The sequence below is a fragment of the Methanobrevibacter millerae genome, from assembly GCF_900103415.1.
Taxonomy (GTDB): domain Archaea; phylum Methanobacteriota; class Methanobacteria; order Methanobacteriales; family Methanobacteriaceae; genus Methanocatella; species Methanocatella millerae.
Window position 1 is genome coordinate 1 of the sequence record NZ_FMXB01000019.1, and the last position, 57,671, is coordinate 57,671.

A 57,671-nucleotide genomic window follows, 5' to 3' on the forward strand; every position below is an offset into this window, starting at 1 on the left:
GAAGAAGTTAACTTAACTGATGAAGAAATAGACGAAATTTTAATGGAAAACAATGAAAATAACAAAGTTTTCACAGAAAAAATAATAAAAACAATTGAAAAATATAAAGATGATACGACCTCAACAATTGCTAGAATCATCGGAAAACACTGCAATCGAGAATCAATCAATAATGTGAAAAAAAGAAGAGAAATAAGAAGAAAAATAACCTTAAATCTACTGGAAAAAGAAAACATAATAACAAAAATACAAACTGAACAAAGAATATGTTTAATCTTAGATAATTACAGCGTTCACAAGTCTGCTTTCATCAAAAAAATAGCACTACATCTTAATATTGTATTAATATACCTTCCACCATACTCCCCACATCTAAATCCAATAGAACAAATATGGAGACAAATGAAACGAGAAATTAAACATTATTATCTAGAATCAAGAGAATTTTTACAAGAATTAACAATAAAAACCTACAATAAATCGATTTCTGGAACGAAAGTTTATGACAAATGGCTCGAAACATTTATAACAAAAGTTTGGTAACTAACTATAACTATCATTTAATTAATCGCATCTTTCATTATTTCGCATCACATTTATTTTTTCATATTTTGCTTTTGTTGTATCCATCTCATTTATAACATTTTTCTATAATGTGGAAAAGTTGTTCTATACAGTTAATGAAATAATACTGAAATTCCTTTACTTGGACATTGTATAAAACATGTCAAAAATCAGATTAACTATTGACAAATTCAAATCTGTTAAATGATGCATCAAATATAATCATTTCTCCATATACGCAAAAGGCAATCAGCATTACTTTAGATAAATAATTACAAATCCTAAATGAATATTATGGGGTCTTATACCACATGTACGTTTCAAATGTTTGGGATATGTGGTGTAATCATCATTACTTTGAACTCAAATTGACTCTTCATTCAATCACTTTGGTTAATCTTTTTTGTTTTCATGCACACTTATTTTTCGTGTTAATTATACCTATTAAAGACATTAATTAATCTGAAATAATGGAAATGTTTATTTATGGCTTTAATCAAAGTTATTACTAACTAATAATGAGGAGGTAACAAATATGGCAAACGCAATACTTGCAGCAATATTATCCTTGTTCATTCCGGGTTTAGGTCAAGCTTATGCAGGGGATATTAAAAAAGGTATAATATTCTTCATAATATTATTAATTATAGGCTGTATTTTTGCATTCGTATTCAAGCATTGGGTTGTATCAATTGTTAGTTTGATTTATGCAATTTATGCTGCATATGATGCATATCAAATGGCACAATAGGTTAAAATTATATTTTAACCCTATTTTTTTTTTAAATAATAATTAAGCTTTAATAAATCAGTAAAAAATACATCATTATCTAAATTCATTTTCCTATCAATATTCAACAATAGTTTTGATATCAATGAAAAAATTAAATAATATAATTTAGATATTCTATAAATGAAACGGAGATTTAACTTATTATGTCTTTGATGTTTGAGATATGGAAATGATAAAATGAGTCAGGAAAATAAAGAGATAGAAACAGCAAAGGAAAAAATCAAAAAAGCCTTTTCATTGTCTGAGGATTCTGCATCTAACGACGAAATCCGGTCACGTCTACTTGATGGTGGAAAAGTCACGGGAACGAACATGTGTGTGCTGGTTTGCGCAATGGTAATTGCTTCTGTCGGTCTTAACATGAGTTCAACGGCTGTGATTATAGGAGCCATGCTGATTTCACCGTTAATGGGAAGCATCCTAGCTTCTGCATATGCAAGCGTAGCGGCAGATTATCCGCTTCTTCGCAATCATCTTATAGGCTTTGCACTGCAGATTGCAATCAGCGTTACTGCAGCATCGATTTATTTTTTCATCTCTCCGGTTAAGGAACCGACGGTGGAACTGCTTGCAAGAACGTCCCCGACTTTTTATGATGTTCTAGTTGCATTTTTCGGCGGACTTGCAGGAATCATCGGACAGACCAGACAGGACAAAACGAGCACTGTCATTCCAGGTGTTGCAATTGCAACCGCCCTTATGCCTCCGCTGTGTACCTGCGGCTATTCCATTGCAAACGGCAGGTGGGACATGCTCCTTGGAGCCGGATATCTCTTCCTGATCAATTGCTATTTCATTTTCCTCTCAGCAGGCATTATCCTGAGCGTTTTGAAAATCCCGAAAATAAGGGAATTGACTGAAAAGGAATGGAAAATGCGCCGTTTTAGAATGATTCAAAATACGATTATAATTGCGCTTCCAAGCATAGTGGCAGTTTATACGATGTTACCTTAAGCGTATCGTGGCGCTTGAAAAGAATTAAAAAAGGAGATAATATATGGTGGATGAAAAATCAATAATTGAAAATGATACGAACCGTATGAGCAAAAACGAGTATTATCTTGCAATTGCTCTTGCAGTTTCAAAAAGAAGCACTTGCCTTAAAAGACGCTATGGTGCGGTAATAGTCAATAACGATGAAATTGTCAGTACTGGTTATAATGGAAATCCAAGAGGGGAGGAAAACTGCTGTGACAGAGGAAACTGTAAGAGGATGAACCTTCCATCTAATTCAGGCCACTATGATGACTGCTTTTCAGTTCATGCCGAGCAGAATGCCATGATCAGTGCAAGCAGGAATGAAATGCTTGGATCAACAATTTTCCTCGCTGGGGAAATGTACGCTGATGGCGCCTGGGTGGAAATAGAGGATGCCGAACCATGCCCGATATGCTGTAGGATGGTAAAAAACTCAGGAATTGCAAAGATTGTTAGTAAGAAAGGGATTTTAGAGCTGCAAAAGTAATTTACACAGCATTTATATATTTTTTTAAGTTTCATATCAATTAATGCCGGCCATTAACCGTAAAGAACTCATTTTTTCAACCGCTTCATATATATCCATGTCTAAAATCAGATCGTATTTTCACCGACCCCTCAATTAATGCAAGGGTCAATCAATTAAATTAATGTAAAAAAAGTAGCTATCGATTAAATTTAAAGAAAAATAAAAAAATAATGGCAGGGGAACTAGAAAGCTCCTCCACCTCCTCCGCCGGAACCTCCTCCGACTCCGCCAAAGCCACCACCACTGGATGATGGGTTTGCAGCTGATATACCGTCGTTGAATGCACTGTTAAGCATTGATAATCCGGCATATGAGTGGAACCAGTACAGGTCTCCGTAATAGTAGTCGTCATCATGTATTTTCGGCACATGAAGTTTCATGGCTTTATATACCTCGTCAGCCACTCCAAGGGCGGTTCCATAAACGAGGTACTTGTTCCAGATGACTATTGATTCCGGAGGGTGCTCATTAATTAAACTGTTGTCCTTTAAGAACTTCTTGAAGTTATTCCATTTGAGATAGTACACACGGCCTTCAGGAGTCCATTGTCCCAAAATGTCTTCGGGAAGGAAGGAAACTCCGATTGAGAAGACTCCCAAAACGACAGCCCCAATCATTAGAAGTCCTGATGAGGGATGATTGGAAAACATGCTTACAGCACCAAATATCACTGCTAAAAGCACTCCTCCCACAGTAAATCCGGAACCGAATGTGCTTCCGGCATCGTTGAAGTATTCTGAAATTCTCTCTTTGCCCAAATATTCGTTTGCAATGTCGTCTTTCCACTGTTCGAACTTGCGTTCGAAATATTTTCCGCTGGTTTCGTTGTTCAGTTGGGAAGACAGCTTTGACACGTTTAAAAGGCCGTTGTCGCTGAAGTTTTCAAGGGTATTGTAAACGGTCTGTTCGTGCTTTGCCAGAGAGTCATATTTGCTTTCATCAAATTCTAAAATCAGGTCTTTGGTATGCTCTCCTTCCTCTACGTGCATCTTGAATACCTTTCGGTCAATTAAATCCATGATTGTGGCCTCAAAGCCCTTGAGGTTCGGCTCGCCGATATTTGACTTGTTGTCAATCAGCGCGTTAACCATTGCAGGAGGGTCATCCGTTGGAAGTTCCCTTTCATAGATTCCTTCGTAGTTGACTTTAGGCTCCCTTCCGTATTTTAAGTAAGCGTAAACAAGAGATAATGGAGAGAGTATACCTATGGCGCTCAATACTGTGAATACGGTGCCCCAGAAGCTTACGCTGCCTTTGTATTCTGCCTGTTTTTGCATAATCTGGTCTTTTCCGTCGACGTTAACGTGCTTTGCGTACTGGGCGTCGGTAAAGTCGCTTAAAGGCATCAGTACCTGCAGCTCATAGAATTCCCCTGAAGGAATCTTCGTGGTTTCGGCAGTAATTATGTTTCCATTAATTGAATCGCTCAGGTTGTAGTATTCAGGGTTTAAATAGTAATTGATATCATTTGAACCCGGCAGGTGGACAATCGTTTTCAGGTGTTCCACGTCACAGTCCCAGTTCTCTCCCCACAGCTTGTATTGGAGAGATCCGATATCATTGTAAAGCGTCACGACGTTTTTCATGTCGTATGAGTAGGTTATTGTTACTTCCTGGTCATGAATCTTTTTGGTATGGGCCTTATCTGCCCACAGATAGACTTTCAGGTGCTTTTGACCATTGCTCTCTGATTCCTCATAGGTGCCGTAGGCTCCGTCAATGTAAACGCTTATGTTGTCAATGCTCTCCCCTTCCTTCAGGGGGATATCCCGGTAAACTCCGTTGAATGTCCCATCAAAGGAATAGGTATAGCTTTCGTTTACGTGAAGCAGACCGTTACTGTTAATGGTCAATTCGATAAGGGAATCGATAATGCTGTAGTCCCTGTCGTCACCGGCATAGATGGCATTGGCCGAAGACAATATTACCAGTGACAATAAGACTGCTACAGCTATTTTCTTATGATCCATGGGGTTTTCACCACTTAAAATTCTACTTGAGGAACCTCGCGTGATGCTTCGTCAGCCTGGAAGAATTCTGCAGGTTTAAAGCGGAAGAGTCTTGCAAGAAGACTTGATGGGAATTGCTGGCAGACGTTGTTGTATTTCAAAACAGTATCATTATAGAATTGCCTTGAATAGGAAATCTTGTCTTCGGTATCTGTGAGTTGCTCCTGAAGCTGCTGGAAATTGCTGTTGGCTTTAAGGTCAGGATAGTTTTCAGCAACTGCAAAGAGTGTTTTCAATGCGCCGGTCAACTGATTGTTGGCTTCGCTGGTTTCTTCCACTCCATTTGCGTTCATTACATTGGAGCGTGCTTTAGTGACTTCTTCAAGAACGCCTTTTTCATGGGCGGCGTATCCTTTTACTGTTTCCACCAAATTCGGAATTAAATCGTTTCTTCTTTTAAGCTGCACATCTATTTGTGAGTAGCTGTTTTGCACACGGTTTCTTAAGTTGATCAGGTTGTTGTACATGTGGATTAGCGTTCCAACTACAAATATTATACATACAACAACAATTATAATTAAAATTAAGTTGTCCATTTTATCACCTATTAATATCTATTATATAATATTAGTAAAATATTTTTAGATTGAAATTTATATGTAATTATCTATGAAGTCAATAAATTTTGTTGTTCGAAAAGACAGAAAAGCCGTCACCATTCATGATGATGGCTTCATTAACGCAGTAAAACTACTTAAAAAAGATTATCCTTATATTCTCAACGCCATTAAAAAGGAAGACTATGTAATGGAAGAAGTTGAGGGAGACTATTTCAAGGAAATCCTTTTTGAAGACAAGGTTGTCGGATTTGCCGTTTACGAGAATACAAATATAGGGCTGATTTCTCTCGTTCAGGTTTATATATTGCCTGAATTCCGGGGAAACAGGCTGTTTTTAAACGAGATTTTATCCATTTATAAACGGGGAATTGAGCTTTCCATATTGCAGCCTACGCGCAATCTTGTTGATATTCTCATGCATTACGGTCTGGCTAAAAAAGTCAGGGACAATATTGCGGTTTCAGCTATAGTCTTTGAAATTCCGTCATATTCCATTGAATCCAATGTTGATTCCTATAGGGATCCCATGAAGTATTATCTTTCAAGCTTTTACCTTACGGATATCTGTTCTCCATTTATCGTGGAAGGAATTTTGGAATCAGGCGAATGTCTTATTAATTATTCCATGTTTCTGGATTGGGATGATGAGCTCTATGACTGCATAGAAACAAGAGAAGAGCTGATCAGTGAGAAATATTTCGCCGGCATCGCAGATTTCTTCTTGAATAACCAGGAACTCTTCATCAATACTGTCATTGAAATGAAGGAGCAGTTGCCGATTTGTGAAGAAGGCTTCAGAAGCATTGTGGCAAGCGATGAGGGATTGTCAAATTATATGGAAAATATGGTTGATAATGGTGTCCTTTCGCAAAAAAGGGCTTTTGAAATCAAGGATCAGCTTTATTATGAATATGGTCAGGGAATGGTAACCGATGAAGGCCTGCTGACCCGCCTTTACTTTCTGATAGATGATGACGTCCGTGAGATAACGGAAGAGGAGCTCTATGAATTGCTCGCATCCGATGACGTAATATGTCCGTATTGCTTTGCAAATTGGGATTCTTCAAACAGGTTCTGCCCGAACTGCGGCTTCAATCTCTATTATGATGAGCCGGATGATATGGACTTTGAGGATGATTTGCCACTGGGTCCGATGGATGAAGATGAGATAGCCCTGTATTTCGCCCAGTTCGTAAAGCATCTGGTGGAGGAAAGTGACGTCCGTGAAACATTAATCCAATCAGGGGAGTTCGATGAAAGCTTTGAGGAATTCTTTAACATTATTGAAGGCGATTCCCAACTTAAAGACTACATAATCAACGTCAAAATCGATGAAAACTTCAGCCAGAATGAATTTTTCGAAAGGATTAGTGAAAGCATTCCTGATGACGTGCAGTTCAGATATTATTTTAAGGAATGAATATATAATAATTAAAAATCTTGAAAAATTATTTTTTTCCTTGAAAAAGCACTTTTAAACAATACCTTTATATACTTGGATTATAATATATTATTATATCATATTATTTTAATAATATGTGTGCAAGTATTTTTTTATAGCTAGTTATGTGCCGAGATAGTCTAGCCTGGTAAGGCGCGAGACTGGAAATCTCGTGGGCGTTTTGCCCTCCTGGGTTCAAATCCCAGTCTCGGCGCTTATTAGTTTTTAACACTATTTCTTAGTTTTATGATATATTGTTAAACTGATATTATTTTTGCACTCTTAGTTTGTTAACTAAGTTTAAATTGTTGAAAGAACTGTGTTTTGAGAAGCTCAAAACATTCGAATCTATTATTTTACGTCTCGTAGGTTCGCTCTATAAATGGAGGTTATTTAATGGAAGACGAATTTAGGCATTTAGTGCGTATTTCCAGAAAGGATGTAGATGGAAACAAAACCATCGAGCACGCTTTAACTGATATTAAAGGTGTAGGCTTATCTTTATCTAAAACCATTTGCCGTGTATTGGATTTGGATTTAAATTCAAAAATCGGTTATATTGCTGATGAAGATGTCGAAAAAATTGAGAGCATTATAGAAGACCCTAAAGCGTTTGATATTCCAACATGGATGTTAAACCGCAGGGAAGACTATGCTACTGGTGAAGACATTCACTTAATTGAATCAGACCTTGACATGACTTTAAGGGATGATTTGAACAGAATGAAAAAGACCAGAAGCTACAAAGGAAGAAGACATGAAGTTGGTTTACCTGTCAGAGGTCAAAGAACCAAATCTACTTTCAGAAAAAGTGCTACAGTTGGTGTAAGACGTTCATAAGCATAAAACGCTATTTTTAATTAATTATTATTTAGATAAGGAGATGTTTTAATGGGTCAACCAAGAAAAGCAAGGAAAAAGTATAATACGCCACCTCATCCTTGGAACGCAGAAAGAATTAAAGATGAAAACAAATTAATGACAAAATACGGCTTAAAAAACAAAAAAGAAATTTGGAAAGCCGATACATTAGTTAGAAGGTATCGTAGGGAAGCAAGGTATTTACTTGGTTTTTCCAGCGATCAGATGCAAGAAGAAAAATTAGAATTATTAGGACACTTAGCTAGAACCGGTGTTTTGCCAGAAAACGCTGCAATCGAAGATATCTTAGGTTTAACTGTTGAAGATATCTTAAGAAGAAGATTACAAACTATTGTATACAGAAAAGGTTTAGCTCGTACTCCTAAAGAAGCTAGAATGTTTGTTGTACACGGTCACATAGCTTTAGACGGTAAGAAAATCAACTCACCAAGTTATGTGGTATTGAAAGGTCAGGAAGAAGCAATCGGATTCTACCGTTCCTCACCTGTAGCAAAACAGATCGAAGAATACAACAATAGCAAGGACAATAAAGCTAATGCAGAAGAATAAAGGGTGTAATTATGGCAAAAGATGAAAAATGGGGTATAGCTAATATTTACTCATCATTCAATAACACTATTATTACTGTAACAGATATTACTGGTGCTGAAACCATTTCACAATGGTCCGGTGGAAAAGTTGTACGTGCAGACAGACAACAGTCCTCACCTTTCGCAGCTATGGCTGCAGCAACCAGAATAGCTGATGACGCTAAAGAAAAAGGATTTGTTGGATTACATATCAAAGTAAGAGCTCCTGGTGGAAACGGACCTAGAAGTCCTGGACCTGGTGCACAGGCAACTATCCGTGCTTTAGCAAGAGCTGGAATTAAAATAGGTAAGATAGAAGATATCACTCCAATTCCTCACGACGGTACTGGAAGACCTGGTGGTAAAAGAGGAAGAAGAGTATAGGCGGAAGGGTTTAATATGGAGATAGAATTAAAAAGTCAAAGCGATGATGAAATTGTTTTCATTGTTCGTGATGCAGAAGTGCCTTTTGTAAACGCTATCAGAAGGGCGGCTATGGTTAACGTTCCAAAAATAGCTATTGAAGACGTGAACATTATCAGAAATGATTCCGCAATGTTTAATGAGGTGCTCGCACATAGGCTTGGTTTAACTCCTTTGGTTTCTGATTTGGATGCAATTGAAGGTTTGCCTGTTCCTGAAGATGAAGGATGGTTTGAACACAACGGAGTTGCATTCAGCTTAAATGAAGTGGGACCTAAAGTAGTTTATTCTAAGGATTTAATATCTTCAGACTCAAAAATTAAACCAGTATACGATACAATTCCTATTGTTAAACTCAAAGATGATGAAGAACTCAACGTTGAAGCTTACGCAAAAGTCGGATACGGCAAGAACCATGTGAAATGGATGCCTACCACAGTATGCGCATATAAGCAGTATCCTGAAATCACCTTCAATGATGACATGGACATTGACTACGAATGTGCTGACGCATGTCCTCGTGGTGTCTTAAAATCAGACAAAAGGTCTAAAAAGATTAAAATTTTGGATATTGAAAACTGTACTATGTGTAAAAGCTGTGAAAGAGCTTCAATCAACAGGGCAGCTGCAAACGGAGCTCCTGACAAAAGTTACATTAACATAGGGTATCGTGAAAATGATTTCATATTTAGAATTGAAACTGATGGATCAATGCCTCCTAAAGAAGTGTTGTTAACTGCTTGTGATAAGTTAAGTGAAAAAGCAGATAAATTTATCAGTTTTAGTGAGAAGGAGGAGTAAATAATGGTTAAGAAAATTATCAAGACTAATCCTAACCTTATTGAACTTATTAATAAACTTAATAAACAATCAAAAAGTGAAGATGCAGCTATTTGGAAAGACGTTGCTGGCAGACTTAGCAGGTCAAACAGGAGAACTGCAGAAGTAAACCTCTCAGACATTAACAGGCATGCTGTTGCAGACGAAACCATCTTAGTACCGGGCAAAGTCTTATCTAACGGCGAATTAGACAAGAAAGTAAATGTTGTAGCATTAAAATTCTCAGCTAAGGCACAGGAAAAAATCGAAAGTGCCGGTGGAGAATGCATCTCAATTGATGAGATAATCGAAACTAATCCTAAAGGATCAAACATTAGGATCATTGAATAAGTAGGGTGTTAAAATGATGATTATTGACGGAGAAGGATGCGTTTTAGGAAGATTAGCTAGTATTACTAGTAAAAATCTTTTAGAAGGCGAAGAAGTAGTAATTCTTAATGCTGAAAAAATTATGTTAACTGGAAACAAGGATTGGGCTTACGCTAAATACAAACAAAGAGTGGACAGAGCAAGTATCTCAAACCCTCGTGATTTAGGTCCTAAATATCCTAGAAGACCAGATGATATATTTAGAAGAACTGTAAGGGGAATGTTGCCTTTCAAAAAATCAAAAGGCAAAACCGCATACAAAGGCTTAAAAGCATTTGTCGGCGTACCTGCTGAATATGCAGATGCAGAACTCCAGTCAGTTCCGGAAGCAGAATACAAAGATCTCAAAAAAGGTATCGAATTAGGAGAAATCTCCAAACTTTTAGGAGCTACCTTTTAGATAAATGGATGTGTGATTATGGTAAGAGTTATTCATACAAGTGGAAAACGTAAAACAGCTATTGCTCGCGGTACCGTTCAGGAAGGAACCGGTAAAGTCAGAATCAACAAAGTTCCTTTAGAACTTTACTCACCTGAACTCGCTAACTTAAAATTACAGGAACCTTTAATTTTAGCAGGCGAATTAGCTAATGACGTTGACATCAACATCAATGTTGTCGGCGGAGGAGTAATGGGTCAGGCAGAAGCTGCACGTATGGTTATTGCAAAAGGACTTGTCCAATGGTCACAGGATATGGATTTGAAAGAAAAATTCATCCAATACGACAGAACCATGTTAGTAGGTGACCCAAGACGTTCAGAACCTAAAAAATACGGTGGTCCTGGAGCAAGAGCACGTAAACAAAAAAGTTACAGATAATTCAATTCTGTACTTTTATATTTTATTAAAACATATAAAAGATGATATAAATGATTCCTATAAGATGTTTAAGTTGCGGAAAACCTGTATCAGCTTACTTTGACGAGTACAATCGCAGATTGGCTGATGGCGAAAAGTCTAAAGACATTTTAGATGATTTAGGTTTAACAAGATACTGTTGTAGAAGAATGTTGATTTCCCACGTGGAAACCTGGGAATGATTTAACTGTTGTAGGAAGATAAAAGCTTTAAAAAATTTAATGGGAAGAATATTCATGGTTTCAGAAGAAGAGTTAACAAGATTTGAAAGAGCTAGACTTCTTGGAGCAAGAGCAATTCAAATTTCCATGGGTGCCAAACCTAAAGTGGAGCTTGGCGATTCCCTGGATCCTATTGACATTGCTTATAAGGAACTTAAAGAAGGAGTTTTACCATTAGATATTATAAAAAATGAAGATTTGAATAAATAGTTAATCTATTTATTCTTATAAATTATTAAAAAAAATAAAAAATACCATAAAAACTCTATAAAGAAACTTACTGATTTTTAAGGCCTATAGGTTTTGTGGTAATAAATCAACTGACACTGAGGTGTTTTTTTTGGATAGTATAATAGAGGATGTCCAAGTTCGAAAAATCCTGGACAGCAGAGGAAACCCTACCGTCGAAGTGGACGTAACCACTTGGAACGGTTTCGGTAGAGCTGCAGCGCCGAGCGGGGCAAGTACTGGTTCACGTGAAGTGGTATCATTCCCGGAAGGCGGTGTGGATGTTATCGTAAGCGAAGTTGAAGACGTTATCGCTTCAGAGCTTATCGGTATGGATGCTCGTGACATTAATACTATCGACGAAGTATTAAGAGAAGTGGATGGAACAGATAACCTATCAGCAATCGGCGGAAATACGACCGTTGCAGTCTCCCTAGCTGTAATGAAAGCTGCCGCTGCTTCATATAACATGCCGCTTTACAAGTATCTGGGAGGAAACCTGGTAAATGAACTGCCTTACCCTCTTGGAAACATGATGAACGGAGGAGCTCATGCAGGCATCAACGCACCTGACATTCAGGAATTTTTGGTTGTTCCTGTAGGGGCCAGAAACGTTGTTGAAGCAATATTTGCCAATGCATCTGTCCACAAAAAATTAAAGGAACTTATCCAATCAAGAGACTCCAATTTCACTGGTGGAAAAGGAGATGAAGGCGGTTGGGTACCTAACATTTCAAATGACGCTGCTTTGGAAATCCAGGCTCAGGCCTGCGAAGAGGTAGGGGATGAATTGGGTATTGAAATAAGGCCTTCCCTAGACATGGCTGCTTCTGAATTGTGGGATTCAGAAAAGCAGAAATACGTTTATGCTCAGGATGGAGTTCAAAAAGATACTGGGGAGCAAATAGAATTTGTTAAAGACATTATTGAAACTTACAATATGTTTTATGTCGAAGATCCATTTGACGAATCAGATTTCGAAGGATTTTCCCAATTGACTTCAAAAGTCTCAGACAAGTGCCTTGTATGCGGTGATGATTTGTTCGTTACGAATAAAGAATTATTGGCAAAGGGAATTGAAATGAATGCTGCAAACGCAATCATAATCAAGCCAAACCAGATTGGTTCACTTTCAGAGACTTACGCAACCGTAAAGCTTGCTAAGGAAAACAACATCGTGCCTGTAGTGTCCCACAGGTCAGGTGAAACGACAGACGAAACTATTGCCCATCTGGCTGTAGGATTCGCTTCACCGTTAATAAAGACCGGTGCTATCGGCGGTGAAAGAATAGCCAAGCTTAATGAACTTGTTCGCATTGAAGAAGAACTTTTAAATCCGAAAATGGGTCACTTTTAAAGGGGAATAAAATCATGTCAAAGATAACTATTGATTATTCAAAATGCAGAGGAGACGACTGCGCTGAATGTGCAGATGTTTGCCCTATGGAAGTTTTAGTCCTTGAAGGCGATAAAATATCCATCGTCGACCCTGATGAATGCAGTTATTGCGAAGTATGTATGGACGTATGTCCTGAAGAATGTATAAAAATTGAAGATGACTTTTAAATAAATTAAACGGAGACATTATTATGACAAACGAATTATTAATTGAATTGGACAGCTATTTAGCAGCTGGTTTACACATTGGAACCCAACAGAAAACTAGTGATATGGAAAAATATATATTCAGAGTAAGATCTGACGGTTTATACGTATTGGATATCCAAAAGACTGATGAAAGAATTAGGCAAATCGCAAAATTATTGGCAAAATACGACCCTGATGACATTTTAGTTGTAGCAACCAGACAATACGGTCAGGCTCCTGTCAAAAAATTCGGTGAAATCACCGGCGCAACCACCATTCCTGGAAGATTCATTCCTGGAACCTTAACAAACCCAAATTACGCCAAATTCATCGAACCTAAAATCATTGTCGTAACTGACCCAAGATCAGACGCACAAGCAGTTCTCGAATCAAAACAGAACGGTATTCCTGTAGTCGCATTATGTGATACTGAAAACTTACTCAGTTTTGTTGATATTGCATTGCCTGTAAACAACAAAGGTAGAAAAGCTATCGCATTAGTTTACTGGTTACTTGCAAGACAAATCTTAAGGGAAAGAGGCGAAATTCCAGAAGATGGAGACTTAGATATCGAAGCAACCGATTTCGAACTTAAATTTTAAGTGAACTAAATGATAAGAAAACCTGCTGTAGCCGGATCTTTTTATCCGCAGAACCCTGAAACTCTAATGAAAATGATTGAAAGTTGCTTTTTAAGCGATTTCGGGGTAGGATATGTTCCGGAGATGAAAGAATTTGACGGTGATGAATATCCAGTCAACGTTATGTCTCCGCATGCGGGTTTTCAATATTCAGGTCCAATAGCTTCTCACAGCTATTGTGCCATCGTTGAAAACGGTTTTCCTGAAGTTTTCATTATAATAAGTCCCAACCACACAGGTTACGGTAGTGAAGTTTCCGTTTATAACGAAGGGGAATGGATGACTCCTTTAGGCAATGTCGAAATCGACGGAGAATTTGCAGATTCCATTATTTCTTTTTCGGATGTGGCAAGCGCTGATTTTCAGGCTCATCTTTTTGAACACAGCATTGAAGTTCAGCTGCCGTTTCTGCAGTATTTCTCGAACGATTTCAAAATCGTGCCTATTGTCATGGGCTCACAGTCATTTTCCGCTTCAAGCGATCTTGCAAAGGCAATATATGATGCAGGAAATGAGCTTAAGAGGTCATACTGTGTCATTGCAAGTACGGATTTGTCCCATTTCAACAATCAGGAAAAGGCAAATACCGTTGACGGATACGTCCTTGAAGATATTGAGAACATGAATGAATTCAAGCTTTATGAAGAGGTTATTCAATATAACATTACCATGTGCGGTTACGGTCCTGTCATGACTACAATTGCTCTTTCAAAGATGTGCGGCAAGCACACCTCAGAGATTTTAAAGTACGGGACTAGCGGGGACGTTACAGGTGATTTGACTTCAGTCGTAGGTTACGCTTCAGGTATTTTTAGATAGGTGTCATTATGAAGGCTATGGCTTCCGCTCCAGCAAAAATGATTCTTTTCGGGGAACATTCCGTAGTTTACGGTGAACCCGCCATTGCAGGTGCGGTCAATAAAAGGGCATATGTAGAAATCAAAAAATCATATACCGGCAAATCTACTCTAAAATCCTACGATTTGAACTTTGAAGTTGAACTTAACACCAAAAACAAGACTTATAATCTGATTAAGGGAAAGCCAGGTATCATCAGATATATTTTAGAAGCTTTTCATAGAGTTCATGACCATACTCCAATAACAATGACATTGTCTTCCGAAATCCCTATCGGTTCCGGATTAGGCTCATCTGCCGCAGTTACTGTTGCAACGCTTGCAGCATTATACAGATATCATAACATTCGTTTTAACAAGAAATCCTTAGCCCACGACGCACATATGGTCGAACAGGCAGTTCAGGGAGTTGCTTCTCCACTGGACACGCTGGTTTCCACCTACGGAGGGCTCGTTTACCTCTCAAGAAGCAAGACCTTCGAACCGTTCAAGATTAATTTCAATGCTCCTTTTGTTGTCGGATACACGACCAAGCATGGAAATACTGGAAAGATGGTTAAGGATGTAAGGTCTCTTAAAAACAGGAATTCCAAGGTCATTAACCCTGTAATCACGTCTATGGGTCATTTGACGAATTATGGCAAACAGGCCATTTTAAAGCAGGATTACAAAAAGATTGGTGAACTGATGAACATCAATCATGGATTTTTGGATGTTTTGGGCGTTAATACCGTTGAACTGTCACGAATGGTATATACTGCAAGGGAATGCGGAGCGATAGGCTCCAAAATCACCGGTGCCGGCGGAGGAGGAAGCATAATTGCGCTCTGTCCGGGCAAGGTTAAGGAAGTTGCCGAAGGCATTGCAAAAGAGGATAATGTATTGAAGGTCAATTTTACTAAACGCGGAGTTTCTTCTAAGGTCAGAATGTGATTTTCATGATTATTTTAAAAATCGGGGGAAGCATCCTAACGAACAAGGATGCAGGTGAAAGCGAAATCGATTCAGCCAGTCTGAAAAGGATTGCAGGTGAAATCAAAAGGTCACTTGACAATTCCGAAAAGGATTTGATTATAGTCCACGGCGCAGGATCATTCGGTCATCCTCCAGCTAAAAAATACAGGATAGGAGAGTCTTTCGCTGATAGCGAATACGGCGAAAAGAGACTGGGCTTTTGCGAGATTCAAAATGCGGTAAAGAAACTGAACATGTTAATTTCTGAAAAATTCATAGAGGAAGGACTGCCAGTAATTGCAATTCCTGCATCCTCATTCATTACTGCAAGCTCCAAAAGAATCACTCACGGTAACCTGGACATTTTTAAAGGTTATCTCAAGAAAGGATTCATTCCTGTCATTTACGGCGACGTTGTACTGGACAGTGACCTGGAATTCTGTGTAATTTCAGGAGACCAACTCATCCAGTATCTTGCAAGGAACCTGAATCCCGATAAGGTAATTCTGGGAACCGACGTGGATGGGGTCTACAGCAAAAACCCTAAAACACATGACGATGCGGTCTTTTATGAGAAATTCTCATCAATCGAGGATCTGGAAACTTTGGAGGGAACCACAAACGTTGACGTTACCGGAGGAATGGTCGGTAAAATCAAGGAACTTTTATATTTAGCTGATTTGGGAATCGAATCTAAAATAATAAATGCTGAAATCGAAAACAATATTTATAAGGTTTTAGAAGATGAAGAGGTTAAAGGAACTGTTATTTCAAGGAGTTAAACATGATTTCAGATAGAAAATTAGAGCATTTATTAATTTGTAAAAATTATGATGTTGAGTTTAAGGACAAGACTACCGGTTTTGAGGATATAGAGCTGATCCACAACGCACTTCCGGAAGTCGACAAGAATGAAATTGATTTATCTACATCAGTTTTTGGTAAAAAATTAGATTCTCCTTTATTTATTACGGCAATAACCGGTGGCCATCCTGCAGCAAAAGAGATTAATGAGCAGTTGGCCATAGTCTCTGAAGAAAATAACATAGCTTTGGGCGTCGGCTCTCAAAGGGCTGCATGCGAACACCCTGAACTGGAAGACACTTATTCTGTTGTACGTGAAAACGCTCCTGACTGTTTGCTTATAGGAAATATCGGAGCTCCACAGTTGCATCTGGCCAATAAGGCTGTTGAGATTTTGGATGCGGATATTTTGGCAATCCATCTCAATCCTCTCCAGGAATCAATCCAGCCGGAAGGCGATCTGGATGCAAGAGGATATCTTGAGTCAATTTCAGAGATAACGGACATTGTTGACATTCCGGTGATGGCAAAAGAGACAGGCTGCGGAATATCTGCTGAAACCGCAAAACAGCTGGTTGATGCGGGAGTCAGTTTCATAGACATTGAAGGCGCAGGCGGAACAAGCTGGGCCGCTGTTGAAACCTACCGCTCAGAAGACAGGTATCTGGGAGAGCTCTTCTGGGACTGGGGAATTCCTACAGCAGTTTCAACCGCAGAAGTTGCAAGCGCAGTTGAGGTACCGATTATCTCATCAGGGGGCATAAGGAATGGCCTTGAAGCCGCAAAAGCAATAGCTCTTGGAGCGGACAGCGTAGGTATGGCATTGCCGTTTTTGAAAAAATCAGTTTCACAGGATGAATTGAATCAGTTCATTCATTATTTCAACGACTCTTTAAGAATAGCCATGTTTTTAGTTGGAGCAAACACTATTGAAGAATTAAAGCAATCCAGATTGGTCATAAGCGGAAAAACTAAACAATGGCTTGATGAAAGAGGAATTAACACAAAGAATTATTCAAGGAGATAGAAACATATGAGCGTGGAAGTAATCGCAATAGGAGGTTATCAGGAAGTCGGTAAGAACATGACGGCTGTCAAGATAGGTGAAGACGTTATTATTTTTGATATGGGCATTCATCTTGACAGAATAAGCATGCACGAAGATACTGACATCGACAGAATGCATAGCTTGGATTTGATTGAAAGAGGAGTTATTCCTGATGACACTCTGATGAAGGATGTGGACGGTAAGGTGAAAGGAATTGTCTTTTCACACGGTCACTTGGACCATATTGGAGCTGTAGCCAAATTGGCGCACAGATATGACGCTCCATTAATCGGAACTCCCTATACCGCCGCATTGATTGAAAAACAAATTAAGGGAGAACGCAAATTTAAAGTTAACAATCCAATCAAGGTTTTAAATCCCGGAGGAAAGATTAAGCTTTCAAAAGACATTACACTGGAATTCGTTCAGTCCACTCACAGTATACCTCAGGCTGTATTTCCGATATTGCACACTCCGGAAGGCATAATCGTTTATGCATTGGATTTCAAGTTTGATAATCATCAAAAGGTATCTCCACCGCCTGATTACAGAAGATTAAAGGAATTGGGAAGAAAAGGAGTGCTTGTTTTAATTGTTGAAACCACAAACGCCAAAAACTATAATGAAGTAAAAACCCATTCCGAGCGCATTGCCAGAAACATTCTGGAAGATGTTATGCGAGGCCCGCTTCATGAAAAGACTGGAATGATTGTCACAACGTTTTCTTCACACGTCGAAAGGGTTCAGGCAATTGCAGACATTGCCAAAAAGTCCCACAGGGAAATATTCTTTTTGGGAAGGTCAATGGAGCGTTTCTGTGGAATCGCACAAAAGCAGGGCATTTTAAAGCTGCCTAAAAACGCAAGCATTTACGGAAGCCCTAAGGCAGTAAACAGGGCATTGATGGAAGCCGATGAGGCTCGTGACAAGTACCTGCTTGTAACAACAGGTCATCAGGGTGAGCCTGATGCACTTCTTCCAAGAATAGCAAGCGGAAGAACTCCGTTCACTATCAGGCCAGGAGACAATGTCATTATTTCACCACCTATCATTCCGAATCCTACAAATGCCGCAAACAGGCACATTATGGAAAGGAGACTGCAGTCAAACGGCGCAAGAATCTATCCTAATGCTCACGTATCCGGACACGCCGGGAGGGAAGACCACAGGGAATTTTTACGTATGCTGAAACCACAGCACATCATTCCTGCACACGGAGACTTGTCAATGCTTTCCGCCTACGGCGAATTGGCTGAAGAGGAAGGATATAGAATAGGTTATGACGTTCACATTTTAAGAAATTCACAAGCACAAGTTTTTAGAAGTTAGGAGGATTAAAATGAGTGATGTAAAAGAAATATTGGGTAATTATTCATCTGACATCATTAAAACAATCGAAGATGAATTGTCTGTTATTACTCCGGATAATCTTCAAGAGGCATCAATTTATTTGACCAAGGCAGGAGGAAAGATGCTCAGACCTGCCTTAAGTCTGATAACTGCAGAAGCTGTTGGAGGAGAAAAGGAAAACGCGCTTAAAGCAGGATCCGCCATTGAGCTTATCCATACCTTTTCACTGATTCATGACGATATCATGGATAAGGACGACATGAGAAGGGGAATGCCTTCCGTTCATACAGTATGGGGAGAGGACGTTGCCATTCTGGCTGGAGACACATTGTTTTCCAAGGCATTTGAAATAATTATATGCAGTCAGGGAACCACTTCCGAACAGAATAACCAGGCATTGGCTACAGTTGCAGATGCTTGTGTCAAAATCTGTGAAGGTCAGGCTTTGGATATGGGCTTTGAAGACCGCTATGATGTATCCGAAGACGAATATATGGAAATGATATTCAAGAAAACCGGTGCACTTATTGCAGCTGCCACAAAGGTAGGAGCCATTATGGGTGGAGCTTCAAGCGAAGTTATTGATGCAATGTATGAATACGGAAGACTTATAGGTCTTGCTTTCCAGATTCAGGACGATTACCTTGATTTGGCAAGTGATGAGGAAACCTTGGGAAAACCAATCGGATCTGATATTGCAAAAGGCAAGATGACCATAATTGCAATAAACGGCCTTGCATCCGCAGGTGACGATTCAGATAAATTACTTGAAATATTGAAAGATGACAATAATTCACAGGCAAATATAGATAATGCAATTGAAATTTTAAACAATTGTGGTGCTATTGAATATGCTCGCAATTTGGCATTAGAATCTGTGGACCAGGCCAAGGAAGTACTTGAAATATTGCCTGATTCTTCAAGCAAACAGGTACTTTGTGACATTGCAGATTTCGTGCTGGAAAGACATTCATAATCTGATTATCTAGTAATACTTTTTGCAATAATTCTTATGATTATAAGTAGTAATAATAGTTAATAAAGTATTACTAATATTTTTTTTATTTATTTGGCTTTATTTTACTAATTGTTTTTTCATTTTAGCTATTTTTTTATCAAATATCTGACTATAATTTAATTATTTGTTTAATTCATTATATGTCTATTTTTTTTTAAATTAATTATTTTTTAATGAGTTTTAACATTTTTTAAGAAGTATTACAAATTTAATTTAAAATGATTTTGTTGCTTCTTTTTCGAATTGTTTGATTATAAACGAATGATTTTTCGATTAATTGAACAAAAATGTACTATATTTTGATTAAAAACCTGTAAATTGAAAAAATTAATAAAAACATTTATATGCTTATTACTTCTAAAATAGTATTGAGTTATTTAATTAATATTACTTAATTAGATAATTTTATTAAGTGTAGTAAGATTGTTGGGGAGTAACATGGAAATACATATGCAAAAGATTGGAATGATAAGGCCGGATGTTAATCCAAAAAACTCAAGTTTGGATTTGGATGTGGACTGGTCAATTGAATATCTTGACACTCATCTCAATCAAGTGAAATTTTGCATAATTTTAAGATCCTTAAATCAATTCAAATCAGATTTTAAAATTGATGGATATGTGGAGTTAGAAAAATTCGAAAAATTTGATCAAGAAGACGTTTCTAAATTAATTTTTAATAAAGCATGTTCTGTTTTCATGGAAATGATTTCATTAACGAGGGAATCAACTCTTATTTTATCAAATCCGGAAAATTTATCCGGCTTTGGCAGTGAAGATATTTCAAGTACTCTTTTCAACTAATTTTGGTGATGTATTATGGTAGAAATTAAACACACGTTATGCCCATCATGCAGTGTTGGTTGTGGTATTAATGTGATTTTGGATAATGACTCTGTTGTTGGAACTTTTCCATACAAAAGACACCCTGTAAACGAGGGAAAAAATTGTGCCAATGGAAGAACTTCCATTGAAAATTGTGAAAATAAGATTAGTGAAGCTACTATCTCAAACGGAAGTGTTGATTTAGAAAAAGCTATTGCTGAAGTTTCTAAAGAAATCGGTGCAAAAGATAATGTTACTGTTATCTTATCCGGATATAACAGTTTAAAAGAAGCAGAAGCAATTAAAGCATTCAGCGATGAAAAAGGTTTCAATTTAGCATTCTATGCTAACGATTTAGGAAACTTCGATGAAGTTGCTTCTTACGATGACATCGAACAGGCAAGTTCTCTTTTAGTAATCGGAGATGTCCTATATGACAATCCGTTAATCGGAAGAAGAATCGTTCACGCCATGAAAAACGGTGCAAAAATATTCTCCAATATTAAAGCTGAAACCTCTGTAACCGCTAACGTTTCCGATGAAACAAGCTCAGCACCAGTTCAAGAATTTTTAGACGCTTATAAAGATCAGTTAGACGATTCATCTGTAATTGTATTCAATACTGTCGACAGTGAGGAGGATTTAGAAGCAATCAAAGGATTAGGTTCTAAAGTATTGGCAGTATACAGCAAACCAAATACCAAAGGTATTTTAGGCATTGCAGATTCCATTTCAAAAGAAGAAATGGTTGAATTGTTTGATAATACAGATGTTTTATTAGTATTTAATGAGGATATTGTTGACGAATTCGATTATAATTTCAAATCAATATCAAAAGTAATCAGTTTTTCCTCATTTGAAAATAACACAACAGAAATTGCAGACATTGTTGTTCCTGTAAAATCCTGGTTGGAATGTGAAGATGCATTTGTAAATTCCATGGGTGACGCTCAAAACTTCGTTCCTGTAATGGAATCTGAGGAATTAAGTATTGTTGATGTTATTGAAAAAATTAAAGGTTAGTTGGTGTGATTTTTATGAGTTATGTTTTAGCTAAATCTAAATATGAAGACATTGCAAAAGCCGGTGAATGCGGTGGAGCAGTAACTAGTATTTTCAAATATTTGTTAGATGAAGGTATTGTAGATGGTGTTTTAGCTTTACGTCCTTGCGATGATGTCTATGACGGAATTCCAACTTTCATTACAAATTCTGAAGATTTAATCGGAACCGCAGGTTCCTATCACTGTGCTCCAACAATGGTTGGAGACTTGATTCAAAAATATTATGCTGATAAGAAAGTGGCTGTTTCAGTAAAGCCATGTGATATCAGATCAGTTGATGAACTTATCAAAAGGCATAAAATCAATCCTGACAACATTTTCACTGTCGGTTTGAACTGTGGAGGTACAGTATCTCCTATTCAGGCCAGAAAAATGATTGATTTATACTATGAAGCAGACCCCGATGATGTCATTTCAGAAGAAATCGACAAAGGTCAATTCATCATTGAACTTGCAGACGGCGGCGAAGAAGCTGTTAAAATCCATGACTTGGAAGAAAACGGATACGGCCGTCGTAAAAACTGTCAAAGATGTGACGTTAAAATCCCAAGAAGAGCAAATATCGCTTGTGGAAACTGGGGTGCAGAAGACGGATGGACATTCATTGAAATCAACGATGAAAAAGGTCAGGAATTAATTGACGGTGCTAAAAAAGGCGGATTCATCGAAACCAAGAATCCTGCTGATGCAGCAGTTGAAGGAAGGGCAAAAGTTGAAAAAATCATGATTAAAATGGCTAAAAACAATCAGAAAGCAACTTATCCAGCTGTCAGCGAAAGCGATGAATGGAGCAGATGTATCAGTTGCTACGCTTGCCGTGACATTTGTCCAATCTGCTGGTGTTACAAAAACTGTGAACTCAACAAGCCTTACTTCAAGGATGAGGGCAGCATACCTCCAAGCCCAATCGCTTTCCAGGGTGTAAGATTGTCCCACATGAGTTTCAGTTGCGTTGACTGCGGTCAGTGTGATGACGTATGTCCAATGGATATCCCGGTATCATTGATTTTTGATAAATTGCAGAAGAAATATTGTGATAGAACTGGTTATGTAGCTGGAGTTACAACAGATAGTAAACCTCCGTTATACAGTCCAGATAAAGTAGAATTATGAGGTGGTTTCATGTCTGATGATTTAAAAATTGTAGGTTTATTATGTAATTGGTGTTGTTACGGAGGTGCAGATACTGCAGGAACCGCACGTATGCAATATCCATCTAATGTTAGAATCATTCGTGTTATGTGTTCTGGAAGAATCAATCCTTCAATGATTTTCAAAGCATTTGAAGAAGGTGCTGACGGAGTATTTGTAGGAGGTTGCCACATCGGTGACTGCCACTATGACGCTGGTAACTACAAATGGTCCAGAAGATCCAAAATCGTGGAAGATATTCTTGAAGAGTTCGGAATCGAAAAGGAAAGGTTCCGCCATGAATGGATTTCCGCTTCAGAAGGAGAAAAATTCCAAAGAACAATGACTGAATTCCATAAAACTCTCTCAAAATTAGGTCCATTAGAATTGAAATAGAGTCATATAATCAGCCATAGGCAGTAAATAGCTATTCATTAGCTATTTACTATCACTTATTAATTGTCTTTCTAAGATTAGTGAGTTGAATTACTAATGTTAGAAAGATAATTAAAATAGAAAATGTTTTGGTTATTTTTCGATAATTATCTTAATATTGATAAATTCATCATTGGCCGAGCAGTATTGATTGTTGGCATAACCAGTTAGTATTGCTTAATTTTTTCCATCAATGTTAGATAATTAAAAAAAGAAATTTATATAAAAAAATATGTAGGTTTCTTTCCCTGTCTACAATAGCTATTAAAGCAAATCTCGACTCCTCAAGTCTTTAATAGCTATTATTTATATAAATTTTTTCTGTTTTTTTATGATACTACTTTTAAAACTAGTTTTTTCTTAATAAAAATCATTTTAATGGTATTAACTTAGTTAACTTTAATATATATTAAGTATATATGAATAGTTAGTGATTAAAATGAGTTGTTATAAATACTGGGGTAAACTCGAAGAGATTGCCGATAAGTTATCTTCATATGGTGATTTGGAGAAATACGGCGATTCCGCACTTGATGATGTAAATATAGATGAAATCATTGAGATACTCGATGACGTAGAAATAATTGCCCACGACAGGACAATAGATTTCGACTCCGCAAAACACATTCTCGATGACGAAAAGATGAATAAGGCATTGAAATTAATCAGAAAATTCTATGTCTATGTCGGAGCAAGGCTTGAAACTGAAAATGCGTTAAAGATTTTGGAATCCGATAATCCTACAGAAACCCTTGATTCCTTCCATTTCTATGACAGATATATTGGATTGATAGAAAACGAAAGCCAGCTTGCAAGATTCAACGATGAAAAGACATTTGTATTTCTGGGAAGCGGACCTCTTCCGTTAACGCTGATCATGTTCAACAAGGTATTCGGATGCAAATGTATCGGAATAGAACAGGAAGAGTCAGTGGCTGACCTTTCAAGGAAGGTACTGAAAAGATTAGACCTTGAGGATGAAATTGAAATCATTGTAGGCAATGAAAAAGTAATAGAAGGTCTGGATTATGACATCCTAATGGTTGCAGCGCTTGCAGAGCCAAAGGACAGGGTTTTTGCAAACATCTGGGAATATGTGGATGAAAACACTCCGGTCATATACAGGACTTACACTGGTATGCGTGCAATCCTTTATTCTCCTGTCCTTGATAAGGATACGAGAGGATTCCATAAGGAAGTTATGGTATTGCCTACAGGAAACACAAACAATACCTCCGTTCTCATAAGGAAAATCGTTTAATTTTAAGTTTGATTGGTACTAGGCTGAGGCTTGCTGTTGCTGTCGCTGCTTGAGCTACTTGAGCTGCTTGGACTGCTGCTTTGTGAAGATGGTGTGTTCTTGCTGTAGTCCTGAGGGTAATAGCTTCCATCATAGCCTGTGTCTTCAACAAATCCGATATCTTCTGCCTCTTCTGTAGTGTTGGTATCATTTGCAATATCGGTTGTTTTTGGATTTTTGAACTTTAAGGAAGCGGAAACTCTTTTCAGCAGATCCAAATCGCTTGATGAGATTATTAACCCGTCACCTGTAGCGCTGTTTTCAATGAATGTTGAATATATGCCGGTTGAGCTGTCATAATAGATATTGTCTTCCTTTTTTTCGCAATTTTTAGTCAGATTTGAAAAAAGCTCCTGGATTTCGCTGTTGTTGGAGTTCTTCTCATGTGTGATGTTGAGGCTGTGAGTTTCAAAGGAATAAAGCTTAATGCCATCATTGAGATTCTGTACGGTGTTGTTGTCAACTGGAACTTCAACAGTGCAGCTGTCACTTATTCTAAGAGTATTTAAACTTTCGGGCTGTGAATTTACTAACATATAAGCCGTTAAACATGCAACAACTGCCAGAACGACAATTATTGCTATGATTAATAATTGTTTTTTCTTCATGTTTATTTGTTTATTTTTCAACATATTTAAATGAATGATTATTACAAAGTTATTAATATGAAAGGTATAATTGGTGCTATATGCGGGGATGTCATCGGCTCAAGCCATGAATTCCATCCCATAAAAGAAAAAGATTTTTTGTTGTTCGATAAACATTCCTCATTCACCGATGACACGGTAATGACGCTGGCTATCGCATCATGGTTAGTTAAGGATAAAACTTCTATTGAGGTATTAATTAGACAAATCAAGATGTTCGGTCGAAGCTATCCTGGCGCCGGTTACGGAGGCATGTTCAGAAATTGGCTTCGCCAGAAGAATCCCGAAGCCTACGGAAGCTGGGCAAACGGCTCCGCAATGAGGGTAAGTCCATGTGCATGGGTGGCTGAATCATTGGAAGAAGCTCAAAAACTGGCTGAAATGTCTGCAGCCGTAACCCATAACCATCCCGAAGGAATCAAAGGGGCACTGGCCACTTCAGATGCGATTTATCTGGCAAGAACTGGTTTTACAAAGGATGAGATTAAAGAGCATGTTGAAGATAATTACGGTTACGATTTAAGCCGCACCGTCGATGAGATAAGGCCGGATTACAGGTTTGACGTATCCTGCAAGGGTTCCGTTCCCGAATCAATAATCTGCTTTTTGGAAGCTAGGGACTTTGAGGATACCGCTAGAAACGCCGTTTCACTGGGCGGCGATGCGGATACCCAGGCGGCCATTGCAGGAAGCATAGCCTCAGCATATTGGGATGTTCCTCCTGAAATTTCTGCAAGGGGATTGATATGTCTTGATCCGAATCTTTTGGAACATTTTATCAGATTCGAGGAATTTTACAAAAAGTAGATGGGGCTTAAAAAAAGCCCCATGTGTTTTTTTCCTTTAACTTGCTTAAGTTCAATGGAGTATCATTCACAATCGGTAATGCTTTAAGGGGAGGATGCAAGTTAAAGGGTGGGATGCATGTGTTTGTACGTATGTCTTTGATGAGTGATTTAAAGCATTACCTTAGGATTTTTTCTTACTTTCACTAAAAAAATTTGGCAATAATTTTATTGCCATATTATACTTAGTTCTTTAAACTATTTAAGACTTGTTATTTTGACTCAGACAATATAACCTCCTTAGAGCAATTTTCTAAAAAGAAGGTAATATTCAAAAAGCCGGTAACTTCCTTTTTAGAATATTACAAAAAGTCGGTAAAATCGAATTTAAACCGTTTTTACTCGCTCTTTATAATATTTACCTAGGAAATAACTGCCTAATTTATATATTATGAAGCATATACTATTGTTAGAGGTTAATCTCTTTAAAGAGCCATTAGTCAAAATAATTTGGATCATTGATTCATTGATTTTTTTTGTTGTGATAGTTGTTTCGGAGAGTTTATTTTCTTTTGACTTTTGGCTTTTTACTTATTTTTTTCAGCTGATTTTCAAAGCGCTCATCGTAATTTCTTGAAATGTCCTCGTACTGATTCCAGATTCCGATGGCAGTCGTCGGTATAACGTTTCTTTTGTCATCTGAAAATTTGGTATAGGTGTGAAACATCTCCTTGGAATCTGCTATTATCATTTTAACGAAGGGAATGTCTGCCCTGTATATTTCCATTCCGTTTTCCTTAAAGAATTCGACGATTTCGAACTTTTCGTCGTTAATGTAGCATGTTGGGGATGCCAGAATCTTCACTTCCAGATTTTTACGTTTTTTAAACTCCTTTAAAAGGATTTCAGCTTCATTTTCAAAAAGAAATCCTATTCTCATGTTGATTTTCTTTTTTGACCTTTGGATTATTTCGATTTCCTTGTTGATGATTTTTTCAACTCCGTAAATCCTCCAGATTGGTGCCTGCACCTGACTGATTCCGTTTTCATAGACGCTGGTCAGCCTAGTTATGGAATCTTCAATTTGAGCATCTATCTTTTCTTTTTCCCTGCTCAGCACTTCCACGGGAGATTTTGCGGTATATACAAGAGGCCTTCCGTCCTCGATTTCAATGAAATTCTTTTCGTTCAGCTTCTTCAAAACATCATATATTTTGCTTCGAGGAATCTTCGATTTTTCGGACACTTCGACTGCCGAAGCTGATATTAATGAGGTCAGCGTTACATATGCTTGAGCTTCATACATGGTAAGCCCAATCCCTTTCAGTAAATATACATCATCATTCATGTTTTAGTATCTTTATTTCATTCTATATATATTTACTACTTTTAACCCTTGAATAGTGACAAAATCTTTAAATACATCTGATATTAAACTATAATTATACAATCATTCGAGGTAATTAAAATGGCAAACGAGAGTTTAGATATGTTCTGTTATCAATGTTCCCAGACCGCTCATGGTACTGGATGTACTGTAAGCGGAGTCTGCGGTAAAAAACCTACTGTAGCAAGATTGCAAGATAATCTTATATTTACCATGAAAGGTATAAGCGCATACAACTACAACGCTAACGTTTTAGGTAAAAAGAACCCTGAAATCGATGAATTTTTAACCAAAGGACTATACACTACATTAACCAACGTTAACTTTGATGTAAACGATTTGGTTGCTTTGGCTTTGGAAGCGGGTAAGGTAAGCGTTGACGTAATGAGACTTCTTAAGGACGCACACATCGAAGCCTACGGCGAACCTCAGCCTGTAGAAGTGAAAGTCGGCGCACAGGAAGGACCGGCCATTATCGTAACCGGCCACGACATGAAGGCATTGGAAGAGCTGTTGAAACAGGTTGAAGGAACCGACATCAAGGTCTACACCCACTCCGAAATGCTTCCGGCACACGGATACCCTGGATTAAACAAGTACGAAAACCTCGCTGGACAGCTGGGTGGAGCATGGCACGATCAGAGAATGACCTTCAAGAAATACAATGCAGCAATCGTTGGAACCAGTAACTGTGTACTTCCTGCAATGGACTCCTATAAGGAAAGGATGTTCACAATGGACGTAGCCAAACTTGAAGGGGTAAAGACAGTGGACGATTACGACTTCTCAGAAGTTATCGAATGCGCAAAATCCCTTGGATCTTTAGAACCTGAAGAACTGACTACGATTACCACAGGCTGGAGCGCAGGAGCTATCGTTGAACACGCAGAAAAAATCAAGGAACTGGTATTGGACGGTAAGATTTCCAGATTCTTCGTTGTCGGCGGATGTGACAAGGCAGCAAAACACAACGACTACTACAGGGAATTTGTACAGAACTTACCTGAAGACACCGTTATCTTAACGTTGGCCTGCGGAAAATACAAGTTCAACGATTTGGATTTGGGAGACATCGAAGGAATACCAAGGCTCCTGGATGTCGGACAGTGCAATGACACAATCGTTGCAGTTGACGTGGCACTTGCATTATGCGATCTCTTTGAAATGGAATTGAACGAATTGCCGTTAACAATCGTATTGAGCTGGATGGAGCAGAAGGCTGCAGCAGTGCTCTGGGCTTTACTCTACCTTGGAAAAACCGACATGTGGATTGGACCTGTTCTTCCAGCATGGTGCAATGAAGACATCATTAACGTTTTGGTTGAAAACTACAACCTGACTCCGATAACTGGCGATGCAATAGCCGATATTAAGACAATAATGGGGTGAGATTAATGAGCGAAGATATCAAGGCAAAAGCTTTGGATATCCAAAATCTGGTTGAATATCAGGATGATACAGTCGTAAGCCGTGAAGTCATCAAAAAAGAGCTTGGAACGGTCACCTTCTTTGCCTTTGACAAGGGCCAAGGATTATCAGAGCATTCAGCTCCTTTTGACGCAATGGTTCAAATCATTGACGGCGAAGCTGAAATCACAATTTCAGGCGTCAAAAATACTGTTAAAAAAGGTGAAATCATTATCATGCCTGCAAATGAACCTCACGCTCTTCAGGCAGTAAACAGTCCGTATAAAATGATTTTAACCATGATTAAATCCAACTGATTAGAATTCAGTACGTTGCCGGGGACTATTAGCCCTGGCGATTAATCTTTTTTTTTTAAATTCAGCATTTAATTTCACATTTTACTTTAAAATTTTAATATTTGGTATGGAATTTCCATTTTCTGCAAATTTTCAATCTTTTCTCCACCAAATCAGTATCCAGTCTGCCTTGTCCTTTTTGTTGTACAGTTTTCCGGTTTCCGGATTTTCGCTAAGGATTTCTGACAGGTATTGCCTTAACTTGTCCTTTTCATCATCGCTCAGCAAGTCAAGACGGAATTTGCCGTTGTCCATTGCCTCTTCAATCGTATCGTATTCCCTGAAGGCCTTAATGTCCAGTCTCTCAACGTTTGCATAGATTCCCATATTGAAAAGGATATTGAAGAGGTAGTTATGCCCTGGAAAATGCTTGTTTTCACGGCCGATGTATTCATTGAACTCGCCTTCTATTTTCCAGTTTTCAGGGCCGAACAATGTAATGAAGACGTATTTGCGGGCAATCCTGTTGATTTCAGCCAGAGTTTCCTTAATCGGTATTATTCCGTTAAGTGATCTTGAGGCCAAAACTACGTCATGAGGACCGACTTCATCATATGTTATGTCTTCAAGGGGTTTTAAAATTGTTTCAACGTTATCTATGCCTTCATCATCTGCCCTTTCGTTTAAAAGCTCAAGCATTTTCACTGATGAGTCAACTCCAGTTACCTTCCTGACCTTTCTGGCCAAGGGAAGCGTTATTGAACCTTCGCCGCAGCCCAAATCAAGAACGCTGTCGTTTTCATCCAATATCAATTTGGAGAATAACAACTCGTGATAATCATCCTTTTTAGCTCTTTTTTTAAAGCCGGCAGCTGCCTTGTCCCAGTCTTTTCCTCTGTCCTTTTTCGCTTCGAGTTCGCTTGCCCAGAATTCGTCCCATTTCACTTCATTCGGATTTTCAATGCACTGTTTCATTTCTTACACCTTTCGTTTTTCCGTTCAATACATTCTGATAGTCTTCATAGTTTTCCTTAAGCAGGCGGGGAATCTCCAATTCGTATGGGCATTTCTCAACGCATTCATAGCATTCCACGCAGTCAAGGGTCTTGTTTAATATTTCATGATATTCTTCGGTCAGGTATGGCTCTGCCGGAAATCTCCTAATCCACAGGCTCATTCTGGCGCACATGCTGATGTTAATCTCTTCGGGACATGGCATGCAGTATGCGCATCCCCTGCAGAAGTCATCTCCAAGTTCCTTTTTGTCCTTTTCGATGGCTTCTTTCAGTTCATCGTCCAGAACGGTCGTTTCATCATATGAAAGGAATTCATCAAGCTCTTCCATCTTCTGGATTCCCCAAATAGGAAGGACATTATCGAACTGATTCATGAATGCATAGGATGCCTTTGAATTTGTTATCAATCCTCCACCCATTCCTTTCATTGCCAGAAATCCGACATCAAGCTCTTTGCATCTGTTTACAAGGTTGATTTCACTTTCACCGCTCAGATAGGAAAATGGGTATTGCAAGGTTTCATAGAGTCCGGATTCAATTGCTTCATGGGCATGGGTAATCTTATGGGTTGTAATGCCGATGTGTCTTATTAATCCATCCTCTTTTGCCTGAAACATTGCTTTATACAAGTCATCATCCTCTTTCGGACAGAATGATAGATTGTGGAATTGATATAAATCAAGATAATCCGTTTTCATGCTTTTAAGTGATGTTTCAAGCTGATTCCAGAATTCCTCCACTTCCTCGGCTGCTCCCTTGCTTGCAAGGTATATGTCTTCACGCACGTCCTCAAAGGCCGCACCCAGCTTGGCTTCGCTGTCGGTGTAGAAATGTGCAGTATCATAGAAATCTATTCCGTTTTCATATGCATGGCGCAGAATTTCAACCGAATCGGCCATGTTTCTTCTCTGTATTGGCAGCGCACCAAAACCGTTCTTGTTAACTTCCAGATTTGTCTTTCCAAGCCTCATTTTAAAATCCCTCAGTGTTTTTATTAATCAAATATTTTTCCCTAAAAATATATCTCTTTTTAATATATAATATATTAATTAAGATAATGGTGGTTTTGATGAAAAGCAGTATTGAAGTAAAACAGGTTAATATAGTGGATTTGGATGTTGATGCTGTTGTAAATGCAGCAAACAGTCAGCTTCTTGAAGGGGGCGGTGTATGCGGTGCGATATTTCGAAAAGCCGGATCAGCTGAACTTGCAATGGCATGCTCTGAAATCGGAGGATGTGAAACCGGAAATGCGGTAATCACTCCGGGATTCAATCTTTCATCCAAATACGTTATCCATGCGGTCGGTCCCGTCTGGCAGGGAGGAAACAGCAATGAGGTGGAGCTTCTCTACAGCGCCTATAAAAATTCCCTGAAATTGGCTAAGGAAAACGATTGCACTTCAATAGCTTTTCCTCTGATTTCATCAGGAATTTACGGATATCCGAAAAAGGCTGCATGGAAAATAGCCATTAGCTCATGCAGCGACTTCATTAATGACAATCCAGACTATTCAATTAATATAATCTTTGCGGTATTGAGCGAGGAGTCTTTAAAACTCGGCGAAAGCACAATTGAGATGATTTTCGCAAAATAATTAATACCCGTTCATTTTTAAGATTATATACAGTATGAAAATAACGATTAATGCGTAAATGGCATGTCTTGCTGAGAGGAATCTCGTTTTCCTGAATTCCTTATCCTTGACATCACCGCTTTTTAAAATCCTTTCCTTTTCAAATGAGCATTTCTGATAAATGGCTTCCAGGTCTTTCGGAAGTCTTCCGTGCTCATTCAGCATGTTGATTGTTTTGTTCAGGTATTTGATGGCTTCCTTGTCGTTGCCGAGCTTCACGCAGCAGAAAGCGGCCTTGTAGTTGAAGTTTGTAACGAGTTCCAAATCTTCCTGTGCACGCTGTTCATAGCTTATGCAGTTCTTGTAATTTTTGAGGGCTTCGGAATATTCCTTAAGCTCGTATAAGGCATCACCTTTTGCGTTGAATGCGATTATTGTCTCTTCGCTTTCAATGGATCTCTCCAGATATTTTAAAGCCTCATTGTTCTGACCGTTTTTTTGAAGCATGGAACCTTTGTATAGAATAAGCTTTTCGTCTTCGCCATAGCGGCTTTCATAATCGGTGAGGTTTTTAAGGGCTTCATCATATCTTTTGGCCTGGATTAACAGTTCGATTTTGCCCATCTTCACTTCCTTTTTGGAAATGCGGGGCTTTTCTATCGGCGAATATGACTTGTACTTTTCTTCTGCCTTGTCCATGTACTCAAGGGCTTCGTCAATGTGGTTCTTGTTGAATCTTGACATTGCCTTGTCGCAGAGAACGTTAATGGAGCGAGGTTGTTTGGTTAAGTATTCATCAAAATACTTTTCGCCGTAATCTCCATCGTCGTGAGTCTCATCAAAATACTGATAATACATTCCCTTTTCTTCAAGGGCAAGCAGATAATCTTTTTCAATCAATAAATCCAATATTTTCAAATAGGATTCAACGTCATCTTTCCCGTGTCTTTTTTTAGCTAATCTTAGAGCTTCGTCATAATTTTCTTCTTCAATGTACACTTTTGCAGTTTCAATAGCATCGCTCATTTGCATCGACCATTATAATTTATTAAAACTCCAATTTTTTAATAACTACTCTTAATTTACTATATTCTTCAAGTTATATTATCTTTTTCATGATTTTTGAAAAACATTAAGTATATCCTAATTTAAATATAATACCTAGAAAATGGAGTGTTTCAATTACTCCAATTACTTGTTTTCAATTAAAATTTAAACTGTGATGATTAAATGAATGATTTAGAAGAAATTGTATATAAGCATGCCTTGCTTAATGCGGCCAAGCATAAGGGAAATGCAAATCCCGGTGCCGTTATGGGTTCAATAATGGCAAACGAGCCGGAACTGAGAAGCAGGGCAAAGGAAATCGGACCTCTTTCAGGAAAAATAGTAGCTCAGGTAAACGCTATGTCTGCAGAAGAGCAGGCAAGCGAAATGGAAAAGCTGGGCGTTGAAGTTCAGGACAAAAAGCCCAAGGCAAAAGAGGCAGGCCTGCAGGAACTTCCGGGAACTCATGAAAACATAGTTCTTCGTTTCGCTCCAAATCCAAGCGGACCTCTGCATATCGGACACACTAGAGCTGCCGTTCCAAATGCAGAATATGTAAAAAGGCATGACGGCAAACTGATATTGAGAATTGAGGATACCGATCCGAAAAGGGTTTATGAAGACGCTTATGAAATGATTCCTGAGGATTTAAAGTGGCTTGGAATCAATCCTGATGAAATCGTTTTCCAGTCAGACCGGTTCGAAATCTATTACGATTATGCACGCCAATTGATTGAGAAGGGCGCAGCTTACATGTGTACCTGTGACGGCGCTGACTTCAAGGAGCTTAAGGATAACTGCAAGGCATGTCCGTGCAGGGACAATTCCGTTGAGGAAAACCTTGAATTATGGGATAAGTTCGATACTATGGAAGCCGGTGAGGCTGTCTTAAGGGTTAAAACAGATATCAATCACAAGAACCCTGCAATCCGTGACTGGGTGGCTATGAGAATAGTTGAGGAAACCCATCCGAGACTGGGCAACAAATACAGGATTTATCCTATGATGAACTTCTCCGTAGCGGTGGATGACCATCTGATGGGAATGACTCACGTTTTAAGGGGAAAGGACCATCTGGCAAACAGCGAAAAGCAGAAATACCTCTACGACCACATGGGATGGGATTTGCCTGAGTTCATTCATTACGGCAGGCTTAAAATGGAGGACATCGCATTGAGTACCTCAAAGGCTCTTGCAGGAATCGAGGATGGCACCTACAGCGGATGGGACGATCCAAGGCTCGGAACATTAAGAGCCATTGCAAGGCGTGGAATAAGGCCTGAAGCCATTTACAATCTCATAACAGAAATAGGCGTTAAGATGGCCGATTCAGCAATCAGCTGGAAGAAAATCTACGGATTGAACCGTAATTTATTGGAACCTATAGCAAACCGTTATTTCTTTGTTGAAGACCCTCAGCTAATCGAGGTTGAAGGTTATGCGGACGGCGAGATTGTAATCGAAAGGCCGCTTCATGCAGACCATCTCGACAGGGGAAACAGGCTCCTTCCGTTTGCAGGCAGTGCTTATCTTGCAAAATCAGACATTGCAGACGGCGTATTCAGGCTGATGGATGCAATTAATGTGGACATTTCAGGAGATAAGGTAACTTACAATTCAACTTCCTTTGAAGATGCAAGGGATCTGAAGGCCAGAATCATCCAGTGGGTGCCTTATGATGATAATGTCAACGTTACTATTGTAATGGATGACGCATCACTTAAAAAAGGCCTCGGCGAGTCAGCATTAAAAGATCTGGAAGTTGGAGACGTTGTACAGTTCGAAAGGGTCGGTTTTGCACGTTTGGATGAAGTAACGGATGATGAGCTGATATTCTACTTTGCCCACAAATAGGTGTTTAAATGACCCTGTTTACAAACGGATACGTCACTTTAAAAACGCCTGAAGGCTTTGATGTGATTCCCAACAAGGGAGATTTCGTTGAGTTGTCACTGGTAAATCCCAATATACCTATGACAATCAAGTTTTCGTTAGCTCCCACCTTAACGGGTCTTGTTGAGATTAAGGATGCGATGGAGACGACTTTGGGCTCAACTCCTAATATAAATATAATAATTTCCGATTTTTTAGCAATCAATGATGATATCTACTATATGCTGGTATCATCCATTGAAAGCGCTGATAATGAAATCCGCCGCAATGAATTCATGTACGTTGAAGATGATAATCTATATTCTTTTGAATTCGTATATCCCTATGCGGATGCGGAACTGGACGATTTTTACTTGAATATAATAAGATCTTTAAAAATAAGCAGGGCTAAATACGTTTTATGTGATGGCGGCTATGAAATAAATGAAAAATAAAAGATATATTTTTAATATATCTTTTTAATGTCGCTTGGCTTGATTGTAATGTCCTGCCTTCTGTATTTTACTTTGATGTCATCACCGTTAATGGAGTACACTTTGCTTGAATAGGTATCTCCTTCGTGGTTAAAGATAATTTCATCGCCTTTTCTTAAGACTTCCTCATTGTTGTTAATCAATACCTTGAGGCTTGACTTTTCAGGAATTGCCTTTGGAGTAGGAATAGGTTCGCTTTCAAGGATGTTGTCGATTGAAGCGCTGCTTTTTGCATTTTCAAATACTCTTCTGGTATTTTCCTGTCTTATTTCGTCTTCTTCAGGTTCCACATAATCCTCGTGGGTTTCGTTGATTATAGGAGCATAATCGTCATAGTCATCATAGAATTCATTGGCTTCGTCGGTGTATGAGTTGACGTTTCTGATGAAGTCCTCATTCAATGAATCCAGTTCATCGTCGCTGCTTTCAGGAGCCAGCTTTTGACGAATATCCTTGACGATGCCTGAATTTTTAATGGAATTGGTGAATTTGGCAAGGTCTTTTCTGTAATCCAGATCGCTTAACTCGCCGTTTTCATCTTCAAATAAGTTGGATGAATCGATTGAAGCTCCGAACTCGTAATCCTCATCCGCACCTGAAAGAATACTTACGCTGTCCTCTTCAACTTTGGTTGGAGATTTAAGGGTAGGAGTCTTGATTTCCTCGCTTTCAGGGATTGCATCCTTGATGCTTTCGGTTTTTTCTTCAGGAACTTCCTCTTTGAAAATTTCAGGCTTTTCTTCTGGAACTGATTCTTCGACACTTTCTGCTTTTTCTTCAGGTACGCTTTCCTCTTTAACGTCAAGGGTTTCCTGAACGGTTGTATCTTCGCTTTCCTTTTTGATGACAGCGTCGGTTATTGAATTTGTTTCTGAAATTTCAGTGATTTCCTCTTCAGCTTCATTGCTTGCTGAATCGATGGCTTCATCAATGTCCTTTTGTGAAGCTACGGCTTGTGAAGGAACGTCCTCATTGTCTGAGGCTTTGATTGCTTCAGCAATTTCATGCATCTTTTCAATGCTGCTTCTGATGTCTTCGATGTCTCTGATTTCATCGTCCTTTTTGGCAGCTTCCTGATTCTTTTTGATGCTTTCTTTAATGTCTGAATTGTCATCTTCCTCTTTTCTGATGGTTTGGGATTCCTTTTCCCTTTCGTCATCTTTTCTTTTTGATTCCTTAATCAGTTCATCGATTGTAAACAAGTCTTTAAGCTCATGCTTGCTTTCGCTTGTTTTGGTATAGCTGACATCGGAATTTTTATCTTCATTATTATTTTTATTCATAATATCTCTCTGGGTTTCGGTTATTGGTTCTTGGAACTTTTGAACGTTATCTTCATAATTAATTAAAACTTGATTTTGGGATGAATAACTAATGTTTCTATTCATATTGTTATTTCTGTTCGTCTCAGGAACAATATATGGGTCAAATTGGGTATTTGCACGTGTGCCTTCCTTTCTAAGGGTGATTTCAGGTTCATTCTGTCTTGCGAAATAATCGGAAACCGGATTTTTTGGCTTGGTGTTGTTATTAATTTTGCTGCTGTTTTTCTTTTCCTGCTCGGAAATCATTTCCTGCAGGGGATTTTGAGTTGTAATGTTTGTAAAGTCCTCTTTTTCATCATCCTTATCTCTGTAATATAGTTTGACAGCTATCACAGCGATTATACCAACAATGGCAATAATTGCCCAGATTAACAATATAGTTTCGTTCATTTCATCCACTTCTTATAAATTAATTAAGTTTATAGTATATATTATTTATTACAAATTCTTTGATATAAAGTTTTATATTGTTTTTAAAAAAGACTTAATCTGACTTCATTTTTCTGAAATGCTTCAGTGAAAAGATTTTTTTCAATTTAAAGCATTCTTTTTTAAACAATTCATTTTATATATTTTGAAAATGATATAATATAATAGTAAATATTATTCTATATTAGAGGTTTAATTATGGTTGTTAAAATTAATGAAAACTATCTTAAATTGAAAAGCAGCTATCTTTTTGTTGAAGTTGCTAGAAGAGAAGCTGAATTCGTTGAAGCAAATCCTGACGCTGATGTAATTAAAATGGGCATAGGCGACGTTACCAAGCCATTGGTTCCTGCAGTAGTTGAAGCGTTCCAAAATGCAGTTGAGGAAATGGCCGATGCAGACACCTTCAGGGGATACGGTCCGGAACAGGGTTATGACTTTTTGGCTGAAGCCATCATTAAAAACGATTTTGAGCCATATGGAGTTTCCCTTGACGTCGGTGAGGTATTCATCAGTGACGGCGCAAAATGTGATACCGGAAACATTCAGGAGATTTTTGGCCTGGACAATAAGATAGCCGTAACCGATCCTGTCTACACTGTTTACGTTGATACAAATGTCATGGCCGGAAGAACCGGCGAAATGGGTGATGACGGAATGTATGAAGGATTGACCTATCTCAAATGCAATTCCGAAAACGATTTCGTTCCTGAATTGCCTTCAGAACCTGTAGACATTATTTACTTATGTTATCCTAACAATCCGACAGGTACCACCCTGACAAAAGATCAGCTTAAGGTATTTGTCGACTATGCAAAGGAAAACAAGGCAATCATATTGTTCGATGCCGCTTATGAAGTATTTATCAATGAGGAAAACGTTCCTCACACAATCTATGAAATCGAAGGAGCCCGTGAAGTGGCCATTGAATTCAGAAGCTTTTCCAAAACCGCAGGATTTACCGGAACCCGTTGCGCATACACTGTCGTTCCAAAAGAACTGATTGCATGGGACAGTCAGGGCAATGAAGTTGAAGTAAATCCATTATGGAACAGAAGGCAGACCACCAAGTTCAACGGTGTATCCTATCCTGTACAGAGGGCAGCCGAAGCAACCTACTCAGAAGAGGGTAAAGCTCAAATCAAGGAAGTCGTTGACTATTATATGGAAAACGCAAAGGTCATTAGGGAAAGCCTGACAGATTTGGGTCTTGAAGTCCGTGGAGGAATCAGCTCCCCTTACATCTGGGTAAAAACGCCTAACGGAATGGATTCCTGGGATTTCTTTGACATTCTTTTAAAAGAAGCCAACGTTGTCGGAACTCCTGGTTCAGGATTCGGACCAAGCGGACAGGGCTATTTAAGACTTACAGCATTTAACACTTTGGAAAATACCAAAGAAGCAATGGACAGAATTTCAAAATTAGAATTTTAGGTGATTTGATTTGAAAACTATTGAAGAACCTGTTGTTATCCGTGAAGGAGACTCATTTAAAATGGTCTTATCCAAATACGGTGCGCTTGCTTTGGACAAGCAGGAAAACCTCTCAGAACTCATTGGAGATACCGAAGGCACTTTGGATTTGGACAACGGTACTGTGGTCTTTGGGGACGTCTCCCTTCCGATTCAGGTCCTCGGATTCTATCGCGAAGACCTCCACCAGTGGTCCTGGGCATGGGACAGCGAGGAAATCTTCGGAGCAGATTTGATTAAGGCCGCAGCCGAAATGAGGCAGGCAGGAATCGATGCAGGAATTCCGGAATATTCTTCTCCTATAATACAGGCGGATTTCAACGCATGCCACACATTGGCGATGACTACCGTTGCGATTCTGGACATGGATGCATATTATGCTGTCAGCGAAGAGGGACTTGACATATTTGTAGCCATTGAAGCCGGAAATCTCGAGGAAAACAACAGCGTTGAGAAGTTCAAGGACACTTTCTACACCTTCCAGAAGAATTTCGGCGTCTACGGAAGAATTGCATTGGATTCCTACGCAAAGCTCAAGGGATATAGTGTAAATAAGCATGATGATTTTGATGTTGTCTATATAGGTGAAAGCCGTATCATCATAGGATATACCGAAAGGGGCAATGTAAAGTCAATTCAGATGCTTTTAGAAGAGGATTGATTATCATGAATCAGGATTTGGTTAATGAAGTAAATGATTTGATTGATTTATTGGCTAAATCCGGATTTTTCTCATCCGATGAGATTCTGGAAATCCTTGAAGACCAGTTTATCGAAGAGGAAATTGACTTTTCCGGGTACGATATATCTTCAAACGATTTCAACAACCATAACTTTTCTCTTTTAGAGGAATGCTTTAAAGGTTTGGCTTTAAAATCAATCATCGGTGTTCATAACTGCGGTTATGATTTCGAAGAAGGCGTTGAGGACATATTCGAATTATATGTTCATTTATTTAATAATAAATATGCTGTGGAGGGCTTTTGCTTTTACACCTTTGAGGATGTGGAGGATGCCATTGAAAGCGAGGTCTTGAGAATAACCTTCGGGGACTTTCAAAGGGATGAAAGCAAGTCTTTAAAAATCGGTAAAACGGTTTATGGGTCTTTGTCCGGTGCAGGTTTCGATTTGAACTGGAATGAAAGTGTAAACGATCCGATAAAAATCGTAAATTTCCAATGGGATAAGAAGTATGATGAGAATAAAGAATATGAAATTGAAGGAGCTTATGATTTGTTTGTAGGTGTTATAGATGAAAAGTGATTCATTAAGATTAATAGAAGACGTTTGCAGCAATTATACCAAGCTGTCATTCATTGAGATTTCTGAAGATTCTATCTATCTGGATTTCATTGATGTGGAGCTGGGTGTTCCGAAAAGCGACAGGGATTTGTCCTTAACCATGAGATTCGGCAAAAACCCCTTCATTACGGTCTTTTATGATAACATCTGGGATATTGAATTTCTGTCTCATTTTGACTATAAAAATCATTATCTTAGAGAAGACATGCTTTTGGAGCTTCGCAAAATCAAATTTATTGATTTTGAATATTTGAATACCTTCTTTCACAATTATTCCCGTCAAAAGGATTATTCCATGGATAAGGAATATGATGTTCACAATATCCGCTCAGATTTCTTCTGTCTGCTTGAATTCAACGACATAGCTATTGTAGTGGGTGGAAATCAGATTGATTTCTTTACTCCTTATGAAAGGCTTAATGACAAGCTTTTAAGGGATTTGTCCAACGATTGGATGATGTACTATCTGAAGTATCATCAGAAAAGGAATATCATAAAGGACCCTATGTGTGAAAACCATCCTTTCAACAGATAGCCGTCTTTTTTTTGGTAATCTTAGAAAAACTTTTTTAATTATTAAAAACAAAATATTATTGTTATGGAATTTTATTTTCATTTTCACATATTAATTATTTAGGAGTTATTAAATGACTTGTAGTATTTTAGTCGGTGGAGCATGGGGAGATGAAGGTAAGGGAAAATGTATCACTTACCTCTGTGACAATGACAAACCATCCATTATAGCTCGTGCAGGCGTAGGTCCTAATGCAGGACATTCTGTAGAGTTCAATGGTGAAAAATACGGTTTAAGATTAACCCCATCCGGATTTGTACATACGGGTGCTAAACTCATGATCGGGGCTGGAGTTTTAGTTAATCCTGATGTACTTTATAAAGAATTTGATGATTTAGCAAAATATAACGTAAAGGAAAGGATGACGATAGATCCTAGATGTGCAATAATTACCGAAGAGCATATGAAAAGAGATCAGGCTTCCGAATATCTGTCTAAAAAAATCGGAAGTACCGGTTCAGGCTGCGGACCTGCAAACTCAGACAGGGTTTTAAGAACCATCGGGCTTGCAAAAGATGTCCCTGAACTTGAAGAATACATTGGTGACGTTTCAGTATCAATAAATGAAGCCATTGACGAAGGCGAAGATGTCTTCATTGAAGGATCCCAGGGATTCGCGCTATCCCTTTATTACGGCTCATATCCATATGTAACCAGTAAGGATACGACCGCATCAACATTCGCCGCTGATGTGGGTGTCGGACCGACCAAAGTGGATGAGGTAATCAACGTATTCAAATCCTACATTTCCCGTGTCGGGGAAGGACCTTTCCCTACTGAAATGACACAGGAAGAAGCTGAAAGCAAAGGCCTGGAAGAATATGGTGTTGTAACCGGACGTAGAAGAAGAATCGGTTACTTTGACATGGATTTGGCTAAGGAATCCTGCAGAATCAACGGGGCTACACAAATAGCATTGACCTGCGTTGATAAATTATATCCTGACTGTGCAAGAACACAGGACATCAATGATTTATCTGCTGAAACCAAGGCGTTCATTGAAGATATTCAGTCACAAACTGGCGTTCCTGTCACTATCATTTCAACCGGTCCTGATTTAAAGGATACTATTGATTTAAGAAAAGAATTATTATAATATTGGCTCATAACTACATTATGGGCTTTATTTTACTATTTTTTTAACATTTTTTGTGAATTTTAGTTTGGTTCGTTTTTGGCGAACTGGAGTTTTTGTTTGTGAGTTTTAGTTTGGTTCGTTTTTGGCGAACTGGAGTTTTTGTTTGTGAGTTTTGGACAGGTTCGTTAAAAGTATATTTGTCCATTATAAAAAAACTTATATTATATTAATGTTAAATATATTATTATATATAAAAATGGTGTTTTAAATGAATTCTCTTCCAGTAGTCATACCTAAAGATATAAATAAATATTTTTTTAATAGAAAAAAAGAAATTAGCCAGATAAATGCAAATTTGTCCTTGTTGGATATGGATGTTGCGAATCAATTTTTAATAACTGGTTATAGGGGCGTTGGTAAAACTTTTTTACTTAAAAAAATTTTAAATGATCAGCCTGATAAATATTTAACTGCTTACATTGATTTATCAAAGATTTATGGTGCTCAAAAAGGAGAATTAACAGAAGAAAAAGTTATTAAAGAAATTTTAGATAAAATCAATGAGACCATTAATAAAGATGAAAAATTATATGATAATATTAAAAGTCACATTACTAATTTCATTAATCAATTAAAACTGAAAAATTATGATTTAAGCAATATTAAGTTGACTCATATAGAATTACCTGAAATTAAGGATAATTATTTAAAATTAAGTAAATTCACAATGGAACTTCCTCAATTAATTGTTGATTCTTCACCAGATATCAAAGGATTTATAATTGTAATTGATGAATTTCAATTATTAAAATCATTGAAAAAACCTGATGCATTTTTCTGGTTAATAAGAAGTTACTCTCAAGAACAATTCAATGTAAGCTATATATTTACGGGTTCAGTATCGCAAACAGGTGAAATAATCAATATGATTAATGGTCAAAATGGTGCTTTTGGAGGTAGAATGTTACAATTCAATATAGATCCATTTACAAAAGATCAAACTAAACGATACTTGAATGAAAGATTATCTAGTTTAAAATTCACTGATGGTGGATTTGAAAGGTTTTATTCCTGTACTAGAGGTATTCCAGCATATATTAATAGTTTAGCTTCAATTTTACCTTCTAATATAGAATGTGATGAAGAAATAATTAAGGAAACACTTCTTTTAAATGTTGACCAAATTGTAATTATGTGGTTGTATGTTTGGGGAAGTTTAACTTCTATTGAAAAAGAAATGATAATTTTCATGGTTGAAAATGAACATGTCAATTGGTCTTTACTTGCCCGTGAATTGAACTATTCAAAATCAACAATAACAAAATATGTTGATTCACTTTTAAATAAAGGAATAATAGAACATACATTCAACAAAGAATATGTTCTATCGGATAAGATGCTTAAAACCTGGTTAGAAATTAAATATGAAAATGATGGCATTTATCCTGCATAATTTTTATATTATGGGGTTTCATTCCTATTTTTTTTGAAATTCCTTTATTTAATTTTTAATTAAAAGTAAACTCTTGGGAATAGTAATTTTCACTTCTTTTTTTTGATGGTAATTTCTTTTTTGATGATATTTTTTTTGGATTAACTGTTCACTCTTTCATGCTGATTTTCCTATAGCTTTAAAAAGCATTGTTTTTCGAATTTTTATAATATGATTTGTATTCAATTTTTCATGTTATTTTTAAAATTAATTCATTTTTTACTGTTAATTTTTTGATATTAAATTATATATATAATAAAATTGCAATATATATAATACCTTAAACTTTCGATGAAAATGTAAAAAATATATTTCAAAAAAAGTATGGAAAGGCGTAATTATGAAGAAAAAGGAGATTATAATATTATGTTTATTGTTGTGCTTTATTTTGTCACTTCAATCAGCCGCAGCTGCTGATATAGGGTCAAACAGCACAAATACTAATGTGTCTTCAACTTCCAATATTGAAGTTGTCGAAAACGCAAATGATTTGCTGTCGAATTCAATTCTGGATGAAAATGAAACTCTGGGAGTTGGAGGCGGATCATTTACGGAACTTAATGAATTAATTAATGGTAATACTAATACTGTAATTGATTTGGGTCAAAATTATACTTATGTCAGTAGAGATTCCTTTGATGATGGTATTAAAATTAACCGGCCTTTGACTATTAACGGTAATGGGTATGCTATTGACGGTAATGGAATGGCCAGGATTTTTAATATCACTTCTTCGGTTACTCTGAATAATGTCGTATTCATTAGGGGAGCCGTTACGGGGGGTAATGATGGTGGTGCTCTCTTGATTACTGGCGATAACTGTATGATAAGTGATTCCAAATTTATTGATAACGTTGCCGGCCACAGTGGGGGTGCAATATTCTGGGATGCCGACCATGGAACCATAACGAATTCCGAATTTACTAATAACAGGGCTATGGGAGATTACCCTAATGGCGGTGACGGTGGAGCTATAATATGGATAGGTAGTCATGGTCTTGTAGATAATTGTACATTTACTGAAAATAATGCTAATGTTCGTGGTGGTGCAGTATTCTTAACTAATGATAGTACGCAGGACTGTAATAATACGACATTCAAAAATTCCAAGTTTATTAATAACCATGCAGGTACTAACGGTGGTGCTATTGATTGGCACGAAGGTGCAATTGATGGTGAAGTAACTAACTGTACCTTTGAAAATAATACTGCTGATGCTAATGGTGGTGCTGTATACTGGAGAGGCCATCATGGTGAAATTAAAGATTCTAACTTTACTAATAACACTGCTAATGGTTTAAAGAAAGGACGTTATAATAATAATGGTGATGGTGGTGCAGTATTCTGGTCTGGTGTAAATGGTACTGTAACCAACTGTAGGTTTATAGATAATGAAGCTATATGTAACAAGACTGTTGGTGTACCTAGTGGTCGTGGTGGAGCAGTCTATATAGAACCATATCAAAATGACGATGGAGGACGTAACATCTCATTCCATGATTGTTACTTTAAAGATAATAATGCAGGTAGTAATGGTGGTGCTATTGACTGGCATAAAGGTGCATTTGATGGTCTTGTTGATAACTGTACTTTTATTAATAATATAGCTAATAGATCAGGTGGTGCAATATACTGGTCAGGTACAAACGGTACTGTCAAAAAATCCACATTTACAGATAATAGGGCAACAGGTAAGTTCACCGATGACGTCGGTGGTGGTGATGGTGGAGCTGTACTATGGATTGGTAGTGAAGGTCTTGTAGATAACTGTACATTTGCTGACAACTTTGCTCAATATCGAGGTGGAGCGGTCTTCTTGCATAATGAATCCTCACAGGATTGTAATAATACTACATTTGCAAATTGTATATTTGAGAATAATGTTGCAGGTCTTAACGGTGGTGGTGTTGACTGGCAAAATGGCGCACATAACGGTAGGTTAATAAATTCAACGTTTACGAATAACACTGCATGGAGATCAGGTGGTGCAGTATACTGGCACGGTACTAACGGTACTGTAATAAATGTTACTTTTTATGACAACAAAGCTGTAGGAAACGTTTCTAAGGATTATAGAAATGTTACTAATTATACTACCTCTGGTGGTAACGGTGGTGCTATTATCTGGACAGGTTCTATAGGTACTATTGAAAATTGTAATTTCACTAAAAACAATGCTTCTCAGTTAGGTGGTGGAATATACCTTCAAAGAAATGAAAATATATCAATCAAGGATTCTTCTTTTTCCGATAATTACGCAGGAAATATTGGAGGTGCAATCAATTGGAATGTAGGTGCTGTAAACGGGGTAGTTCAAAACACGACATTTGTAAATAACTTTGCTCATGAAGACGGTGGTGCTATTTGCTGGAACGGTACTAACGGTACCCTAAAAGACCTTTACTTTTACAATAATGTTGCAGGAGACGACGGAGGTGCTGTTTTCTGGAACGGTACTAACGGTATTATAGATAATATAACATGTGATGACAACAAGGGTGTAAGTTTGCCAGGTAGTAATTCAAACGGCGGTTCAATCTGTCTTACAGGTGATAATGTTACTGTTACCAAATCCAAATTCTCTAAAACATATGCTAAAATTACCGGTGGGGCTATATTTATTACGGGTAATAATGTAAACATTACTGATTCCATATTTGAAAGGTGTAATGTTTCACACAATAATGAACATCAGGGCAAGAATTATGTAACTGGTGGTGGAGCGATTTACGTTTTAGGTAACAATTCAAATATTATTAACTGTACTTTTGAAATGGGTAACGGTAGAGAAGGTGGAATTGTTTATATCCAGGGGCATAACGCTACAATTGCAAATTCATCTTTTGAAAAAAGTTATGCAATTAATGGTGGTTCCATATATATCAAAGGGGCCAATGCAACTATTTCAAACACAAATATCAGTTTAAGTAATGCTACAAAAGCTAATATAAATGAGATTTCCGGTGCTGGTGGTGCTATTTTCATTTCAGGTGATAATGCTACAATTAACAAAACTAATTTCAAAATCACTTATTCCTTTGGTTTAAATGCTAATGCCGGCGGTGCATTGTATGTTGCAGGACATAATGCTGATATTGTAGATTCAACATTCCTTAAGGGCACATCTCAAAAATTGGGTGGTGCCATATATATTAAGGGTGATAATACAACGGTGGAATCTTCAGGATTCATAAGCAATGCTGCAGTAGCCAGTGGTTCCGAGGGTGGTGCTATTTATATTGAAGGTGCCAATACAAACATTACCCGCTCTCACTTTGAACACAATGAGGTTACTTCTGTCGGTGGTGCCGTATACATAAAAGGTGCCAATACAAACATTTCATATTCCAATTTCACAGATAACTATGCGGCGTCCCAGGCAGGGGCAATATACATGGTAGGAACAAATTCCACAATTTACGGATCAAACCTTACGAAAAACCATGCAGTATCTACTGGAGGAGCCATGTATGTTGAAGGTTTAAATGCAAAAGTACACTACACATATTTCGATTCAAACTATGCTAATAAAGGAGGTTCTATACTCTGGAGAGGAGGTTATGCCGGAAATGAAATTATAGGGTCAGTATTTGCCAATTCAAGAGCTATTGGTAATAATTTGCAAGGTGGTGCTATTTTCTGGGATGAAGGTGCCACATCAATAACAACATCCGGATCATTAATTAAAGACACTCTATTTATTAATAACACAGCTACTCACCACGGTGGAGCTATTGATTGGTATAAGACAGATAACAGTGTCATAGACAATTGTACCTTTATAAACAACCATATTTCAGCTGGTGACGGAGGTGCACTCTATTGTGGTGCTAAAGGTACCTATCAAGGGAATAACTTCACTGTTAAAAATTCAAAATTTATAAATAACACTGCCGTAACCTGTGGTGGAGCCATTGCGCTTCAGATGAAAAACAGTTTAATATTCAACAACACTTTCAGCGGAAATACTGCAAGTTACGGTGGAGATATTGCAATGAAGGAAGGTCAGGCTACAGGTACTACAATTAATAATTGTACTTTTTCCAACTCAACGGCAAACGGTAGAAGCACTTGGGGTAATCACCAAGGTGGTTCACTTTTCATTTCAGACAAAGATGTTTCCGTATTGAACTCAAAGTTTTATAACTGTACTTCACTTAAAACTAATGGTGGAGCTATTTTCTGGTCTGGTGAAAATCCAAAATTAATTAATTTAACTATTGTAAACGGTACCGCTTTATCCAAAAATGCATATGGTGGGGCTATATGTATCAATAAAAATAATGCAATTTTGATAAATATTACATGTAATGATTCCAGTGCATATCAGGGTGGAGGTATTGCTTTATTAACTGGTGCTGTTAAAATTTTCGAAAACGTCACTATCAATTCATGTCATGCTACACTCAATGGTGGTGGAATATACGTTCATGCTTCATCACAAAACAATAATCTTGTTTCAGTTACAATAAATGATTCTACTGCTGAATATGATGGTGGTGGAATGTATATCAACAGTAAAACTGTTATTACCAATATTAATTTAACCTCTGATTCCGCTAATAGGGGAGGAGGTATTTTTGTTGCAGGTATCGGCGTTCAAATAACTAACTTGACAGCAGACGAATGTAGTGCAGTCAATAATGATTTGCTTCCGGGTTTAAAGAATTCATACGGTGGAGCTATCTACTGGCTGGGAAATAGTGGTATATTGGAAAACGCCAACATTTCAAATTCCACGTCAGATTATTACGGTGGTGGTATTTACGCTACAGGATATGGACTTAAAATGACTTATATTAATATGACATCCAATTCCGCTGATTACGGTGGTGGAATATATACCGTAAATGCCGATTTGAACGTTGACAGAAAAAATCCTATTATCATCAGCTTATCTTCATTTGATAAAAATCATGCTAACGTAGAAGGAGGAGCAATCTATTCAGGATATTACTCAGGTAAAATCTTAAATTGTAACTTCACCAACAATACTGCCGATTTGGGTGGTGCAATTGCAGTTGCAAGTGACTATCAAAACATTACAAAATGTTCATTTGATGGAAATAACGCAACAAGCTCCGGTGGTGCAATTTACGTAGAAAAAGTTATGTACAGCACTGTCAGTGATTCCACATTTACCAATTCATACGCATATAATGGTGGTGGAGTATATAACTCAGGCAATTCAGGAATTGCGCTTTTCATTGACAATTGTACATTTATTAAAAACCTTGCATCCCACAACGGTGGTGCAGTTTACTATGTCATGTTAAGTACAACAGGTTTTGAGACAATATATCGTGACTATAATAATTTCGACGACAGAGGTCAGCCTGAAGACCCTGGTAGAACAACTGTCTCAATGAACACTCCTACAGGATCTTATCCGAACGTTATTTTTAATTCATACTTTAAGGAAAATGAAGATTATATATTAAATGTCACGGCTTTTGCTGAAGAAAATGTTGCAATTGTAAGTATCAGAAATCCTAAAGACATTGATAGGAGATCCCTTTTCATTGTTGTAAATTTAACCTACAAAGATACTCATGGAGATGATATACTTGTTGGTTCTGTAGAAATTAATAGGCAAAATTATGCAAGTTATTTCAATTCTCATGACCAAACATATAATGTAAACTTTTATGATTTAAATGTGACTACTTATAATATCACCGTTTTCTTTAAAGATGATAATTATTTAAATAAAACCAATCGCTCAGTAACTGTTACAATTACTGTAGATACCCGTAAAGGTGACTTCCATATCCTTCAGGGATTAATTGAAGCCGCTATAAACCAGGGATTAAACAACATTACTCTGCAGAGAAGCTATTATTTCACTGATGACAGGTATAATCAGACTACGAAAAAACCTTTAGACGACAGCTGTATGAACATAACTGACTTGAAAAATCTCAAGAATTTCACCATTTACGGTGGAGGTAACATTATCAGCGCCAAACACAACGCAACTTACGGTAACAGCAGAATATTCAATATTACTGCAGCCAATGTAACTCTGGTTGGAATCACTTTCATGGACGGTAATGCAACAGGTAATTTCAGTGATGATGTTAATCGAGGCGGAGCCCTCTTCTGGGCAGGTAAAAACGGTACTGCACTGAATTGTGACTTCATAAATAACTTTGCTGAATACGGTGGAGGAATCTACTACAATTCAACTGCGGACAATTGTAAAATCAGGGGCTGCGAATTCTATAATAACAATGCTACCATTAACGGTGGAGCAATTGACTGTAATTCATCAAAAATGAACCTTACCAATTCTTACTTCGAGGCCAATACTGCAGGTGAATACGGTGCGGCTTTATGTAGGGAAATAAATTCTACTGAAGGTTTTGGTGTTAACAACACATTTAAAGGAAATAATGCAGGTATCGGTGGTGCAGCTTTAGGTTGGATTAACGCATCAAGCATTAAAATTGACGGATATACATTCATTGACAACACAGCAGGCTTAAATGGCGGAGCGATATACGTCGGTCCGGGAAGTGGTGACTGTCTTATAAACAACAGTTACTTTGAAGGCAATTATATCAATAATCCAAACGCTGAAGGTCACGGTGGAGCAATCGAATGGTACGCAACCAGAGGTAATGTTATCAATTCAACATTCATTAACAACAGGGCTCCTACCGGAGGCGCAATATATGTCGGAGATCAATCCCAAAACATCAACATTACAGGTTCCGGATTTACAAATAACACCGCTTTACAAATCGGTGGTGCTATCGATTTGGCAGGTTCATCCGTTTCAATCAATGACTCTTACTTTAGCGAAAACACTGCTTTAAGCGGTGGAGCAATATTCGTTAGAAGTGTCGGTGAACAAAATTATATTAACGGTTCATCTTTCACCAGCAATGTAGCAACCGACGGTAAAGGTGGAGCTATTAACTGGAACGCTTCAGCAGGACAAATCTTCAACACCAACTTTACAAACAACTCCGCTAGTTATGGTGGTGGAATATATATCGGAGGTAACTCTTCAAACAGCCAAATAGTTAATGTAATATTCAAATTCAATAACGCAACCTTCAACGGTGGTGCTATAGACTGGAACGCTACCGGTGGTAAATTATACAACAACACCTTCATATCAAATTACGCAGGTGATTTCGGTGCTGCATTATGTAGGGAAGCCAATGCAACCGGAGGTGGAGGTAAAAACAACACTTTCATCTCAAACCATGCAGGAATCGGTGGTGCAGCTTTAGGTTGGATTGATTCAGTCGGAATTACAATTGACGAATATTACTTCTACAACAACACTGCTGGCATTCACGGCGGAGCCATATTCATAGGTGAAAACAGTCACAACTGTACTGTCAAAAACTCCATTTTCGCAGGAAACAATGCAACCATTCGAGACGAGCATGGTGACGGCGGGTTCGGTGGAGCTATAGTATGTCTTGCTGCAAATTCAACCGTTATAAACTCCCGCTTCACTGACAACAATGCTCATGAAGGAGGAGCAATATATGTAACCAGTGGGGCAGGTAATACAAATATCACAGGTTCAGAATTCAGAAGAAACACTGCATTCGAATACGGTGGAGCTATAGGATTAAGAGCATCAGCAGTTAACGTAAACGAATCAAAATTCTATGACAACGTCGCAAAAGAGGGTGGAGCTTTATACCTCGGTGGTAAAGGTATTACCAACACAGTATCATTATCCGTCTTTGAAGGAAACAATGCTACTGAAGGATACGGTGGAGCTATCAACTGGCTTGCATCATCAGGTAACATTACTGATTCAAATTTCACAAAAAACTCTGCAATCTACGGTGGAGGAATAGCTCTTGGAATAAACTCCGCAGACAGCCATCTTGTCAACATTACATTTGACGGCAACTACGCATACAAAAACGGTGGAGCTATTGACTGTAACGCTTCCCGTATGACACTATACAATACGACATTTAAAAACAATATCGCTGAAGAATTCGGTGCAGCTTTATGTAGGGAAGTAAACGCTACAGGAGGTAGTGGTAAAAACAATACGTTCATCGCAAACCATGCAGGAATTGCAGGCGCAGCTCTCGGATGGATGGGATCTGTCGGCATTAAAATAGATACCTATTTCTTCTACAACAACACTGCGGGCAGAGGTGGCGGAGCCATATATGTATCTCCAACCAGTCATAACTGTACTATAATCAATTCCACTTTTGACGGTAACAGAGCACTCAACGATACTATTGGTCATGGTGGAGCTATTGATTGTCATGCATCAAATGCTACTGTTGTAAATTCAACTTTCTCCAATAACAGAGCATTTGAAGGAGGTGCAATAAATGTAGAAAGTAGTTCAGGTAATACTCGGGTTACCAATTCATCATTCTCTTATAATGTCGCAACCAGCGCCGGTGGAGCTTTGAATGTTGAAGGATCATCAGTTACTTTAAATTACACTGATTTCTACTACAATAGAGCATCAAATGGTGGTGCTTTATTTGTTGGTGGTGAAGGTATTACCAATTATGTTTACTACTCCAAGTTCGTTGGAAACAATGCAAGTAACGGTAATGGTGGAGCTATTGACTGGGTTGCTTCAGCAGGTCATATCATATATTCCAATTTCACTGAAAACTTTGCCAGGTATGGTGGTGGAGTATATCTGAATGGAAATTCACGTGACAGTAATATTGATCATGCAATATTCGACAATAACCGTGCTACAGTTAACGGTGGAGCTATTGACTGGAATGCAACCGGGGGTAATTTAACAAATACCTTGTTTAAAAACAATTATGCTGCCGCTTACGGAGCTGCATTATGTAGGGAAGCCAATTCAACCGGAGGATTCGGATATAACAATTCATTCATTGCAAACAGCGCCGGAATTGCAGGTGCGGCTTTAGGATGGCTTGAAGCAAAAGGAATCAAAATCGACCACTACACTTTCATCAACAACTCTGCAGGCAAAAGCGGTGGAGCAATTTACGTTGGAGATGGCAGTGATGACTGTAAAATCCTAAATTCAACGTTTGAAGGAAATAATGTACTTACCGGCCGTGGCGGAGACGTGGATTGGGTTGCATCAAACGGTTATGTATACAATTCCACGTTTACAAACAGTATCTCCACAAACGGTGGTTCAATGTACGTTGGAGCCAATTCCGAAAACGTTACAATCCTTAACAGCACATTTACGTTATGCCGTTCACTGAATGATGGTGGAGCACTTGAAATACACGGTGACAACGCAAACATTACAAATGATGTTTTCATATCTTCATTTACCTTTAATCACGGTGCCGCAATTATGGGAATCAATGCAGATAACGCTACAATTACCAACACTACATTCAAATACAGCGTATCTGCTGGTGCTTATGACATATATGGAAAATCAAGCGGTGACGGTGGTGCAATCTACTGGAAGGACTCTTCAAATCTTACAGTTAGCAATTCAACCTTCCTTAAAAACGAAGCTCATGCATACGGTTCTGCATTATGTTTGGTTAATTGTAACGATACATTTGTCTATAATTCCACATTTGATAATGAAACTGCTGGAAACGGTATAATTTCCGTATCTGATTCAGTTAATACGACCATTAAATTAACTAAATTTAACAATGGAGCTTCCATTTTCAATGGGGGTGCCATTTACATAGACAATTCAAATGCAAATATCAGCGATTCCGACTTTGACAACGTCAAATCCGCATGGGGCTATGGTGGAATAATTTACGTTAACGGTAACGCTACAATGAACAATTTGACATTGAATGAATTTTCTTCCAAGGATGGTATCGGTGCAGGAATTTATTTCCAATCAGGAAACTCAACATTGACAAATTCATCATTATCCGGTTCCAATGCGATATGGATCAATAAAGGCGCTAATGTGACTTTAACTACAAATAATAATACTGATAATTCAGGTATTTATTCAGTATGGAATGCGGGTAATTTATGGCTTGAGAAAAACATATTTGACAGTTATATTTATAATGATGGTGATATCTGGACTAATACAACCACTAAACTTTTAAATAATGAAACTTGGAATACTACCTGGATGGAAATTTTCACATTTTGGGCTAACATTACTGATGATAACAACAATTCAATCATTTCAGTAAGAACCTTGAACACGTCTAATGATGTTTACCAGGATAAAGATAACTCCTATATATTATATAACAATACATTTACATCTCCTGCATATTTCCAAGGTGCATTCCATCTCACCGCATTTGATAATGGATTGCATAAGAATCGGGTTTATAACGGTACGCTGAATGTAAAAATGCCTGTGACCTTGAAAATAGATGTCGGTGATGTAACTCAAGAGAATTTTGATGTCACAATTTCGCTGACGCCTAAAGCAAGAAGTAACTTTACTATCGATAAGCAAATTATAAAATTCAAAATAGGAGATAAGGAAATACCTCTGGAAATTCAATGTTATGAAAAGCTAATTGATGGTTTCACAACTTGGATTCTTGCTAATGCAACTAAGGAATTGGGTCATTTGCCTGAAGGAACATATACTGTAACGGCATCATATGCAGGTGATGAAGTCCATTTAGCGGCTTATAATATAACCCAATTTACTATAAAATTACGTGAAACATGGATTAAAATAATCATTAACAACATTACTTATGGTCAAAGGGCAATCGCAAACGTTACTACTAACGCAAACGGTACTGTGCTCTTCTCCATGAATGGAAGAAATGTAAGGGAAAACATTACAGATGGTAAAATAGACGTGGTATTGCCTACCATATTGAATCCGGGCAATTATTCAATGTCCGTTGTTTATCTGGGAAACGAGTATTATAAATATGCTCTGAATCAGACTGCATTTGAAGTATACTACCTTAATTCTACTCTGAAAGTAATTCCAACCAACATAAGCTATGGTGAAGATGAAATTATCAACGTAACTTTAAACAACAATACCACTACAGGACACATTATGATTGAAATTAATGGCCGTGAATATGTGGCTCCAATTTTAAATGGAACTGCAATGTTTAATATTGACGGTTTACCTACAGGCAAATATGAAAATATCACTGCCTATTACAAGGGAGATATTCACTTCAATGGAAACTCAACCAATTTCACGTTCACGGTTAACGCAACCAAAAACTTTGAAATGGACGTTAAAGTCGATGATATCAATTTCGGACAGAACGCTACAGTAAGGGTATTGTTAAAGACCGATGCCACTGGAAATGTAACGATTAAAGTCGATGACAACATTGTTGAAACTGTTATAATATCCAACGGTACGGCCGTTCTGGGAAATATCAGCGGATTAGCCGGCGGAGAGCATATTGTAAATGTAACCTACAACGGTGATTCATCATATGCGGTTAAAAGCATAAACAATACTAAATTCATGGTACATCCTACTGAAGATTGGAAAATGGGTATATATGGTTATTATGCACCATATGGTAAAAATTCCACAATCAATGTGACTACAGCCCCTTACCCTCTGGCACGTGATAATGTAACGATAATTATTGATAATGTTACATACATTGTTCCTATCGGAGATGACGGCAACGCTACTTTAATATTGAACAATCTTTCTGCCGGAAGACATAATGGTACTGTAACTTATCTTGGCGATGCAAATTATTCAGCTAAAACATCCAAATTCTATCCTTCAATTAATCAGGCAACCCCTACAATTACATTATCCAATACTACCAATGATGTGATTGCAACGCTTAGTAAATCAGGGGGTGGTGTAACTCCAACGGGCAGTGTAACATTCAATGTTAATGGTGCAGAATACACAGTTGACCTTACCGGAGATCGTGCAGTTTTAAATGATAAGCTGGTAATCGGAAACAACAGCGTCACGGCCACGTATAACGGTGATCAAAACTATACTATTGCCAAAGCAAAAGCCAATTATACCATAGACAAGCTTCTGGCAACTGTAAACGTGACAGTAAACAACACGGTTTACGGTAAAGTTGTTGAAATCCTTGTTCGTGTCGGCGAAAACCAGACAGGATCTGTAAAGATAGAGGTAAACGGCAAGTACTATATGGATACGCTTAACAATAGAGAAGCAAAATTCAATATAATAGGATTAAATGTAAATGAGTACACTGTAAACGTATACTACAGCGGAGATTCTTCATATTTATCAGAGAATAATTCAACTAAATTCAATGTTACCAAGGCGAACATGACTGCAAACGTAACAGGTCAAAACGTAACTTCCCTTGAAAACATCAGCTTCATTATAAGTGATGTATCTCCTAGCGACTTTGCAGGAAAAGTCAACATTACTGCTGCTAAGGGCGTAAGCTATGACGGCGACATTAAAGGATTGATTGTAATGGGCAAATTGCCTGCAGGAAACTACACTGCAAACGTGACTTTCTACGGTGACAATAACTACAACAACAATACCTTAAAGGTCAAATTCACGGTTTCAAGAGCCGCTTCAGGCATGAGCGTTAACATTAGTGATGCAACCTATCCTGCTGCAGCAATAGCCGAAGTCCATGTGAATAATCATGCTAACGGTACTGTAAACATTACTGTTGACAATAAAGTCTTTAATGAAACGGTAAGGAATGGTATTGCATACGTTAATTTGGAAGGTTTATCTGCAGGTGATAAAGTTGCAAATGTTAAGTTCTTTACTGATGATGAGTATAACGACAACATGACTGCAACCGCTAAATTCAGGGTTTATAAAAACACTTCAGCCATTGAAATTGAAGTTAAAGAAGTTTACAGGGTTGGAGAGGAAATCGTAATCACATTTAGGCCTACTAATGCAACCGGTACAATAACTGCAAGCATTAACGGAAAAGCTCAGCAAGTCAATAAGGCCGACAATACTACAACTCTTCCTGACGGTTTGGCAGAAGGCACTTACACGATAATCGCTAATCTGGCAGAAGACACCAATTACGAGTCTTCCACAAACTTTAAAGTATTCAACGTTACCAAAAACGATATAAATATTACTTTAAGCGGAGGCTTAAACGTTAATTATGTCGGCACTCCTATTGTTTTAACTGCTGAGTTGAATGAAACTGTAAACGGCACTGTAGTATTTACCATTAATGGAGTTAACTACACTTCAGAGGTAAATAACGCCAATAAGACCACTTATTCATACACTCCGGTTAACAACGCAACCTTAGATATCGTTGCAGTATTTGTCGGAAATGAAAAGTATAATGCTAATTCATCAAATCCATTGCGGTTAGATGTTCAGAGACTTCCTTCATCTGTAACTTTAAGCAACGTGACTATTGAGGTTGGAGAAACCGCTAAGTTCGTAATCAGCGTTACTGAAGGCGCTACAGGTGTCGTTAATGTGACTGTCAATGGCGAAACCCAAAGCGTTGGTCTTGTTGATTCAAACGCTACAGTTTACGTCACGGGCTTGGATAGCAATCAATCATATCCTATCACGGTCAAATATCTCGGTGACGACAAGTATGAGCCAAGTGATAATCTTACCAATAACGTTAACGTCAAAAAGGCATCCAATTATGTTTATGCCGTTATCGCTTCAGATACTATTGTTGGTGGCAGCTCTACGGTCACTGTATTCTTGCCGACTGATGCTGACGGTAATGTAACAATCGGCGATAAATCCGTGAAAGTTCAGGGCGGTAAAGGCGTAATCGTTTTAGATAAGGAAACTACTGCCGGTGAAAAAACGGTATATGTAAATTACACCAACGACAGCAAATACGATAATATTACTAATGCTCCTGCAAACTATAATGTCAGCAAAGCTTCTTCAAGCGTCAATATCACTGTCGGCAATATCTATATTATCGGCGATACCGTTGTAATCGAAGTTAATCCGGTTAACGGCACTGCAAACGTAACAATAAACGGTAATAATTATACTCTTGTAAACACCAATGTTACTTTCACTGCAAATAAAACAGGTATTTATAATGTCGTTGCAACTATTGAAGAAAGCCGTGATTATTATGGATCCCGCGCTACGGCAACCTTCAACATATTTGAAGCTTCCTCAGCCATTAAAATTGAAGTTGGAGAGCTTTATAGAGTTGGTGAAACATTCACAATCAAGTACGAAGCCATTAATTCAACAGGCCCTATTACCGTAACAATCAACGGCAAAGCTTATAAGGTCATTAATAATGAAACTATTATTCCGGGCAATCTGACTGAAGGAACTTACATTATCGTTGCCAATCTGGCTAATGACACTCAGTATGGTCCTGCAACCAGTTCAAAAGTCTTCAATGTAGTTAAAAACAACATAACGATTACATTAAAAGATGTTTCCGGAAACATTTATGTCGGAACTCCAATTGATTTAACGGCTGAACTGAACGAAACTGTAAACGGAACTGTAGTATTTACCATTAATGGAGCAAACTACACAGTTCAAGTTAATAACGCTAACAAGACCACTTATACATACACTCCAGTTAACAACGATACTTTAAGGGTATTTGCCACATTCGTTGAAAATGTTAAGTATAATGCTAATTCAACCGGTCCAAAAACAGTTGATGTCGCTAAAGTCGCATCAGAAATTACCTTAAGCGACGTAAGGATTGAAATCGGCGAAACGGCAAAAATCATAATCAATGTCACTGATGGCGCTACAGGCACTGTTAACGTAACCGTTAATCACATAACCCAAAGTGTAGGTCTTGTCGATTCAAAAGCAATAGTTTACGTATCCGATTTAGAAAATGATACATATTCAATCGCTGTGAAATATCTCGGTGATGAAAAATACGCAGAAAGTGAAAACAATAATCATAATATTTATGTAAATAAGACGACCAGTTTCGACTTCACTGTTGTCGCTTCTGATACGGTTGTCGGAGGAAATTCCACAGTCACTGTCATTTTACCTGGCGATGCTGACGGTATCGTTACAATTAACGGCAAATCAGCAAATGTCGAAAATGGTAAAGCAGTTATCGTTTTAAATAAGGAAACAACCGCAGGCGAAAAGGAAATTACCGCATATTACACTGGCGGAAGCAAATATGCAGACAACTCAACTAATGCCAAGTATAATGTTTCCAAAGCCCCTTCAAGCGTAAATATTACTGTCGGAAATGTTTATATCATCGGTGATACCGTAACGATTACTTTAAGTTATGTAAATGGTACTCCTACTGTTAAAATCAATAATGCTGATTATACTATGGTAAA

49 protein-coding genes and 1 tRNA gene (1 of these 50 running past the window's edge) are annotated in these 57,671 nt (G+C 37.9%); 42 read left to right on the forward strand and 8 right to left on the reverse strand.

The window, feature by feature from the left end; genetic code table 11:
• The 4 genes from F3G70_RS09695 to F3G70_RS09710 all read left to right on the forward strand — a co-directional run.
• The coding region (locus tag F3G70_RS09695; protein WP_188118151.1) for a transposase at positions 1 to 543 on the forward strand (543 nt) is incomplete at its 5' end.
• Positions 544 to 1,099: 556 nt separating this feature from the next.
• Entirely contained in the window at positions 1,100 to 1,315 is a 216-nt protein-coding gene (locus F3G70_RS09700; protein ID WP_149732507.1) for a hypothetical protein, read from the forward strand.
• Positions 1,316 to 1,534: 219 nt separating this feature from the next.
• Positions 1,535 to 2,311, forward strand: coding sequence for a DUF389 domain-containing protein (locus F3G70_RS09705; protein WP_149732508.1), 777 nt, complete (start codon positions 1,535 to 1,537; stop codon positions 2,309 to 2,311).
• Between the two features lie 43 nt (positions 2,312 to 2,354).
• Positions 2,355 to 2,822, forward strand: coding sequence for a dCMP deaminase family protein (locus F3G70_RS09710; protein ID WP_149732509.1), 468 nt, complete (start codon positions 2,355 to 2,357; stop codon positions 2,820 to 2,822).
• Positions 2,823 to 3,046: 224 nt separating this feature from the next.
• Here the strand turns inward: F3G70_RS09710 and F3G70_RS09715 are convergent, their stop codons facing one another.
• A complete protein-coding gene (locus F3G70_RS09715; protein WP_149732510.1) occupies positions 3,047 to 4,834 on the reverse strand; it encodes a DUF2207 domain-containing protein in 1,788 nt (595 codons plus the stop codon).
• A gap of 14 nt (positions 4,835 to 4,848) precedes the next feature.
• The gene (locus F3G70_RS09720) at positions 4,849 to 5,409 is read right to left on the reverse strand and encodes a LemA family protein (RefSeq protein WP_149732511.1); all 561 of its coding nucleotides are present in this window, start codon (positions 5,407 to 5,409) and stop codon (positions 4,849 to 4,851) included.
• Positions 5,410 to 5,482: 73 nt separating this feature from the next.
• Here F3G70_RS09720 and F3G70_RS09725 point away from each other — a divergent pair, with 73 nt between their 5' ends.
• The 25 genes from F3G70_RS09725 to F3G70_RS09845 all read left to right on the forward strand — a co-directional run bounded on the left by F3G70_RS09725 (position 5,483) and on the right by F3G70_RS09845 (position 24,240).
• Positions 5,483 to 6,853 carry a zinc ribbon domain-containing protein gene (locus F3G70_RS09725; protein ID WP_149732512.1) on the forward strand — a complete coding sequence of 457 codons (1,371 nt, stop codon included), beginning with the start codon at positions 5,483 to 5,485 and terminating at the stop codon, positions 6,851 to 6,853.
• Between the two features lie 150 nt (positions 6,854 to 7,003).
• Positions 7,004 to 7,088: transfer RNA gene (locus tag F3G70_RS09730), tRNA-Ser, on the forward strand.
• Between the two features lie 182 nt (positions 7,089 to 7,270).
• Positions 7,271 to 7,714 carry a 30S ribosomal protein S13 gene (locus F3G70_RS09735; RefSeq protein ID WP_149732513.1) on the forward strand — a complete coding sequence of 148 codons (444 nt, stop codon included), beginning with the start codon at positions 7,271 to 7,273 and terminating at the stop codon, positions 7,712 to 7,714.
• A 51-nt stretch (positions 7,715 to 7,765) separates the two neighbouring features.
• Positions 7,766 to 8,305, forward strand: coding sequence for a 30S ribosomal protein S4 (locus F3G70_RS09740; protein WP_149732514.1), 540 nt, complete (start codon positions 7,766 to 7,768; stop codon positions 8,303 to 8,305).
• A gap of 11 nt (positions 8,306 to 8,316) precedes the next feature.
• Entirely contained in the window at positions 8,317 to 8,709 is a 393-nt protein-coding gene (locus tag F3G70_RS09745; protein ID WP_058739652.1) for a 30S ribosomal protein S11, read from the forward strand.
• A 15-nt stretch (positions 8,710 to 8,724) separates the two neighbouring features.
• Positions 8,725 to 9,549: a DNA-directed RNA polymerase subunit D gene (locus tag F3G70_RS09750; RefSeq protein ID WP_149732515.1), complete on the forward strand. Its 825-nt coding sequence runs from the start codon at positions 8,725 to 8,727 to the stop codon at positions 9,547 to 9,549.
• 3 nt (positions 9,550 to 9,552) lie between these two features.
• Positions 9,553 to 9,918, forward strand: coding sequence for a 50S ribosomal protein L18e (locus F3G70_RS09755; protein WP_149732516.1), 366 nt, complete (start codon positions 9,553 to 9,555; stop codon positions 9,916 to 9,918).
• A 16-nt stretch (positions 9,919 to 9,934) separates the two neighbouring features.
• Entirely contained in the window at positions 9,935 to 10,357 is a 423-nt protein-coding gene (locus tag F3G70_RS09760; RefSeq protein WP_149732552.1) for a 50S ribosomal protein L13, read from the forward strand.
• Between the two features lie 18 nt (positions 10,358 to 10,375).
• The gene (locus F3G70_RS09765; RefSeq protein WP_149732517.1) at positions 10,376 to 10,777 is read left to right on the forward strand and encodes a 30S ribosomal protein S9; all 402 of its coding nucleotides are present in this window, start codon (positions 10,376 to 10,378) and stop codon (positions 10,775 to 10,777) included.
• Positions 10,778 to 10,827: 50 nt separating this feature from the next.
• The gene (locus tag F3G70_RS09770) at positions 10,828 to 10,998 is read left to right on the forward strand and encodes a DNA-directed RNA polymerase subunit N (protein WP_149732518.1); all 171 of its coding nucleotides are present in this window, start codon (positions 10,828 to 10,830) and stop codon (positions 10,996 to 10,998) included.
• Positions 10,999 to 11,037: 39 nt separating this feature from the next.
• Positions 11,038 to 11,247 carry a DNA-directed RNA polymerase subunit K gene (locus F3G70_RS09775; RefSeq protein ID WP_149732519.1) on the forward strand — a complete coding sequence of 70 codons (210 nt, stop codon included), beginning with the start codon at positions 11,038 to 11,040 and terminating at the stop codon, positions 11,245 to 11,247.
• A 130-nt stretch (positions 11,248 to 11,377) separates the two neighbouring features.
• Positions 11,378 to 12,622: a phosphopyruvate hydratase gene (gene eno / locus F3G70_RS09780; protein WP_149732520.1), complete on the forward strand. Its 1,245-nt coding sequence runs from the start codon at positions 11,378 to 11,380 to the stop codon at positions 12,620 to 12,622.
• A 14-nt stretch (positions 12,623 to 12,636) separates the two neighbouring features.
• Positions 12,637 to 12,831 carry a 4Fe-4S binding protein gene (locus F3G70_RS09785; RefSeq protein ID WP_149732521.1) on the forward strand — a complete coding sequence of 65 codons (195 nt, stop codon included), beginning with the start codon at positions 12,637 to 12,639 and terminating at the stop codon, positions 12,829 to 12,831.
• Positions 12,832 to 12,854: 23 nt separating this feature from the next.
• Positions 12,855 to 13,454: a 30S ribosomal protein S2 gene (gene rpsB, locus F3G70_RS09790; protein ID WP_149732522.1), complete on the forward strand. Its 600-nt coding sequence runs from the start codon at positions 12,855 to 12,857 to the stop codon at positions 13,452 to 13,454.
• A gap of 9 nt (positions 13,455 to 13,463) precedes the next feature.
• Positions 13,464 to 14,312: an MEMO1 family protein gene (locus F3G70_RS09795; RefSeq protein WP_149732523.1), complete on the forward strand. Its 849-nt coding sequence runs from the start codon at positions 13,464 to 13,466 to the stop codon at positions 14,310 to 14,312.
• A gap of 8 nt (positions 14,313 to 14,320) precedes the next feature.
• On the forward strand, positions 14,321 to 15,283 hold the full coding sequence (gene mvk, locus F3G70_RS09800; RefSeq protein WP_149732524.1) for a mevalonate kinase: 963 nt from the start codon (positions 14,321 to 14,323) through the stop codon (positions 15,281 to 15,283).
• Positions 15,284 to 15,288: 5 nt separating this feature from the next.
• Entirely contained in the window at positions 15,289 to 16,086 is a 798-nt protein-coding gene (locus F3G70_RS09805) for an isopentenyl phosphate kinase (protein WP_149732525.1), read from the forward strand.
• A 2-nt stretch (positions 16,087 to 16,088) separates the two neighbouring features.
• Positions 16,089 to 17,135 carry a type 2 isopentenyl-diphosphate Delta-isomerase gene (fni, locus tag F3G70_RS09810; protein WP_149732526.1) on the forward strand — a complete coding sequence of 349 codons (1,047 nt, stop codon included), beginning with the start codon at positions 16,089 to 16,091 and terminating at the stop codon, positions 17,133 to 17,135.
• Positions 17,136 to 17,141: 6 nt separating this feature from the next.
• Complete coding sequence (locus tag F3G70_RS09815; RefSeq protein ID WP_149732527.1) at positions 17,142 to 18,485, forward strand: RNase J family beta-CASP ribonuclease; 1,344 nt, start codon at positions 17,142 to 17,144, stop codon at positions 18,483 to 18,485.
• A gap of 10 nt (positions 18,486 to 18,495) precedes the next feature.
• On the forward strand, positions 18,496 to 19,482 hold the full coding sequence (idsA, locus tag F3G70_RS09820) for a short chain isoprenyl diphosphate synthase IdsA (protein WP_149732528.1): 987 nt from the start codon (positions 18,496 to 18,498) through the stop codon (positions 19,480 to 19,482).
• A 480-nt stretch (positions 19,483 to 19,962) separates the two neighbouring features.
• Positions 19,963 to 20,328 (forward strand): hypothetical protein, encoded by a 366-nt coding sequence (locus F3G70_RS09825; RefSeq protein ID WP_149732529.1) that lies wholly within the window; start codon positions 19,963 to 19,965, stop codon positions 20,326 to 20,328.
• Positions 20,329 to 20,343: 15 nt separating this feature from the next.
• Positions 20,344 to 21,372, forward strand: coding sequence for a molybdopterin-dependent oxidoreductase (locus tag F3G70_RS09830; RefSeq protein WP_149732530.1), 1,029 nt, complete (start codon positions 20,344 to 20,346; stop codon positions 21,370 to 21,372).
• Between the two features lie 8 nt (positions 21,373 to 21,380).
• Positions 21,381 to 22,526, forward strand: a complete 1,146-nt coding sequence (locus tag F3G70_RS09835; RefSeq protein ID WP_188118153.1) for a Coenzyme F420 hydrogenase/dehydrogenase, beta subunit C-terminal domain — start codon at positions 21,381 to 21,383, stop codon at positions 22,524 to 22,526.
• 9 nt (positions 22,527 to 22,535) lie between these two features.
• Positions 22,536 to 22,940 (forward strand): hydrogenase iron-sulfur subunit, encoded by a 405-nt coding sequence (locus tag F3G70_RS09840; RefSeq protein ID WP_149732532.1) that lies wholly within the window; start codon positions 22,536 to 22,538, stop codon positions 22,938 to 22,940.
• Between the two features lie 478 nt (positions 22,941 to 23,418).
• Positions 23,419 to 24,240, forward strand: coding sequence for a nicotianamine synthase family protein (locus F3G70_RS09845; RefSeq protein ID WP_149732533.1), 822 nt, complete (start codon positions 23,419 to 23,421; stop codon positions 24,238 to 24,240).
• A gap of 2 nt (positions 24,241 to 24,242) precedes the next feature.
• Here F3G70_RS09845 and F3G70_RS09850 read toward each other — a convergent pair whose 3' ends face one another.
• Positions 24,243 to 24,887, reverse strand: coding sequence for a hypothetical protein (locus F3G70_RS09850; RefSeq protein WP_149732534.1), 645 nt, complete (start codon positions 24,885 to 24,887; stop codon positions 24,243 to 24,245).
• Positions 24,888 to 24,944: 57 nt separating this feature from the next.
• Between F3G70_RS09850 and F3G70_RS09855 the strand changes: the two genes are divergently transcribed.
• The gene (locus F3G70_RS09855) at positions 24,945 to 25,733 is read left to right on the forward strand and encodes an ADP-ribosylglycohydrolase family protein (protein ID WP_149732535.1); all 789 of its coding nucleotides are present in this window, start codon (positions 24,945 to 24,947) and stop codon (positions 25,731 to 25,733) included.
• Between the two features lie 540 nt (positions 25,734 to 26,273).
• Here the strand turns inward: F3G70_RS09855 and F3G70_RS09860 are convergent.
• Positions 26,274 to 27,059 carry a TrmB family transcriptional regulator gene (locus F3G70_RS09860; RefSeq protein WP_149732536.1) on the reverse strand — a complete coding sequence of 262 codons (786 nt, stop codon included), beginning with the start codon at positions 27,057 to 27,059 and terminating at the stop codon, positions 26,274 to 26,276.
• Between the two features lie 120 nt (positions 27,060 to 27,179).
• On the opposite strand from F3G70_RS09860, the gene hcp reads away from it, so the two are divergent.
• Positions 27,180 to 28,487 carry a hydroxylamine reductase gene (gene hcp / locus F3G70_RS09865; protein ID WP_223166069.1) on the forward strand — a complete coding sequence of 436 codons (1,308 nt, stop codon included), beginning with the start codon at positions 27,180 to 27,182 and terminating at the stop codon, positions 28,485 to 28,487.
• A 5-nt stretch (positions 28,488 to 28,492) separates the two neighbouring features.
• Positions 28,493 to 28,822: a cupin domain-containing protein gene (locus F3G70_RS09870; protein ID WP_149732537.1), complete on the forward strand. Its 330-nt coding sequence runs from the start codon at positions 28,493 to 28,495 to the stop codon at positions 28,820 to 28,822.
• Between the two features lie 132 nt (positions 28,823 to 28,954).
• Here the strand turns inward: F3G70_RS09870 and F3G70_RS09875 are convergent, their stop codons facing one another.
• Together F3G70_RS09875 and F3G70_RS09880 are read right to left on the reverse strand one after the other, a co-directional pair.
• Complete coding sequence (locus tag F3G70_RS09875; protein WP_149732538.1) at positions 28,955 to 29,776, reverse strand: class I SAM-dependent methyltransferase; 822 nt, start codon at positions 29,774 to 29,776, stop codon at positions 28,955 to 28,957.
• Positions 29,760 to 30,788, reverse strand: coding sequence for an aldo/keto reductase (locus tag F3G70_RS09880; protein ID WP_149732539.1), 1,029 nt, complete (start codon positions 30,786 to 30,788; stop codon positions 29,760 to 29,762). Before F3G70_RS09880 ends, F3G70_RS09875 begins: the two co-directional genes overlap by 17 nt.
• 98 nt (positions 30,789 to 30,886) lie before the next feature.
• On the opposite strand from F3G70_RS09880, the gene F3G70_RS09885 reads away from it, so the two are divergent.
• The gene (locus F3G70_RS09885; RefSeq protein WP_149732540.1) at positions 30,887 to 31,414 is read left to right on the forward strand and encodes a macro domain-containing protein; all 528 of its coding nucleotides are present in this window, start codon (positions 30,887 to 30,889) and stop codon (positions 31,412 to 31,414) included.
• Here the strand turns inward: F3G70_RS09885 and F3G70_RS09890 are convergent, their stop codons facing one another.
• Positions 31,415 to 32,419, reverse strand: coding sequence for a tetratricopeptide repeat protein (locus F3G70_RS09890; protein WP_149732541.1), 1,005 nt, complete (start codon positions 32,417 to 32,419; stop codon positions 31,415 to 31,417).
• Between the two features lie 204 nt (positions 32,420 to 32,623).
• On the opposite strand from F3G70_RS09890, the gene F3G70_RS09895 reads away from it, so the two are divergent.
• Both F3G70_RS09895 and F3G70_RS09900 read left to right on the forward strand, forming a co-directional pair.
• A complete protein-coding gene (locus F3G70_RS09895) occupies positions 32,624 to 34,294 on the forward strand; it encodes a glutamate--tRNA ligase (RefSeq protein ID WP_149732542.1) in 1,671 nt (556 codons plus the stop codon).
• An 8-nt stretch (positions 34,295 to 34,302) separates the two neighbouring features.
• Positions 34,303 to 34,767 carry a hypothetical protein gene (locus F3G70_RS09900; RefSeq protein ID WP_149732543.1) on the forward strand — a complete coding sequence of 155 codons (465 nt, stop codon included), beginning with the start codon at positions 34,303 to 34,305 and terminating at the stop codon, positions 34,765 to 34,767.
• Between the two features lie 11 nt (positions 34,768 to 34,778).
• Here F3G70_RS09900 and F3G70_RS09905 read toward each other — a convergent pair whose 3' ends face one another.
• Positions 34,779 to 36,521, reverse strand: a complete 1,743-nt coding sequence (locus F3G70_RS09905) for an ATPase (RefSeq protein ID WP_149732544.1) — start codon at positions 36,519 to 36,521, stop codon at positions 34,779 to 34,781.
• A gap of 237 nt (positions 36,522 to 36,758) precedes the next feature.
• Between F3G70_RS09905 and F3G70_RS09910 the strand changes: the two genes are divergently transcribed.
• From F3G70_RS09910 to F3G70_RS09940, 7 genes are all read left to right on the forward strand, one after another.
• Positions 36,759 to 37,994, forward strand: a complete 1,236-nt coding sequence (locus F3G70_RS09910) for an LL-diaminopimelate aminotransferase (protein WP_149732545.1) — start codon at positions 36,759 to 36,761, stop codon at positions 37,992 to 37,994.
• A gap of 10 nt (positions 37,995 to 38,004) precedes the next feature.
• On the forward strand, positions 38,005 to 38,694 hold the full coding sequence (locus F3G70_RS09915; protein ID WP_149732546.1) for a DUF6882 domain-containing protein: 690 nt from the start codon (positions 38,005 to 38,007) through the stop codon (positions 38,692 to 38,694).
• Between the two features lie 5 nt (positions 38,695 to 38,699).
• Entirely contained in the window at positions 38,700 to 39,296 is a 597-nt protein-coding gene (locus tag F3G70_RS09920; RefSeq protein ID WP_149732547.1) for a DUF6891 domain-containing protein, read from the forward strand.
• Positions 39,286 to 39,870, forward strand: a complete 585-nt coding sequence (locus F3G70_RS09925; protein WP_149732548.1) for a hypothetical protein — start codon at positions 39,286 to 39,288, stop codon at positions 39,868 to 39,870. Before F3G70_RS09920 ends, F3G70_RS09925 begins: the two co-directional genes overlap by 11 nt.
• A gap of 112 nt (positions 39,871 to 39,982) precedes the next feature.
• A complete protein-coding gene (locus F3G70_RS09930; RefSeq protein ID WP_149732549.1) occupies positions 39,983 to 41,005 on the forward strand; it encodes an adenylosuccinate synthetase in 1,023 nt (340 codons plus the stop codon).
• A 250-nt stretch (positions 41,006 to 41,255) separates the two neighbouring features.
• Complete coding sequence (locus F3G70_RS09935; protein WP_149732550.1) at positions 41,256 to 42,440, forward strand: AAA family ATPase; 1,185 nt, start codon at positions 41,256 to 41,258, stop codon at positions 42,438 to 42,440.
• A gap of 427 nt (positions 42,441 to 42,867) precedes the next feature.
• Positions 42,868 to 57,671 carry part of the coding region annotated (locus F3G70_RS09940; RefSeq protein ID WP_188118152.1) for an Ig-like domain repeat protein on the forward strand (this coding region is incomplete at its 3' end). Its footprint extends 2,280 nt past the window's final position, so 14,804 of the 17,084 annotated nt are shown.

Bases quoted from the DNA above. Each gene is read 5' to 3' on its own strand.
- mvk (WP_149732524.1), top strand. From the start codon at position 14,321: ATGAAGGCTATGGCTTCCGCTCCAGCAAAAATGATTCTTTTCGGGGAA.
- F3G70_RS09805 (WP_149732525.1), top strand. From the start codon at position 15,289: ATGATTATTTTAAAAATCGGGGGAAGCATCCTAACGAACAAGGATGCA.
- F3G70_RS09750 (WP_149732515.1), top strand. From the start codon at position 8,725: ATGGAGATAGAATTAAAAAGTCAAAGCGATGATGAAATTGTTTTCATT.
- F3G70_RS09735 (WP_149732513.1), top strand. From the start codon at position 7,271: ATGGAAGACGAATTTAGGCATTTAGTGCGTATTTCCAGAAAGGATGTA.
- F3G70_RS09845 (WP_149732533.1), top strand. From the start codon at position 23,419: ATGAGTTGTTATAAATACTGGGGTAAACTCGAAGAGATTGCCGATAAG.
- F3G70_RS09725 (WP_149732512.1), top strand. From the start codon at position 5,483: ATGAAGTCAATAAATTTTGTTGTTCGAAAAGACAGAAAAGCCGTCACC.
- F3G70_RS09850 (WP_149732534.1), bottom strand. From the start codon at position 24,887: ATGAAGAAAAAACAATTATTAATCATAGCAATAATTGTCGTTCTGGCA.
- F3G70_RS09855 (WP_149732535.1), top strand. From the start codon at position 24,945: ATGAAAGGTATAATTGGTGCTATATGCGGGGATGTCATCGGCTCAAGC.
- rpsB (WP_149732522.1), top strand. From the start codon at position 12,855: ATGACAAACGAATTATTAATTGAATTGGACAGCTATTTAGCAGCTGGT.
- F3G70_RS09870 (WP_149732537.1), top strand. From the start codon at position 28,493: ATGAGCGAAGATATCAAGGCAAAAGCTTTGGATATCCAAAATCTGGTT.
- F3G70_RS09740 (WP_149732514.1), top strand. From the start codon at position 7,766: ATGGGTCAACCAAGAAAAGCAAGGAAAAAGTATAATACGCCACCTCAT.
- idsA (WP_149732528.1), top strand. From the start codon at position 18,496: ATGAGTGATGTAAAAGAAATATTGGGTAATTATTCATCTGACATCATT.
- hcp (WP_223166069.1), top strand. From the start codon at position 27,180: ATGGCAAACGAGAGTTTAGATATGTTCTGTTATCAATGTTCCCAGACC.
- F3G70_RS09720 (WP_149732511.1), bottom strand. From the start codon at position 5,409: ATGGACAACTTAATTTTAATTATAATTGTTGTTGTATGTATAATATTT.
- F3G70_RS09930 (WP_149732549.1), top strand. From the start codon at position 39,983: ATGACTTGTAGTATTTTAGTCGGTGGAGCATGGGGAGATGAAGGTAAG.
- F3G70_RS09770 (WP_149732518.1), top strand. From the start codon at position 10,828: ATGATTCCTATAAGATGTTTAAGTTGCGGAAAACCTGTATCAGCTTAC.
- F3G70_RS09795 (WP_149732523.1), top strand. From the start codon at position 13,464: ATGATAAGAAAACCTGCTGTAGCCGGATCTTTTTATCCGCAGAACCCT.
- F3G70_RS09715 (WP_149732510.1), bottom strand. From the start codon at position 4,834: ATGGATCATAAGAAAATAGCTGTAGCAGTCTTATTGTCACTGGTAATA.
- F3G70_RS09830 (WP_149732530.1), top strand. From the start codon at position 20,344: ATGGTAGAAATTAAACACACGTTATGCCCATCATGCAGTGTTGGTTGT.
- F3G70_RS09700 (WP_149732507.1), top strand. From the start codon at position 1,100: ATGGCAAACGCAATACTTGCAGCAATATTATCCTTGTTCATTCCGGGT.
- F3G70_RS09885 (WP_149732540.1), top strand. From the start codon at position 30,887: ATGAAAAGCAGTATTGAAGTAAAACAGGTTAATATAGTGGATTTGGAT.
- F3G70_RS09875 (WP_149732538.1), bottom strand. From the start codon at position 29,776: ATGAAACAGTGCATTGAAAATCCGAATGAAGTGAAATGGGACGAATTC.
- F3G70_RS09815 (WP_149732527.1), top strand. From the start codon at position 17,142: ATGAGCGTGGAAGTAATCGCAATAGGAGGTTATCAGGAAGTCGGTAAG.
- F3G70_RS09775 (WP_149732519.1), top strand. From the start codon at position 11,038: ATGGGAAGAATATTCATGGTTTCAGAAGAAGAGTTAACAAGATTTGAA.
- F3G70_RS09785 (WP_149732521.1), top strand. From the start codon at position 12,637: ATGTCAAAGATAACTATTGATTATTCAAAATGCAGAGGAGACGACTGC.
- F3G70_RS09895 (WP_149732542.1), top strand. From the start codon at position 32,624: ATGAATGATTTAGAAGAAATTGTATATAAGCATGCCTTGCTTAATGCG.
- F3G70_RS09705 (WP_149732508.1), top strand. From the start codon at position 1,535: ATGAGTCAGGAAAATAAAGAGATAGAAACAGCAAAGGAAAAAATCAAA.
- F3G70_RS09920 (WP_149732547.1), top strand. From the start codon at position 38,700: ATGAATCAGGATTTGGTTAATGAAGTAAATGATTTGATTGATTTATTG.
- F3G70_RS09710 (WP_149732509.1), top strand. From the start codon at position 2,355: ATGGTGGATGAAAAATCAATAATTGAAAATGATACGAACCGTATGAGC.
- F3G70_RS09760 (WP_149732552.1), top strand. From the start codon at position 9,935: ATGATTATTGACGGAGAAGGATGCGTTTTAGGAAGATTAGCTAGTATT.
- F3G70_RS09755 (WP_149732516.1), top strand. From the start codon at position 9,553: ATGGTTAAGAAAATTATCAAGACTAATCCTAACCTTATTGAACTTATT.
- F3G70_RS09925 (WP_149732548.1), top strand. From the start codon at position 39,286: ATGAAAAGTGATTCATTAAGATTAATAGAAGACGTTTGCAGCAATTAT.
- F3G70_RS09910 (WP_149732545.1), top strand. From the start codon at position 36,759: ATGGTTGTTAAAATTAATGAAAACTATCTTAAATTGAAAAGCAGCTAT.
- F3G70_RS09840 (WP_149732532.1), top strand. From the start codon at position 22,536: ATGTCTGATGATTTAAAAATTGTAGGTTTATTATGTAATTGGTGTTGT.
- F3G70_RS09765 (WP_149732517.1), top strand. From the start codon at position 10,376: ATGGTAAGAGTTATTCATACAAGTGGAAAACGTAAAACAGCTATTGCT.
- F3G70_RS09825 (WP_149732529.1), top strand. From the start codon at position 19,963: ATGGAAATACATATGCAAAAGATTGGAATGATAAGGCCGGATGTTAAT.
- F3G70_RS09905 (WP_149732544.1), bottom strand. From the start codon at position 36,521: ATGAACGAAACTATATTGTTAATCTGGGCAATTATTGCCATTGTTGGT.
- F3G70_RS09900 (WP_149732543.1), top strand. From the start codon at position 34,303: ATGACCCTGTTTACAAACGGATACGTCACTTTAAAAACGCCTGAAGGC.
- F3G70_RS09860 (WP_149732536.1), bottom strand. From the start codon at position 27,059: ATGAATGATGATGTATATTTACTGAAAGGGATTGGGCTTACCATGTAT.
- F3G70_RS09745 (WP_058739652.1), top strand. From the start codon at position 8,317: ATGGCAAAAGATGAAAAATGGGGTATAGCTAATATTTACTCATCATTC.
- F3G70_RS09935 (WP_149732550.1), top strand. From the start codon at position 41,256: ATGAATTCTCTTCCAGTAGTCATACCTAAAGATATAAATAAATATTTT.
- F3G70_RS09890 (WP_149732541.1), bottom strand. From the start codon at position 32,419: ATGAGCGATGCTATTGAAACTGCAAAAGTGTACATTGAAGAAGAAAAT.
- F3G70_RS09880 (WP_149732539.1), bottom strand. From the start codon at position 30,788: ATGAGGCTTGGAAAGACAAATCTGGAAGTTAACAAGAACGGTTTTGGT.
- fni (WP_149732526.1), top strand. From the start codon at position 16,089: ATGATTTCAGATAGAAAATTAGAGCATTTATTAATTTGTAAAAATTAT.